The sequence below is a fragment of the Vibrio ouci genome (assembly GCF_004551525.1).
Lineage (GTDB): Bacteria > Pseudomonadota > Gammaproteobacteria > Enterobacterales > Vibrionaceae > Vibrio > Vibrio ouci.
Window position 1 is genome coordinate 1 of record NZ_SATR01000039.1, and the last position, 42810, is coordinate 42810.

At 44.6% G+C, this 42810-nt stretch carries 37 protein-coding genes and 1 pseudogene; 6 read left to right on the forward strand and 32 right to left on the reverse strand.

Annotated elements, in window-relative coordinates:
* The 13 genes from ELS82_RS19370 to ELS82_RS19430 all read right to left on the reverse strand — a co-directional run.
* Positions 1-1783, reverse strand: a 1783-nt coding sequence (locus tag ELS82_RS19370) for an Ig-like domain-containing protein (RefSeq protein WP_167489400.1), incomplete at its 3' end; no start/stop codon positions are given.
* 545 nt (positions 1784-2328) lie between these two features.
* Entirely contained in the window at positions 2329-2703 is a 375-nt protein-coding gene (gene mnhG, locus ELS82_RS19375) for a monovalent cation/H(+) antiporter subunit G (RefSeq protein WP_134836942.1), read from the reverse strand.
* The gene (locus ELS82_RS19380; RefSeq protein ID WP_244230827.1) at positions 2696-2974 is read right to left on the reverse strand and encodes a cation:proton antiporter; all 279 of its coding nucleotides are present in this window, start codon (positions 2972-2974) and stop codon (positions 2696-2698) included. Before ELS82_RS19380 ends, mnhG begins: the two co-directional genes overlap by 8 nt.
* A 2-nt stretch (positions 2975-2976) precedes the next feature.
* Positions 2977-3450 (reverse strand): Na+/H+ antiporter subunit E, encoded by a 474-nt coding sequence (locus tag ELS82_RS19385; RefSeq protein ID WP_053437984.1) that lies wholly within the window; start codon positions 3448-3450, stop codon positions 2977-2979.
* On the reverse strand, positions 3447-4943 hold the full coding sequence (locus ELS82_RS19390; protein WP_134836943.1) for a Na+/H+ antiporter subunit D: 1497 nt from the start codon (positions 4941-4943) through the stop codon (positions 3447-3449). The genes ELS82_RS19385 and ELS82_RS19390 overlap by 4 nt, the downstream gene beginning before the upstream one ends.
* A complete protein-coding gene (locus tag ELS82_RS19395) occupies positions 4940-5293 on the reverse strand; it encodes a Na+/H+ antiporter subunit C (protein ID WP_053437986.1) in 354 nt (117 codons plus the stop codon). The genes ELS82_RS19390 and ELS82_RS19395 overlap by 4 nt, the downstream gene beginning before the upstream one ends.
* Entirely contained in the window at positions 5294-5728 is a 435-nt protein-coding gene (locus tag ELS82_RS19400) for a Na+/H+ antiporter subunit B (RefSeq protein WP_053437987.1), read from the reverse strand.
* On the reverse strand, positions 5728-8016 hold the full coding sequence (locus ELS82_RS19405) for a putative monovalent cation/H+ antiporter subunit A (protein WP_134836944.1): 2289 nt from the start codon (positions 8014-8016) through the stop codon (positions 5728-5730). Before ELS82_RS19405 ends, ELS82_RS19400 begins: the two co-directional genes overlap by 1 nt.
* A 436-nt stretch (positions 8017-8452) precedes the next feature.
* The gene (nhaA, locus tag ELS82_RS19410; protein WP_134836945.1) at positions 8453-9607 is read right to left on the reverse strand and encodes a Na+/H+ antiporter NhaA; all 1155 of its coding nucleotides are present in this window, start codon (positions 9605-9607) and stop codon (positions 8453-8455) included.
* Between the two features lie 342 nt (positions 9608-9949).
* Complete coding sequence (locus ELS82_RS19415) at positions 9950-11071, reverse strand: lipocalin-like domain-containing protein (protein ID WP_134836946.1); 1122 nt, start codon at positions 11069-11071, stop codon at positions 9950-9952.
* Positions 11072-13525: an ABC transporter permease gene (locus ELS82_RS19420; protein WP_134836947.1), complete on the reverse strand. Its 2454-nt coding sequence runs from the start codon at positions 13523-13525 to the stop codon at positions 11072-11074.
* On the reverse strand, positions 13506-14177 hold the full coding sequence (locus ELS82_RS19425) for an ABC transporter ATP-binding protein (protein ID WP_053437992.1): 672 nt from the start codon (positions 14175-14177) through the stop codon (positions 13506-13508). The genes ELS82_RS19420 and ELS82_RS19425 overlap by 20 nt, the downstream gene beginning before the upstream one ends.
* Before the next feature lie 123 nt (positions 14178-14300).
* A complete protein-coding gene (locus ELS82_RS19430) occupies positions 14301-15671 on the reverse strand; it encodes an MATE family efflux transporter (RefSeq protein ID WP_134836948.1) in 1371 nt (456 codons plus the stop codon).
* A 107-nt stretch (positions 15672-15778) separates the two neighbouring features.
* Between ELS82_RS19430 and ELS82_RS19435 the strand changes: the two genes are divergently transcribed.
* Entirely contained in the window at positions 15779-17212 is a 1434-nt protein-coding gene (locus ELS82_RS19435) for a DUF2867 domain-containing protein (protein ID WP_134836949.1), read from the forward strand.
* 22 nt (positions 17213-17234) lie between these two features.
* On the opposite strand, the gene ELS82_RS19440 is transcribed toward ELS82_RS19435, so the two are convergent.
* From ELS82_RS19440 to rsuA, 3 genes are all read right to left on the reverse strand, one after another.
* The gene (locus ELS82_RS19440; protein ID WP_134836971.1) at positions 17235-17894 is read right to left on the reverse strand and encodes a DUF2913 family protein; all 660 of its coding nucleotides are present in this window, start codon (positions 17892-17894) and stop codon (positions 17235-17237) included.
* Positions 17894-19099 (reverse strand): Bcr/CflA family multidrug efflux MFS transporter, encoded by a 1206-nt coding sequence (locus ELS82_RS19445; protein ID WP_134836950.1) that lies wholly within the window; start codon positions 19097-19099, stop codon positions 17894-17896. The genes ELS82_RS19440 and ELS82_RS19445 overlap by 1 nt, the downstream gene beginning before the upstream one ends.
* Positions 19100-19260: 161 nt before the next feature.
* Entirely contained in the window at positions 19261-19962 is a 702-nt protein-coding gene (gene rsuA / locus ELS82_RS19450; RefSeq protein ID WP_134836951.1) for a 16S rRNA pseudouridine(516) synthase RsuA, read from the reverse strand.
* A 73-nt stretch (positions 19963-20035) separates the two neighbouring features.
* Between rsuA and radD the strand changes: the two genes are divergently transcribed.
* From radD to ELS82_RS19470, 4 genes are all read left to right on the forward strand, one after another.
* The gene (gene radD, locus ELS82_RS19455; protein ID WP_134836952.1) at positions 20036-21778 is read left to right on the forward strand and encodes a DNA repair helicase RadD; all 1743 of its coding nucleotides are present in this window, start codon (positions 20036-20038) and stop codon (positions 21776-21778) included.
* 132 nt (positions 21779-21910) lie between these two features.
* Positions 21911-22249, forward strand: coding sequence for a PepSY domain-containing protein (locus tag ELS82_RS19460; protein WP_370447489.1), 339 nt, complete (start codon positions 21911-21913; stop codon positions 22247-22249).
* A 13-nt stretch (positions 22250-22262) separates the two neighbouring features.
* The gene (locus tag ELS82_RS19465) at positions 22263-22922 is read left to right on the forward strand and encodes a response regulator transcription factor (protein WP_053438000.1); all 660 of its coding nucleotides are present in this window, start codon (positions 22263-22265) and stop codon (positions 22920-22922) included.
* Positions 22912-24255: an ATP-binding protein gene (locus tag ELS82_RS19470; RefSeq protein WP_134836953.1), complete on the forward strand. Its 1344-nt coding sequence runs from the start codon at positions 22912-22914 to the stop codon at positions 24253-24255. The genes ELS82_RS19465 and ELS82_RS19470 overlap by 11 nt, the downstream gene beginning before the upstream one ends.
* Positions 24256-24318: 63 nt before the next feature.
* Here the strand turns inward: ELS82_RS19470 and ELS82_RS19475 are convergent, their stop codons facing one another.
* From ELS82_RS19475 to ELS82_RS19545, 15 genes are all read right to left on the reverse strand, one after another.
* On the reverse strand, positions 24319-24771 hold the full coding sequence (locus ELS82_RS19475) for a hypothetical protein (RefSeq protein WP_134836954.1): 453 nt from the start codon (positions 24769-24771) through the stop codon (positions 24319-24321).
* Complete coding sequence (locus ELS82_RS19480; protein WP_134836955.1) at positions 24764-25453, reverse strand: winged helix-turn-helix domain-containing protein; 690 nt, start codon at positions 25451-25453, stop codon at positions 24764-24766. Before ELS82_RS19480 ends, ELS82_RS19475 begins: the two co-directional genes overlap by 8 nt.
* Entirely contained in the window at positions 25453-28524 is a 3072-nt protein-coding gene (locus ELS82_RS19485; RefSeq protein ID WP_134836956.1) for an efflux RND transporter permease subunit, read from the reverse strand. The genes ELS82_RS19480 and ELS82_RS19485 overlap by 1 nt, the downstream gene beginning before the upstream one ends.
* The gene (locus ELS82_RS19490; RefSeq protein WP_134836957.1) at positions 28511-29662 is read right to left on the reverse strand and encodes an efflux RND transporter periplasmic adaptor subunit; all 1152 of its coding nucleotides are present in this window, start codon (positions 29660-29662) and stop codon (positions 28511-28513) included. The genes ELS82_RS19485 and ELS82_RS19490 overlap by 14 nt, the downstream gene beginning before the upstream one ends.
* 202 nt (positions 29663-29864) lie before the next feature.
* A complete protein-coding gene (locus ELS82_RS19495; RefSeq protein WP_134836958.1) occupies positions 29865-30314 on the reverse strand; it encodes a hypothetical protein in 450 nt (149 codons plus the stop codon).
* On the reverse strand, positions 30307-30951 hold the full coding sequence (locus tag ELS82_RS19500; protein WP_134836959.1) for a winged helix-turn-helix domain-containing protein: 645 nt from the start codon (positions 30949-30951) through the stop codon (positions 30307-30309). The genes ELS82_RS19495 and ELS82_RS19500 overlap by 8 nt, the downstream gene beginning before the upstream one ends.
* Before the next feature lie 124 nt (positions 30952-31075).
* Positions 31076-31717: a lysophospholipid acyltransferase family protein gene (locus ELS82_RS19505; RefSeq protein WP_134836960.1), complete on the reverse strand. Its 642-nt coding sequence runs from the start codon at positions 31715-31717 to the stop codon at positions 31076-31078.
* 6 nt (positions 31718-31723) lie between these two features.
* Positions 31724-32656: a phosphatidate cytidylyltransferase gene (locus ELS82_RS19510; protein ID WP_134836961.1), complete on the reverse strand. Its 933-nt coding sequence runs from the start codon at positions 32654-32656 to the stop codon at positions 31724-31726.
* The gene (locus ELS82_RS19515; RefSeq protein ID WP_134836962.1) at positions 32650-33357 is read right to left on the reverse strand and encodes a CDP-alcohol phosphatidyltransferase family protein; all 708 of its coding nucleotides are present in this window, start codon (positions 33355-33357) and stop codon (positions 32650-32652) included. Before ELS82_RS19515 ends, ELS82_RS19510 begins: the two co-directional genes overlap by 7 nt.
* Before the next feature lie 150 nt (positions 33358-33507).
* On the reverse strand, positions 33508-34275 hold the full coding sequence (locus ELS82_RS19520; RefSeq protein WP_134836963.1) for a DUF2931 family protein: 768 nt from the start codon (positions 34273-34275) through the stop codon (positions 33508-33510).
* A complete protein-coding gene (locus ELS82_RS19525; protein ID WP_134836964.1) occupies positions 34253-36391 on the reverse strand; it encodes a T6SS phospholipase effector Tle1-like catalytic domain-containing protein in 2139 nt (712 codons plus the stop codon). Before ELS82_RS19525 ends, ELS82_RS19520 begins: the two co-directional genes overlap by 23 nt.
* Positions 36388-37170 (reverse strand): DUF4123 domain-containing protein, encoded by a 783-nt coding sequence (locus tag ELS82_RS19530; RefSeq protein ID WP_134836965.1) that lies wholly within the window; start codon positions 37168-37170, stop codon positions 36388-36390. Before ELS82_RS19530 ends, ELS82_RS19525 begins: the two co-directional genes overlap by 4 nt.
* The gene (gene tssI / locus ELS82_RS19535; RefSeq protein WP_134836966.1) at positions 37170-39224 is read right to left on the reverse strand and encodes a type VI secretion system tip protein TssI/VgrG; all 2055 of its coding nucleotides are present in this window, start codon (positions 39222-39224) and stop codon (positions 37170-37172) included. The genes ELS82_RS19530 and tssI overlap by 1 nt, the downstream gene beginning before the upstream one ends.
* Positions 39225-39411: 187 nt before the next feature.
* Positions 39412-40683, reverse strand: a complete 1272-nt coding sequence (locus ELS82_RS19540) for an LssY C-terminal domain-containing protein (protein ID WP_134836967.1) — start codon at positions 40681-40683, stop codon at positions 39412-39414.
* 17 nt (positions 40684-40700) lie between these two features.
* Positions 40701-41429: a glycosyltransferase family 2 protein gene (locus ELS82_RS19545; RefSeq protein ID WP_134836968.1), complete on the reverse strand. Its 729-nt coding sequence runs from the start codon at positions 41427-41429 to the stop codon at positions 40701-40703.
* Between the two features lie 339 nt (positions 41430-41768).
* Between ELS82_RS19545 and rplY the strand changes: the two genes are divergently transcribed.
* Complete coding sequence (rplY, locus tag ELS82_RS19550) at positions 41769-42047, forward strand: 50S ribosomal protein L25 (RefSeq protein ID WP_134836969.1); 279 nt, start codon at positions 41769-41771, stop codon at positions 42045-42047.
* A 516-nt stretch (positions 42048-42563) separates the two neighbouring features.
* On the opposite strand, the pseudogene ELS82_RS19555 reads toward rplY, so the two are convergent.
* A pseudogene (locus ELS82_RS19555) lies at positions 42564-42810 on the reverse strand (hypothetical protein); the annotation flags it as partial.

Here is a 42810-nt window from a genome sequence, read left to right on the forward strand (position 1 = left end):
TATCGAGGTTACCACCGTTACTGATCGGGAAGGATTGAGGGCCGTTACTGTCGGTGTAACTCACGGTGAGGTTACCATTGGCTAAGAAGTCCGCCATCTCTGCCGTGAGTGGTTCGTCGACATCGAGCGTAAAGACGTAGTTCAAGGTACCATCAACTTCTTTATCCAATGACACACCAAACTCAGCGGTACTACCTTCCACCACTTGGCCTGCATCGGTTACGGTCAGCGCAGGTAAGTCGTTATTCACTTCATCGCCATCATCAACTATTGAACCAGCCCCCGAACCATCTAGTTCAATAGTGCTTCCTTCGACAGAGAAAGAAGCATCAACCAATAATTCAAAACTTTCAACGCCTTCAAATATATCGTCATTTACTGTAGATACGCTTACCACGAGATCGGTTGCCGTCCCGGGTATCGTCAACTCACTACCAATCAAATCGAGTTCAAACAACTCTCCTTCAAATTGGTAACTCACGCTAAAGGTTGGTGATTGGAAGTCAGCGAGTTCAGCCGTTTGGCCTTCTAAGTTGATCGCTAAATCGTATGTCACGTCTGCATCAACAAGGTTGCTAAGGGAAACATCGAACTCGGCATCTGTGCCTTCTTGTACTTGCTGCGCATCTGATACATTTAGAGTCGGTGTATCATCGTCAGGATCCTCGCCAGGTCCATTACCATCATCTTTGATGATTGCGTCACTCGATCCTCCACCAAGCAATCCAGATAAAGGTTGAACGATCAATTCGAATGATTCATCACCTTCAAACACATCATCTTGAACAGTAGGAACCGTTACAGTTAAAGAGGTCACCCCAGGAGGCACATCGACCGAACCATCTAAATTAACCGTAAGTACTTGATCTAAGTTAGTTACAACTTGAATCTCACCGATATCGTCAGATTCTACTGTCAACAAATTAGTACTCAGGTTCAATGACGTTGTTTGATTTGACGCCTTATCGAAGTCAACAACAAACACGGCGTCAGAACCTTCATTAACTAGGCCTCCTCCAGAGACCGATATCTCTGGAATTGGGTTCACAATGATATTGACGACTAACGTGTCTACGCCACCTAAACCATCAGATACAGTGGCAGTAAAACTATCTGTCCCATCAAAATTTGTATTTGGTGTGTAGTTCCAACTCCCATCTGGATTCAGCGTCACCGTACCATTCGCGGGTGCGCCATCCGGTGTAAGTGCGAATGTTAAAGTGTCTCCATCAGGGTCGATCGCCGCGAGCAAGCCTGCCACGTCTGTATCTTCATCAGTAGAAACGGTGACCGACTCTCCTAATGGAGCGCCATTGTCATCTGAAAAGAAAGGAGCCGATTGTTGTTCTAATTCAATTAAGGTGATGCTTTGTGTCTCAGATAAGCCTAATGATTCAAACCCGTCGGTATCAAAATTTGTCTCAGCTAGGGTTTCGCTACCATCACGCTCAATTGTCCCTGTCCCTGTGAGACTGGAACCACCCTCTCCACCGGCGGCGGTTGCAAAATCATCACCTAACTGTGTTGGGTCCTGCCCACCTTCAAGGGCAGCAAAAATGTCTTCGACTTCTAGAGTTATATCTTGAGCAGCGCCACTCAGGTCAACCAACCCGACTTGTACATCAGACGACCCCGCCCCCGATGTTCCATCTGAATTGAGCACAACTTCACCAGGACTGGGTTGCTCTCCATCGAGTAGGATTCGGACATCACCATTCACGTCAATAACAAGTGTCTGACCGCCCGCGACATTCCCTATCGCCAAATATTTTAGAAGACCCATAGTTCGCTCCAACTTTCAGCTGAAATTTCGGCAAACAGATATGTTGCAAAACTAAGCCATCAAAATCTGATCAGGACTAACTTGTTGGTATGAGTTAAAGCCATCACTCATACATGCTTAAATAATGATACAAGTTTCACATCGGTACATAAATTCGCTGCCATGCATCACAATTTTAGTCGTCAATAAATCGTACATAAGCCCTTAAATTACTTTGCTATAGGATGATGTACAGGGTGCAATTTCAATTACCCAAATAAACTAACAACTTAGTCAATAATGAGAATTCCTTAATCACTCACTCACGAACAACTTAACAATGGTTAAATAGCCATTTCTTAATATTGAGATTGATTACACTAATTGCACAAATAAATGCAGAGCCAAGTGTGATGGGATGCTTATGAGGGCTTAGAATAACGATTGTAGTTAGCTGTCTCAGCTTTGCCTAATCATTAAAAAAGGATTTATAAGACAGAAATCGCTCCGATTTGTTACTGGATGAAATAAAAAACGCTCCCTGGTGGGGAGCGTTTTTTATCTAACTATTTGTTATTTTGGTCACATTTACTCGACAATTGGTGCGTGTCCATATCATATTGCTCTTTGATGGCATCCTTCACTGTTCCTTCCCATACCGGGACACCAACAAAGTAACTGGTTCTCGCAACAACGTGTGCCGCAATGGGTGCTGTAAACATAATGAAGAAAACAACCGCAATAGCGCGGACAACGATTGACGTGTCTTCCCAGAACACAATCGCAAACACAATAACGAGTAAGCCAACGCCAAGAGCACCAGCCTTAGTCGTTGCATGCATGCGCGTGAGCACATCGGGCATACGGTTCAAACCGATACTCGCTAGAAGCATCAGGAATGCTCCCATCAGAGCAAAAAATGCAATTACATACTCAATCATCTTCTCTTACTCCTCTTTGCTCAAGGTAGCGGGAGAAACCTACCGCTGCTAAAAACGATGTAAGAGCTAACGCGATCGCTACATCAATAAACTTAGGTTCATCGTAAGCAACCGCATACAGAACAACTAAGCCTACGGTTAAAGACGCCATGAGCTCAAGTGCGATAACACGGTCCGGTAACGAAGGACCTTTGAGCAAACGAACTGAAGAAAGCAACAATGAAATGCTCAACATCAAAAAACAAATATCATATACAGTGTCTAACATCATTATCACCCTAATAGATCGATAACCATGGCTTCAAGTCGCTTAAGCTCGGCAACATGAAGCTCTTCATCTTCAAAGTACATTATGTGTACGTAAAGAACCTTTTTATCCGTAGACACATCCAGTGCAAGCGAGCCAGGTGTTACGGTAATCAGGTTAGAGAATACCGTAATCGCACCATCTGTCTTGAGGTCCAGTGGAACTGCAATAACAGCTGGCTTCATCAAATGCGTTGGGGTAAGTACGTCATAAGCAACACGAGCATTTGCCTTAATCAAATCCCAAATGAAAAACAGGATGAAATTAACCAGCTTAGGCAACTTACCAAAATACGTTCCAAACAGAGGGCGATCGCGTAACACATAAGCTAGTACGACGTAACTCATTATCATACCGGCGAACAGGTTCGAAATCGTATACGTTCCTGATAGCACCATCCAAGCCAGTGCTAGCATCATGTTCCATCCGAAAGCCTTCATGATTGACCTCCTAACACCGCCTGAATGTACTGTTGTGGATCTAGGATTTGCTCAGCAGTCATTGAAGCAAGATCAATAAACCATTCGGCATTGATACCAATAACGACAGTGATCGTTGCCATTAAAATGATCGGTAGATACAAGCACAAACGTTCTGAGTCTGACATTTCTGGCAATACTTCAGCATCTTCTGGTAGTTTCTTCCAGAACGCCTCAGCCCAAATCTTAATCATCGAGTACATAGTCAGCAGGCCAACAGCAAGCGATGCAATCACACCGATCCACTCTTTTGCTTCAATACCTGCTTTAATCACGACAAACTTAGCAAAGAAGCCCGATAGCGGTGGAATACCGGCAAGTGACATCGCTGGTATCGCGAATAGAATTGCTAGAAACGGAGCCGATTTGTACAAGCCACCTAGCCTATTTAATTGGTAAGAGCCATGTAAACGGTGCATTACCCCGCCAATCAGGAACAGGTTAGTTTTCACGATAATATGGTGGAATAGGTAGAACACGCCGCCCAAAATCGCTAATGGCGTAAACAGAGCTAAACCCAAGATCATGTAACCAATCTGACTTACGATATGGAACGAGAGAATCCTACGCACTTCATATTGAGCAGCGGCGCCCAATACGCCAGTCACCATGGTGAAGATACCCATCCACATTAACAACGTATTGTGGGTAAAGGCTAAATCACCAATGAAGATAACACTAAATACTCGGTATAACGCGTAAACACCAACCTTCGTTAACAGACCAGCGAACACCGCCGAGATAGCTACTGGTGGCGTATGGTATGACGCAGGAAGCCAGAAGAAGAGTGGGAATGCCGCAGCCTTGATACCAAAAGCAACAAGGAACAATAGCGAGATTACCGTTACCACTTCAGGATTATCTGACTGCGCAAGCTTTTGGCCTAGATCGGCCATGTTTAGCGTACCAGCGTAAGCATATAGCAAGCCGATCGCACTCAAGAACAAGGCTGATGAAAGTAAGTTCAGCGTCACGTACTTCAGCGCGCCTTCCATTTGACTTCTTTCGCCGCCAAGAATCAGCAGACCAAATGAAGCCACAAGCATGATCTCAAACCATACGTAAAGGTTGAAGATATCGCCTGTCAGGAAAGAGCCAATAACACCCGCTAACATCAGATGAAGTAACGGATAGAAACCGAACTTCTCATGTTCTTCTGTCATGGTCGCTAGCGCGTATATTGAAATACAAAACGCCACCACTGCAGATACGGTAACCATGACCACTGCTAATAAGTCAGCAACTAATGAGATACCAAACGGCGCTTCCCAGCCACCTAAGGTAATCACTTGAATTCCGTCACTGTATACCTGATTAAACAGAGTTAGTGCAGCGACCAATAATGCAAAGTTTGAAAATACACTGATCCAGCGTTGCAACGTCTGATGCTTCCACAACACCATAGAAATTGCTGCAGCTAGCATTGGGATCAGTACTGGCATTAATAGCATCATAATTGTGAATCTGTACTCTTCATTTCGTTCATATCATCAGCACCAATAACCTTGTATGCGCGTTTAATTAAGACAACGGCGAAAGCTAGGACACCAAAGCTAATAACAATGGCGGTCAGGATTAGTGCTTGTGGAAGTGGGTCAGCGATTGCGCCAACAGGTCCACTCATTCCCTCTTCAATAAGAGGAGGAGCGCCGCGAACCAAACCACCGCCAGTGAAAATAAGTAAGTTGGCGGCATTCGATAGTATGATCAAACCAATTACCAGTTTGACCACACTACGACGTAGCATCATATAGAGAGCCGCTGCGTAAAGAGCGCCGATTACTATGGCAAATAACGTCGTCATTTATTCCTCCAACTGCGCGAGTGAAAACAGTAACGTCGTCACCATGCCTAAAACCACAAGGTAAACTCCGATATCGAAAATAAGAGGAGTACTGATTTTCAACTCCCCTAGCCCCGGCACTTGTACATACCACCAAACCGCACTTAGAAACGGGCTGCCTGATTTTAGGACACCGATAAAGCCACTTAAGGTAGAGATCAATAACCCTCCCCCCATCAAGTAAGAACTATCTAATCCGATTAATCGGCGCGTTTGTTGCGCATCAAACGCAAACAGGTGTAAGGCAAAAGCACTTGATGCCACCAAGCCAGCAATAAAGCCACCGCCCGGTTCGTCATGTCCTCGCAGCAACAAGAAAACAGAGAACAGTAACAGCATCGGCAATAGGAACCGCGCGATGACCTGAAGAATAAGAGAAGTACTTGTATTGTTCATTACTGTTCCTTCTTAGTACGTAGCATTGCGGTAACACCAATCGCCGCCAATGACAGCACGAAGATTTCACCCAAGGTATCTAGTGCGCGGTAATCTACCAAGATCACGTTCACGATGTTGCGCCCTTTAGCGATTGGGTAACTGTTCTCAATCAAGTAGTCACTAATACCACCTGGCATCGCAAAGTTAACCGCAGTGAGCAATAACGTTGCCATCATCACACCGAACATGATTGCCACCGCGCAGTCACGCCAGCGTGTGTCTGAGCTCGATAGCTTTTGGAACTTAGGCAATTTAAATAGCACCAGTACCAACATGATTACTGTCAGTGTTTCAATCAGAACCTGCGTAATCGCCAAGTCAGGTGCACTAAAGAATACGTAGATAAGTGCCATTGAGAAGCCAAGCGCACCAATCGCAGCAACCGAACCTAAACGTAGCGGTGTGGTACATGCGTATGTGATCACCGCAAGGATCAGGATCGATACCCCTAAGTCTTTGATAGTCACATCAGAGAAGTCGACCTCCCAGTGGAAGCCCACTTTAGTGAACATGGCGTAACCTACTAATGCGATCGTGGTGATAAAGATCGTCAGAATGTAGTTGCCCATGTAACCGTTTTGCAATTTAACAGTTGACCACTTAGCGAACTTAACTAGGTTATCCATAAAGATGTCGTAACCGCGCTCTGGACCATAACCGAGCAACGGCTTCGCATGCGATACTTTAGAACCAAGTGAATCCCACTTTTTAAACAACAAGTAGCCAAGTACAAGTGCCGTAACACTGATCATCAATGGTAAGTTGATACCGTGCCAAAGCGACACATCAACGCTCTCGATTGTTCCACCAGAAATCGCGTTAACTGCCGAGGTGACTAAAGGCGTCACTAAGCTTGGGATTAGGCCGAAAATCAAGCCAATCGTTGCCAATATGGTGAAACCAAGGCGCAGACCTAACGGTGCCTCGTGAGCGACTTTTGGTGTCTCTTTCAAATTGCCCCAGAACGGTTTAATAGCGATCAAACACGCACATGCAACAATAAAGATCGAGGTTAGTAGGGCCATAAACGCAATCAATGCAGCCCAAGGACTAGACAGCACACCCGCGAGCATCATTTCTTTACCGATAAAACCAAAGAATGGCGGTACACCGGCAAGAGCCAGCGCTGCCAGCGACATAAACGCAGCCGTGTAAGGCATTGCTTTACGTAAACCACCTAACTCACGAACATCTTTTGTTCCCGTTTCGTGGTCAATCGTACCTGCCGCCATAAATAGCGCGCCTTTGTACAAAGCGTGGCCAAGTAGAAATACAATTGCTGCAACAAGCGCGGCTTCTGTACCAATACCCACCAACATAGTCAGCGTACCTAGCGCCATCACCGTTGAATAAGCAAGGATCTTTTTCAAGTCCGTGCTGGTCACTGCCATTACCGCACCTAATAGCATGGTTACGGCACCAAAACCTGTCAGAACCATCATCCAAGTTTCATTACCTGCCATTGTTGGCTGTAAACGAGCCATCAAATAGACGCCCGCTTTTACCATCGTCGCCGAGTGAAGGTACGAACTTACTGGCGTTGGAGCCGCCATCGCATTTGGTAGCCAGAAATGGAATGGGAACTGCGCTGATTTTGTAAATGCGCCGAGAATAATGGCGAACATCGTCGCGCCAAATAATGGATGCGCCTGTAACGCTGAACCTTGAGCCAGGATCTCGCGAATTTCATACGTTCCTGCAATCATGCCAAGCATAATGATTCCGGCAAGCAATGCTAAGCCGCCACCCACAGTGACGATCAAACCCTGCAATGCAGAGCGACGTGAAGACTCTTTCTCGTGGTAGTAACCAATCAGCATGTAGGAAGTAATGCTGGTAAGTTCCCAGAAAACAAACATTGCCATTAAGTTGCTAGACAGCACAACACCAAGCATTGCTGCCATAAACGCTAACAGATACATCAGCAGTTTACGTTGGTCAGCTTTGCCTGCTAGATAGCTTCCTGCGTAAACAACAACAAAGAAACCAATACCAGAAATAAGCAGTGCAAATAAAAGGCTAAGGCCATCAAGCCAAAAGTTGAGGCTTATGCCAAGGCTAGGAACCCAGTCATAAGTTAATAGTTGTGGGCCCTGCTCTGTCACCGACGGCAAAAAAGTGAGGAAATAGGCAAATAGAGCGGCTGGTAATATCGCGAGCAACTTACTTGTTAGCTCGCCAAAGCGCCTAAATAGCCATGGAACAAACGCCGCCAGGATGAAACCGGACAGAACTGCAAACAGCATCAAGAATAGCCTCCAAAGACTGTATAAAAATTTGTAGCGTACACGCTATATGTATTTGAGTAGAACGTCTCTACTGCTAATACTCGTTCTCAATAATACATCAAGCTGCACATACCAAACATGAAAAGCAGGCCTTAACAATACGAGAGAGGTCACAATAATGTTTGGACCTGAGAAGTCTATTCAAAATCGGTTAACGAGAAAATTCGCTTGTTGTGACGTAACACATCGAAAAAACCGAATAAAACACACCAATTAGTAGGAAATACCACCAATGAAGCAATTGAGCATATTTTAGACAAGCTTTTCATAGCGAGTGGATATATTAGCTTAGAGGGATGAACAAGAAATGCGCCGAAAAAGCAGAAAATGGCGGATGGAATAACAGTTAAATAAGAAAAGCCCACAAAGCAACGCTTTATGGGCAATGTATCCTTTATTGAGCAGCTTGCTCTTTGGGCAATGACATCCGCAAAAGAATGTAGCCAAGTATTGCCGAAATCGTCGAGCCCATCAAAATACCTAAACGGGCGTAGGTATCAAGCGATTCTGCTTCGTACTCAAACGCAAGTGATGAGATGAATATCGACATGGTAAAGCCGATACCACACAACACGGATACTGCGAAAATATGTCTCATTCGGATGCCAACAGGAAGCTCAGTAAGCTTAAGCTTCAAAGACGCCCAACAAAACAGCATGATTCCCACGGGTTTACCTACTAACAGTCCGAGGGCAATACCCATTGGAACCATAGATGTTAGACCTTCAATTGAGACGGCCTCTAAAGATATCCCTGCATTTGCTAACGCAAACAATGGCAATACACCAAATGAAACGTAAGGGTGTAGTAAGTGCTCTAAGTGTTTCAGCGGCGAATGGCCATCCTTTTCACCTTTTAGCGGTATTGCAAAACCAATCACGACACCCGCCAAAGTTGCGTGTACACCCGACTTCAATACTGCAAACCAAAGAATGGCTCCGACAATCAAATACGGAGATAACTTGGTCACTTTCTTAGCATTTAGCCAAAATAGAACAGCGGTTGATATGAAACCGGCCGTCAGAGCTAATGTTGATAGATCGGCTGTATAGAAGAACGCGATAATCACGACCGCACCAAGGTCATCGATGATGGCTAATGCCAGTAAGAATACTTTCAGGCTAGCCGGTACGCGGTTACCCAGTAACGCCATGATCCCTAAAGCAAATGCGATATCTGTTGCCGCAGGGATAGCCCAACCAGCCAACGCACTCTCATTATCGATATTAAACATCACGTAGATCAAAGCTGGAACCAGCATACCGCCGACAGCAGCAATTGCTGGGAACATTGCGGTTTCTTTCGACTTCAACGCCCCTTCTAGCAGCTCTCGTTTTACTTCAAGGCCAATTAGTAAGAAAAAGATAGCCATCAGGCCATCGTTAATCCAATGGGAAAGCGACATTCCAAGCAGATACGAATGCAAAAAACCTTGATAAAATTCGTTAAGTGGAGAGTTGGCAACCAGCATCGCAATCGCTGCTGCCAGAACAAGTAAAATCCCACTTGCTGACTCCATTCGCAAAAAATCGCGAATCAATTTGTCCATGATAATGACCTTTCAATTACTTTTTATACTACTAAAAAACCAAGAATGATTGGGCTATACCTACATCGCTATAAATAAATGCTGAGAAAATCGACATAAGCAAAATTAATGACTAGTCCAATCTAACTAACTGTTTATCAATGAAACAGGAATTTTAATAGTTATATCGCCAACATTTGCTACCGCTCACATTCACCTCGTAAAGCAGAGCTAATTTTCTATGCTGGCTAATTGATTGAGAACGCTATAACCAGTATAGGCTATTCGATAGTAATGCAAGCTTATAATATTTATGAAGAATAAGTTCACTAGGCGCCGGACACGCCTAGTAGACAAAGAAAGTTAGTAGCCAGTCAACTGCATAAAGCCAACAGCTTGGTGAGTGCCTGTTGTTTTAATTGGCCCTTCACCATAAGGGATGATGAACGGCAGCCAAATGTCACTATTTAGTGCCTGTGCTGTCACATCAATACCGTGTTTAGGCACCTTGATGGACCACTGTAAGGGAACGCGTTTGCCATTTTTCAGCAAGGTCTCATTTAGAGGCTCAATTGAAATCTCGCTGTCATCCAAGCGTTCTACTTTGCCATCGTTCGATGACAATGTGCCAAACGAGTAAGAAAGCTGCTTTTCGTGGCGCGAGCGACTAACCGACATGGTCATATCGTTATCTAAATGGACAACGAACCAATCCCAGCCAGTCTGACTTTCAGCAAGCAAGCCACTGCCCCACTCTTTGCTCATCCACCCTTGACCAGAGACAGACACGACTTTATTGTTGGCAAGCTTCAATTCGCCTCTAACTTCAAGGAAAGGAGAAGTAAGATTGTGAGAAGCAATTGGCAACAAATCATGCTTAGGAACATAACCACGATCGCCCGGAATCACAAACGGACCTTTAGTAAGCGTTTTGAGATTTATCGCAAAGTTGTCAGTCTTGACATCAAGCAGACCTGGGAATGGTGTTTTGCCCAAAGAGCGCCAATACCAGTTATCTATCCAGAGTTTGAACGGCTGGACTGTCATACCTGCTTGGCCGATACCACCACGTGCAACACGCTGCTCTCGCCAAACCTGATCTTTACTAGAGATAACTATATGAGAAATAAATAGCTGAGGACTCAACCAACCAGACATACCACTATCGTTGCTAGCAACACGGAAGTAGCTCCACTGGACACCGTATTCGTTGCCTTTTCGATCTTTCACATTGGCGAAGAAATGCCACCAACCATGTTGGAATTTGTTCTGAAAAGCAAAGTCTCTAGGCAGGATGACCGGACTGTCAGGAAGTACAGGCTCAAAGACTTGGTCTCTTGGCGCACGTAGAGCATAAGAAAGTTCATCCTCTTCCCCAGCAATGAATGACTGCGGGGAATTGTTCAGATAAAGAGCAACAAGCGTAATAACCATCATTACGACAACAAGAAAGATCTTGGTTGTTCTCTTGATCTTAACCTTCATTTATAGCGAATCCCTTAATGCCTTCATTGGCGTACTTTTAATAATCCTAATGACAGGTATTGCCCCTGCGATCATCAGTGATAACATCGCTAACGTAGCAGTTTGCATGTATTCACCTGGAATGAACTGTAACTCCAACGTCCAGCCAAATGACTGCTTAATGATGATATCAACAACTAAACGGGCCAGTGCAAGCCCTAGCGGCATCGCAATGAGCAGAGAAATCGCCCCGAATACGAATAACTGTAAACTTCCCATTAAGACAAGCTCTCTACCTGACATCCCCAGACACCGTAGCAACGCAATGTGCTTTTGCCTTGAGACTTCACCGCCGACAGTAGAGAAGAATATCCCGAACACCGCAATCACCAGAGTGATATTGCCAAGCGTATCTGCAATGGAAAATGTTCTATCGAATACCTTCATCGCTTGATTGTGGATATGACTGTTATCAAACACACGTTCAGAATCAATCCTAAATACGGCTTCAAGACGACGTTTTAGTCCGACCGGATTAATGCCATCTTTTAATACTGTGCCTAGGGCAACACTGCCACTTCCGGCAAAGGCATACAACCAATTTCGATGGGAAACTAAGACTTGGTTGTATGGGTTGCCGTAGTCATAGTAAACCCCAACGACTTGCCAGCCCTGCCCTAACTTACCAGATAAGTCGAGATAATCACCCGGTCTGATGCCAAGTTTCAGAGCCATGGACTCACTTACCATCACACCCTTAGAATGGTGCAAATGATACCAATAGTTTGGTACGCCTAATTTTACCGTCAGCGCATCTAGCTCGCCTTCAGAAGGACCAGTACTAACAACTTGTAGAGCGCCTCTCACTGTAGAGATTTCTTTCTCCCAACGCCACCAAACTGAGTCCACTTCAGGTTGTTTAGACAGCCAAGTGCTCATGCGCGCAGCTGAGCTGTTATTCGGGTAGATATATAAGTCAGCAGCCAAACGTTGGCTTAACCACTTATCCGTCGTATCACGGAAGCTGCCCACCATGGTCTCGACACCAATATTGGCTGACATCGCCAACATAAATGCCATGGTTGCGACACCACGATAGCTCATACTTGCCGCTGCATCAGCAAAGAACCAACGGACTTTGACCCAGCGAAGCGTATAAGAGAAGCTTTCAAACACCTTCCACACAATATAAGGCGTAAACAAAGCAACACTCAATAACATCAGAGCAATGATGACAAAGCCTGACTCTTGGGTTTGCGGTGCTTGGTAAATTGCGACGGCTGCAACACACAGAGCGCAGGCAATCAAAGCTTGGATGGTAAACTCAGCACCGGTGAAACGAACAAGAGATAAACGCGTCGTCAAACGAACTGGTTGCGAGCGAAGCAAACGAACCAGTGGCCAAGCACAAGCGACAATCGCGCCGACAGCAGACAGATATAAACTGTATAGGCTACTTTGCCACGTCCACTCTATCGCTAAGCCGACATTGGCGTCATACAGATCACCAAGGCTCGCAGATACCGTCGGGATTAATTGATTGGCCAGTAACATACCAAACGCATTGCCACATACCCAGCTGATAACGACCAGCGCGACTAGCTCAAGCAGTAACGCTTGTGCCAGTTGCCAACCAGACACCCCTGTTTGACGAAGGATTCCGACTAAACGCTGACGTTGAGTCAATGACAGTGACATCGCTTGATAGAAAATAAACAGACCAACCAAGAAAGCGAGCATGCCCATCGCACTCAAGTTCATGTGAAACGCTTGAGTTAATGATTCAAGCTCGGCTCTTGAGCTACGCTTGAGTTCCATCCCGTTTGGCAGCATAGCTTTTAGCTTCGCCAGTTTTTCAGGTGGCATTTCACTACAAGCAATCGTTGAAATGCCCGCACTTCGCTCTAGCATTCGAAGCAATGACATGTCAGCAATAATTCTAGTACCGTTAAGTTGGCCTTTGTCTTCAATAATGACAGGACCTAACTTGCTCCCATCTGCCAATTCAATTGAGTCACCATTAGACCATTTCATATGTTTCGCTAAATCAGCGCTAACTAAAATTGGGTATGGTGGCTGCATCAACGCCAAAGAGGAGATGTTTTTAAGCAATGTTCCCGACTGAAAACGAATAAGTGCGGCAGGGTCAATACCGACAAGCATCAAATCTGCACCGTCAGCGGTATCTACTCGTAAAGTTTCAAATGGCGCACATTGATTGAATCCATCTCTGCGCAATTGAACGTAGAAGCCCTGTGGGATTTTATTCGTGACGTGTTTTGGACGAATTCGGTATGGAAGAGGATTAGAGAATAGCTTTTCACCATGCTCGTAACTTTGACGAGCATGCGTGTTGATGGAAGTAACACCAACAAGAAGAGAAACACCTAAGGTAAGACCAAGCCAGACTAAAATTATTTGAAAAGGGTAACGTCTGTAGTGGCCAAGTAGCGCTTTAACTACGGGCCATAACATGAAGTTGTCCTCCTTGTAGTCTCACCTTCCCTTCCATGTGGTCGGCGACTCGCTCACTGTGCGTCACCAATAATAAGGTGCATTCGAGTTGTTTGGTCAACGTCGTCAAAAGGCGCATCACCGCCTCTGCATTTCTTTCATCGAGACTACCTGTCGGTTCGTCCGCCAAAAGAATTTTCGGCTCCATATATAACGCGCGTGCAATCGCGGCTCGTTGCTGCTGGCCACCAGAAACTTCTTCAGGATAACGCCCTAATAAAGGCATAAGATCGAGTGCAGAAAGGATTTGACGCCATAGTCCCTGATCTTCAGGCAGCCCTTTAAGCTGGCGACAAAAGCGAATATTGTCAGCGACATTTAGAGTCGGTAGAAGGTTAAACTGTTGGAAGATAAGACCGATGTTATTACGACGGTAAGCAGTACGCTTAGTTTCAGCGACATCGTGCATCGAAAAACTTGGGAACAACACTTCACCAGAATCAACGGTATCGAGGCCGGCGATAAGGTTTAATAAGGTACTCTTACCTGAACCACTTTCGCCCATCAGGGCAACTTGCTCACCCTGCTTCAATGTTAGCTCAGCACCTTGTAAAACTGGGTGAAACTCACCGCCATCTACATAGCCCTTACATAGGTCTGTCAGCTGTAACATCGATTCTCTCGTTAACCTTTAAAATAGGAGTGTGAATCTACACTAAATCGCGCTTTCAAGGAAGCAATTTGGATTCTAGATCACAAGATATGCATCAAAACACACTCCATTGGCGGTCAATGTCTAATTTTCGATCAAATTTCTAATCCACTTACGTGTATTCATTCGATAGATAGAGCCAAACCATTTAATAAACTCTTCAGTTAAAAACAGTAAATAGATCCATTCGGGCGGCCAACCTAAGCCAATAGCAGCAAACGCAGCCAGCGGAATACCAATTAGCCACTGCGCGACCAAATCTTGGTATAGACAGAACTTCACATCTCCGCCCGCTCTTAATACTCCGACTATCGTCATCATAGGAATGGAACGCAGGATAATCCCGACACTCAAGACCACCATGAACTTTTCCGCGAGTAGTCGAGTTTCGTTGGTTAACGCGCTAAAGGCATCTAATACCGCGCCTTGCACCAAGTAGAGCAAACCTGCCACCACAATACCGACAAGCAAGCTTAGAAGCGTCACGCCGATGGCTTGATAATAAACCGCATCGTATTTCTTGGCGCCAATCTGGTTACCGACCAGTACGGCTGCAGCATTAGACATGCCGATCAAAAGAGCTAGTGCAATCGACTCGACTGGCGTCATTACCGAAAGCGCCGCTAAGCCTTGTACACCTGATTGTCCCATAATGGCGTGATAAGCGAACAGTCCCCCCGCCCATGCAAGAAAGTTAAATGTGGTCGGTAATGACAAACGAAGAAACTTAGCTACACGTTGCCACACGATCACTTGACGAATATCTTCAATGCCAAAGGCTAACAGATGCTTACGCGCATAGAGGTAACCAAACAGAGTCGCAACTTCAATCGCGCCACTCAGTACTGTTGCGATCGCAGCACCTTTGATTCCCATTGGTGGGACGCCAAGATTACCAAAGATAAACACCCAGTTGAGGAAGATGTTAGACAGTATCCCAATGCCACTAAAGAAAGTACTTACGCCCGGCTTATGCATAGCGCGCAAGCCAACCGACATACTGGCAACACAAGAAACCGCGAACATGGTTACCGAGGTAATCACCAAATATTCGCTACCGAGTTGATTAACCTCTGGGTCGCTGGTTGCTAGCCCCATGATCTGACTTGGAAACAGAATAAACAGCAACGCAGTTAGCGCAGCAAACACAGTACAAACTAGCCATGTTAATGCGGTACTTTCGCGAACCCCTTTGCGGTTATTCGCTCCCCAATATTGCGCGGTAAGTAGCGAGCCACCAGTGGTAACGCCCACCAGCATAATCGTGGTAACAAAGGTTGCTCTCGCTGCAACACCGACGGCGGCAATTTCAGCCTCCCCTAGCTGACCTAACATAAGGACGTCAACAAGGCTTCGGCTAGAGAACATAATGCTCTGCAGCGTAATGGGCATCGCAATTGCGATCAGGCGACGGATGAAATCACCTCGAGTATGGAGTAAAACTTGAGAAAGCATGGAGACGAAGCACCTCTGACCGCAACAATATGATATAAGAGCAAAAATAGATTGTGTATTATATGATCAGTCGGAATATGAAACCATAAAAACCATAGGGGTTCAGGATGAAAAAGGTTCTGGTTTTAGGGGCATCTGGATACGTAGGCTCGCAGCTCCTTCATAAGCTGTGCGAACAAGGCTATCAAGTCACTGCTGCGTCAAGACATCTCGACTATCTGTCCGCCCGAGTAGAGCCTCACCCTAACCTAAACATGTGTTATCTCGACTTAGCTGATAAACAAGCCACCTTAGAACTTATCCCTCAGTTTGAACTTATCTATTTCCTTGTGCATGGTATGGCTCATGGGCATGACTTCCTTGAATATGAAGTTTCTTTGGCTGAACACTTCAAGCAGGCATTAACAGGTAGCTCGGTCAAACATGTTATTTATTTGAGTGCGATACAGCCTCAAACTGGTGACTCTAGCCATTTAAAAGCTCGTCGCATGACTGGTGATATCATTCGAAAATCGGGTATTCCGATTACTGAGCTGCGAGCCGGTGTTATCATCGGCCCAGGCTCTGCCGCTTTTGAGATCATGCGCGACTTTGTCTACAACATGCCAGTTCTTATCACACCAAAGTGGGTAGACTCAAAAGCTAACCCTATTGCTCTCGAAAACCTGAATCATTACTTACTGTCCCTTGCGAAAGAGTCCCCTACTCACCACGAACTATTTGAGGTTGGCGGCCCAGAAACGCTCACCTATCGTGAACAATTTCATGTCATTGCTCGCGCAGTAAATAAGCCGATAAAGATTATTCCAACCCGCTTACTAACACCTAAAATGGCTTCTCAGTGGCTGGGTATTGTCACCTCTGTACCTTCTAGTATTGGCAGCGCGCTGCTTTCTGGCTTAGAACACGACTTCGTTGCAGACTCAGAGCAGATTAAGCAGAAGTATCCCCAAGCAATGATCTCCTTTGTTCAGATGGTGACAGAGAGTATTGAGCGTGAAGGTACTTTCGTCCGCAGCAATGTATGGGGCTTTGACCCAGCTGCACTTTCTCGTTGGCAACCGGGCTACGGTTATTATCCAAAGCAAACTGGCGCTTCTATTACGACAACACTTGAAGCAGACCAACTATGGAAACTGGTGAGAAAGATTGGTAGTCGTGAGGAAGGCTACTTTTTTGCCAATAGCTTATGGCGCACTCGTGAATGGCTCGACATATTCTTTGGTGGCGGTAAACCCATTCGTCGTTCGCCACCGGGGCCAGAATTACAGGTCGGTGATTTTATTGATTCCTGGAAAGTGATTCGCTGTGAACAGCAGCGCTTTATCTCGCTATTATTTGGTATGAAAGGTCCAGGACTTGGCCGTTTAGAGTTCGCCATAGAGGATTTGGGGCAAGAGAGGCGCTTAACGGTTACAGCTTGGTGGCACCCGCAAGGCTTTAGAGGATTGCTTTACTGGTTTGCAATGATGCCGGCGCATTTATTTATATTCAAAGGCATGGTTAAAGCCATTGTCCGAAAAGCAAAAGAGCTTCCATAATGGAAGCTCTTTTAACGCATGGTTAAACAGTCAAACTGAGTGGTATTTCAGCCAACTGATTACCTCGGTTTGCTGGGAATACAATGTATTCACCATGGTACTTAACGTTCGACTTATAGTCGGTCACTTTGTGAACCATGAATCCAGCCGCTGCCGCTTTTTCTACGAAGTCAGCATGATGGCCGCGTACAAACCAGCTCATTGGCTTGATCATATCTTCGCCGTCGAAACAGCTTTCACATTGCTCTGTACACATCGCAAGTGAGTTAGGCCCTTCAGTGAAGATCTGCACCTTACCGCAATCGACCAGCTCTTCTGACGTTGTCACTTCCCAATTGTTCTCTTCCATCATATCGATAAAAGCATTGATCTCGTGATCTTTGATCGTACGATCTGGCACGCCTTCAGGGAAAAACTGACCATAGAACTTAGAAATGCGTTGGAATGTCTGCATAAGACCTGCGTTGTTGCCTTTAGAGCGCCCCGTTTTCTGCCAACGAATTAAATCATCCGCGACAATACGTGGAAACTGCTGAGACTTAATCGCCTTAGTAATCCAGCGAACAAGGTACAGGTTGTTGGCCGTCGGGCCATTAGTTAACTTACCTGATGCATGCTCTGTAGCCATTTCATCTAACGCTTTATTAACCAGTTTTTGTATTTCTATCGTGTATTCAGACATTACGCCTTTCTTCCAAATATCCAATAACATGCTGCCGAAACAATCGAACACATGCTCATAACCGAAATCATCGGCCATGTTACGCCATTAGGCATGAATGCCACAACAGCACCGACAATCGAACCCGTACCAAAACGGAGTGTGCCTGCTAATGAGGAAGCTGTGCCAGCCATTGTCGGGTAACTGCTGAGCAACAGGCCCATTGTGTTACTACCTATAGTTGATAATGTGCCGATAAACATGACTACGAAGATAACGGTTCCCCATAGTCCAGCATCCAGTAGCCAAGTAACAAATAAACCAATGCCAGCAATAAGCTGAACCGCTAAGCCAAAGCGCAGCATAGTATGCGATCCTACTTTCTTCACCAAGCGGCCATTAATGCTAGTCATAATGATCATTGCGATGATGTTGAGACCAAACAAGTAACCGAATTGGTCAGGTCTTACACCGTAAATATCAATATAGACAAATGAGCCTGCCGTTAAGAAGGCAAACATACCTGCAAACGAAAAAGCCCCAGAGAAAATAAGTCCCATTGCCACAGGGTTTTTAAACAAGCCCTTGTAGTTGCGTAACGTAGTTCTAATCCGCAAAGGCTGCTTATTCTCTTCGCTGAGTGTTTCAGGAATCTTCCACAGCACCAGTGCGATCACCACTAACGCAAACGCAGCTAAAATCCAGAAAATTGCACGCCAGCCAAACCAGACTGCAACGTATCCGCCAATCATTGGCGCAATCAACGGCGCTATGGTTATCACAAGGGTGACAAATGACATTGCACGCGCGAAATCTTCACGATCAAACATATCGCGCACAACAGCTTGAATAATCACTGCAGCGGCCGCGCCCGCAAAACCTTGAGCAGTTCGAACCCACGTTAGGGCTTCAATACCTGTCGTTGTCGCACTGACTACAGAGGAAAAACCAAAAAATAACACGCCCAAGATCAACACTGGACGTCGACCATAGCTATCTGCGAGCGGACCATGGATCAACTGACCAATGGCAAAACCTGCGGTATATGCGGTTAATGTGATTTGAACAGCACCTTCGGTCACGCCTAAATCTCTGGCGATGGTTGGCATGGCTGGCAAATACATATCTATGGCTAGCGGCGTTAAGGCACCGATTGCCCCCAAGACTAAAAATAATAGAAAACTGATTTGGGGGGCGTTGGTAGTCTCTACCGTTCTTTCAGACATAACTCTCCTACTCGGTTGCGTATCAGATGCAGCCTCCGTGCTGCAACCAAACAGAAAATAACAACACCATTTCTAGGTGTTAGTGATCCGATCTATCCTCAATCAAATCTGTCTAAAAGACTAGTTCCTAGTTGGAAATAAACTAATTCCTAATAGAGGTATTATTTCCAAACAGACGCGACTTCTTCTTCCGTTAGGTAACGGTATTCACCAGGCTCTAATGACTTACAAAGCTCGATAGCGCCAATGCGCTCACGGTGAAGGTGTTCAACCTTGTTACCCAGTGCAGCAAACATACGTTTAACTTGGTGGTACTTACCTTCAGTAATTGTAAGCAGCACTTCGTTTTCTTCTTCGTCGACAATCTCAAGTTGCGCTGGAAGCGTCAAACCCTTCTCATTGCGCAGTTGAATACCTTCAGCAAACTTATCTGCATAGTCAGCTTGAACTGGGTCAGCAAGCCACACTCGGTAAGTTTTCTCACATTTATGCTTTGGCGAAGTAATACGGTGAGACCATTGGCCATCATCAGTGATTAGCACTAACCCTGTCGTATCGACATCCAATCGACCTGCAAAGTGAAGCTCTTCCATCTTTACTTCATCAAGCAGCATAAACGCGGTTTGATTAAAGCCATCTTCATGCGAGCAAACAAAGCCATCGGGTTTAAACAGCATGATATAGCGAGGACCTGCTTTATGGATCTCACGCCCCTGCCATTCGACGGTGCAGTCATCCGTTACTTTAACTGAACCACTTTTCTGCACGACATCATTTACTGTTACATCACCACTTTTGATGATTCTTGTTGCCTCTTTACGTGTCGCACCTAGTGCATCACACAAATATTTATCTAAACGCATGAATACCTCATCTTTGTTAGGTGAGGTATTATAGTGCCACTAGACTAAATAGTTGAGCTATTTCACACATTTTATGTATACACTGCGTCCTTATCAGGCTGACTCTGTCAAAGCTGTTATCCATTACTTTCGTAAACACTCCACCCCTGCCGTACTCGTGCTACCGACTGGCGCGGGGAAAAGCCTTGTGATTGCTGAGCTGGCACGCCTAGCTAAAGGTCGAGTCTTAGTGATGGCTCACGTTAAAGAACTGGTTGAGCAAAACCACGAAAAGTACGAAGGTTACGGGCTGAAAGGCTCAATATTTTCAGCAGGTCTCGGGCGCAAAGAAACAGATCAACAAGTAGTGTTCGCGTCCGTTCAATCTGTCGTGCGTAATCTTGACCAATTTAAGAACCAATTCTCGCTGTTAGTCATTGATGAATGTCACCGCGTGCCTGATAACAAAGATACCAGCTATCAAAAGGTCATCACCCACCTGCGCGAGCAAAATCCGGGGATTAAAGTACTTGGATTAACGGCCACGCCTTATCGTTTAGGTATGGGTTGGATTTACCAATATCACACCCGAGGGCTAGTCAGAAGTGAAGAGCCACGCTTTTTTAGAGATTGTATCTTCGAGTTACCCATTCGCTACTTACTGGATGAGAAGTTTCTAACACCCGCTCGAATGATGGATGCCCCGGTTTTAAGTTACGACTTTTCGCAGCTAAAACCAGCCAATACAGGGCGATATAAAGAAGCAGAACTCGATATGGTTATCGATAAAGCGAAGCGCGCAACACCGCAAATTGTCGAACAGATCATTCAGCTGGCTAAAGATAAACAAGGCATCATGATCTTTGCTGCGACCGTCCGCCACGCCCAAGAAATTTATGGGCTGCTGCCGCAAGATCAGGTCGCGATTGTGATTGGTGATACACCAACGCCTGAGCGTGATGCAATCATCCAGAACTTTAAAGAGCGCAAAATCAAATTCCTCGTCAACGTCTCGGTGTTAACTACTGGCTTCGACGCCCCTCACGTTGACCTTATTGCGATTCTTCGTCCAACTGAGTCCATCAGTCTTTATCAACAAATCGTTGGCCGAGGCCTACGCTTGTCACCAGGAAAAGACGAGTGCTTGGTGCTGGATTATGCTGGTAATAGTTATGATCTTTATCAACCAGAAGTGGGCGATGCTAAGCCCGATTCAGACAGTGAAATCATCACCATTCCTTGCCCAGCCTGCGGTTTTAACAACAACTTTTGGGGCAAGCTTGATAGTAACGGCTATTTAATTGAGCACTTCGGTCGTAAATGCCAAGGTTTCTTCGAAGATGACGAAACGGGTGAACGCGAGCACTGTAACTATCGATTCCGTGCTAAATACTGTGGCGAGTGCGGGGCCGACAATGATATCGCCGCACGTATCTGCCATGAATGTGATGCGACATTAGTTGACCCAGACAAGAAGCTTAAGGAAGCGTTAAACCTTAAAGATGCATTGGTGTTTGAATGTATAGAGATGGATCTTAGCGTTCATAAAGACGATAAAGGTAAAAGCAGTCTTAAGGTTTCTTATATAGGAGAAAACCAAGCTCAAGTTAGTGAGTTTTGGTCTCTTACCACCAAAAATCAAAAACAACGATTTAAAGATCAGTTTGTTAGACCGCACCTAGCCGACAAGCACCGCCCGTTTGAAGATGCGTCACCAACTAAAGTAGTTAACAGCCAACACCGCTTTCGTCCCCCTCAGTTCGTGATTGCACGAAAATCAGGACGCTTTTGGAAGATGCGCGACAAAATATTTGAAGATGAGTTATCGAATAACTAGCCATTCACTTGGTGTTCATTTTTGCCAATGTATACTGCTATACAGAAATTCGTAAAAGGTAAGATTATGTTCAAGCGACCACTGTTAAGTACCGCCACAATACTAACTTGTCTGCTGCTCGCCTTCCCTAGCATGGCGAAGAAACACGATCATGACGATCAAGATGGTCACGCACTGGTGCAAGATGTTCACAAACCAGGTGCTAGAATTGAGTTTGAAGAAGACCAAGATGAGGTCTACGAAGCAGTAAAGAAAGGTTATATCAAGCCATTCTCTGAGATGTATGCTGCTGTAGAGCGCGATCTGCATGGCCGAATTATTCACGTCGAACTTGAAGAAGATGATGATATTTGGATTTACGAACTCAAGATTAATCACGATAACAACATCATCAAAGTTGAATACAACGCAGAAACGCTCGAAATGCTGCAAATCAAAGGTAGAAACCTTAAACAAGCACTAAAAAAATAGAAGATAAAAGCTTATGAAAATTCTTGTAGTGGAAGATGACCCGCGCCTAGGCGAACAAATTGTTGAAACTCTGGAGCAAACGGGCTGGGTACCAGAGCTCTCTCAAGATGGCATCGACGCATTGTACCGAGCGACATCTGAAGAGTGGGATGCCATAGTCCTTGATTTAGGTCTGCCTAAACTTGACGGCTTAACGGTTCTGAAAGGTATCCGAGACGAAAACATTAACACACCAGTTGTTATCCTAAGTGCGCGAGACACATTGACCCAACGCGTCGAAGGCTTAAATGCTGGTGCTGACGACTACTTGACTAAACCATTTGAAATGGTTGAGCTGACCGCCCGCATACGTGCTCAACTGCGCCGCGCATCGGGGAATGCGTCCCCTGTTATGCAGATTGGCAATCTGAGTTTAGATACTCGAACGTCTAAGGTAATGTGGCAAGGTCAGGCAATCAGTCTCACGGCTCTCGAATACAAGGTTGTTGCTTATTTCATGCATAACCCTGAAAAAGTAATCTCACGTACAGAGCTGGTTGAGCACATCTATAAGCAAGACTTTGATAGAGACTCAAACACCATCGAAGTTTTCATTGGCCGTATCCGCAAGAAAATTGCTCCGAAGGTGATCAAAACCGTTCGCGGTCTAGGATATCAGCTTAATGCCGAATAATAAGCGTACCCTGCTTAAACGCCTTAGTTTAAAAAGCCGCCTAGTACTGGCGGCTATCGTTTGGTTAACCGCGATGGTCATTGCGGCGGGTGTCAGTGTGCCAACCCAAGTATTTAACTACATGGTTGGTGACACTAAATCTCAACTCTCTATCTACATGGATGAAATTGCAGCCTCTCTCGAAGCCGATGAAAAAGGCGCTTTAACCCTTACCACTAACCTTTCTGATCCTCGCTTTAACCGCCCATACAGTGGCCTTTACTGGTCAGCCCGAACCGATGCGGATTTGCTGCGTTCTCGCTCCCTGTGGGATCAAAAAATAGAAGCGAAGAAAGGCATTAAGAAAGAGTACTTCGGGGCAAGAGACGAAAAGCTCATCTACCTCAAAACAACCCTCTACTACCCAGACTACGATGGCCCAATTGAAGTCTTGGTCGGCATTGATGAACAACCGATTGAAGATACGGTGCGTGATTTGATGAGTCAGCTTTGGATCATCCTCGCCCTACTCTACTTCGGCGTACTGGCTGTTATCATGCTACAGGTTCAGTGGTCGTTGCATCCATTGACCAAAATGCACAAAGAGCTCTCACAGCTTCGCTCAGGCGATAAGAAACAGCTCGAAGAAGATTACCCAAAAGAAGTCGCTCCTGTTGTTTCTGACTTGAATGCGTTGGTGTTTCATTATCAAGAGTTACTAGAGCGAGCTAGGCATCATGCAGGCAACTTATCTCATGCATTAAAGACGCCTTTGTCGGTGCTTAAGAATGAGATTCATAACTTTGACAGTGACACTCAGAAGCTACTGCAGCCGCCTGTTGATCAGATTCAGAGCCAAATTGATTACCACTTAGGCCGTGCTCGTATGGCGGGTTCTAAAAACATCTTGGCAGTACGTGCTAACCCTTCTGAGCGTGTCGACGCCATTTCTATGGCATTCGATAAAGTCTACGCCTCGCGAGAAATCGCCCTCATTAACGAGCTTGATTCTGATATCGAAGTCGCCGTTGATAAAACCGACCTCGACGAAATGGTGGGCAACTTACTAGAAAATGCTTACAAATGGTCTTCAAGCATCATTCGGGTTCATTCGCAGCAAAGTAAAGAAGGCGATATTGATATCATCATTGAAGATGACGGTCCGGGTATCCCTGATGACAAAATTCAGCAAGCGGTTAAACGTGGCGTTCGACTAGACGAGACCACGCCCGGCACGGGTTTAGGCTTAAACATTGTCAGTGAAATGGCCCACAGCTATCGAGGTAAGCTGACCTTATCCTCTAGCTCTATGGGCGGATTGAAAGCGGTACTGTCATTTAAGTCCTCAAACTAGTTTTAACCAAACTAAAAAAGGCGATGCACCTGCATCGCCTTTTATCTATTTGGAACAAGCCCACTACGGCTTCAAGTAAAGCGCCACTTTATGCCCAACTAAGATGGCATGATCATTCCCTAATTCAACAAACTTCATCCTGCCATCAAACGCGCCGGGCCTAACGAATAACTGCTCAACTAAACCATCTTTCGCATCATCTAACTCTAAAGGCGTGTGCGTGTCATATATAAACATCATACCTTGATGGTTATGCGTGTAAGCTCCTTTCCCAGAAAATCCCACCTGACTACTCGGCAACATAGCAAACACACCGTAGGTTTGATTCTCTTTTAACGTTAGTTCAAACCTAAGTGGTAATGATATGGACTGAGCCTTTCTATCATCCTCAATCTCTATGTGCGTTACCGTATTGCTGGTAAAGTGACGATTGTGCTCAGATGTTCCAAGCAAAGCCAATAGACAACCCAAGACTAAGCCGCAAACCGTAGTGCATGAGGTAACAATGTTATTCACAGTTCACCGCCTCACTTCCAGTATTGAAACTCACCGAACGACCATCGGAATCGACAAGTAAGCTCAACTTTTCAAATAGGTAAAGCGTGGGATTTTGATAATAGACCTTCTCACCCTGTTGATTTGGCATATAGCTACACTGTTTATAGCTAGTTACCTTATAGCCAATGAATAACGGGCTATTGTAAAAATACTTAGCCCCAACAAAACCAACAAGGATTGCCAAAACTAAAATGCTGAATAGTTTCATCACTTGAACGTGCCCAGCATTCCATTTAGTCCTGACCTCAGCCTTATGTTCCAGTTCCCTAACTGACGGTGTTTCAACAATCGGCTCTTTAGGGCCTATAACTTCTGAGATCGACGTGATCTTTCTGACTGATCCGGTAAACTCATAACCGACGCCTCTTTCGGTGCGGATAACTTCACCCGCTTTATCTTCAAGCCCTCTTCGGCATGTCGAAATAGAGTGCAGCAAACTGCTACTTTCTACGACAATGCCTCTTTTATGCCAGACTTCGTTCATCAGCTCATGCTTACTTAACACCTGACCTTGATTGGTAAACATATAGCTCAGCAAAGACAACTCATTAACACCAACAGGATGGCGAATGTTGCTCTTTAGGCTATGAATAAAACCGCCTGTTTCATCTAATACGTGCGTATCGTTGATCAGTAGCATTACGACCTCTCTGTCACTAACTCAAACGAGTCATCAGGTTCAGACATAGACGCAAATGCGACGTAAGCCATCGGCACTACAAATAAAGAGAAAAATGTGCCAATCGTTAACCCACCAACGAGTACCAATCCAATATTAACTCTCCCAAGCGAGCCTGGACCTTCAGCAAGCGCTAAAGGTAAAGAACCGATAATCATGGTTAGCGAAGTCATTAAGATTGGCCTTAAACGCGACTTCGCACTCATTAATGCTGCAGTTTTAGCGCCGTAACCTTCTTTACGTTTTAGGTTGGCAAACTCCACCAGCAAGATGCCATGTTTGGTGACCAAACCAACCAAAGTCAGCAGTCCAATTTTTGAATATAGGTTCAAACTATGCCCAAACACATCCAATGTAATCAAAGCCCCAACGAGACACAGAGGAACGGTTAATAAGATAATTAAAGGATCAACAAAGCTCTCAAATTGCGCCGCCAGAATTAAGAAAATGAAAATAAGTGCGAGCCCGAATAAAATCTGAGTCCCCGCTTCAGACTCATTAAGCTCTTTAATCACACCGTTGTATTTATAGTCTTGCCCTGCTTTTAGTAGTTTTGGCAACTCAGCGTCAAGATAGGCTTGGACATCACTCGCACTGTAGCCTTGCATCACATCGGCGGTAATTTCCGCCGCATCTTTGCCACCAAAGGTTTTGATATTGGACTCTGCTGTAACTGGCTTAATCGACACAAATTGCGACAATGGTAGCCTCTGCCCAGAATCGGAACTAACGTACAGCTTGTCGAGAACCTTAAAATCTCCTAGTGCTTGGCGATTCACCTGAACCTGTATCGGATAAGTAAATCCATCATCCGCTTTTAGATCCGCTGCTTTCACTGAACCTAGGAATGAAGAGATTGCGCTCGTTACATTTGCGTAGTTAACTCCAGACAAGATAATTGCATTACGGTCTATCGATAGATCAAACCTTAATTGATCACGATGCATCGAGTTATTGGTGTTTCCTAAACCGTCATATTCATTCAGCAAGCCGACAACTTGTTCTGCTGTTTTTGAAAGTTCATCTAAGTCTCGATTAACGGTAGTAAGCTGAATATTGACGTTGCTTGCGACATTCAAATTATCGGCTGAGCGTACTGAGAACGATACGCCATAGGCTGACAAAGTCTCTTTTGCTTTGATGGTAAGTTCATCGATTATATCGCTCGCTGACTCTCCTCGTTCTTCCCACGGTTTCAGCAAAATATGGTTGGTGGGCCCGCCTTCGATATAGGCTAAATTTGCCTCTATGGACTCATTACCGGAGAAGACATCATTCAATTGCTTTGCATTTTCTAAGTGATAACTACGCCCAGCACCTGTTGGCGCATCAGAGCTCACTTCAATAAAGCCAGTGTCTTCTGTTGGTATAAGTACTTTAGGCATCATGAGAGCAGAGACACTCGCTAAACCGATCAAAATCGCTATCGCGCCTAGCACTCTGAGGGGATGTCTAAGCCACGCTTGTAAATGCTTGAAGTAACCCTCGGTTAGGTCGTCTAGCTTCGCTTCAACCCAAGCAAACCACTTCGGAGACTTAGGTGAAGATTTGAGCATATACGCACTCATCATTGGTGAAAGAGTTAGTGCAACAAAACCAGAGATAATCACAGAGGCTGCTAACGTGAACGCGAATTGTCGAAATAGATCTGCAGTCAATCCCGACATTAAACCGATTGGCAAATATACCGCAGCCAGCGTTAGGGTCATCGCGATAACTGGGAATACGATCTCTTTACAGCTTTTCAATGCAGCCGAGACCGGTGAAAGGCCTTCCTCTATATGACGATAGCAATTTTCAACCACCACAATTGCATCATCAACGACTAGCCCAATCGCCAATATAATCGCCAGAATAGTTAGTACGTTGATGCTAAAACCTAGCAAAGCCATAACAGCAAATACGCCAATCACACATACAGGTATCGTGATTAAAGGAATTGCCGCAACACGCAGCGAACCTAAGAACAACACGACGATTGCGGATACCAGTACAATCGCTTCAATGAGCGTCATGAATCCTTGATCAATGGCGTCTTCGATAAAGTCGGCTTGGTTGTAAACCATCTTCATCTCGATGCCATCTGGCAGTTCCATCTGCTCCATCGCCTGTTTGACACGTTTTGCAACATCAACAGGGTTTTCATCTTTAAGCGGTAATACCTGCAATGACATCGCTTGGTGGCCATCAACATGTAACGTACTCGGCGTTAAACTAACCTCCCCCATCTCGATATTGGCGACATCACTGACACGGATTATCTTGCCGCTTTCTACACGAATCACGAGATCACGCACGTCTTCAATCGAAGTCACTTGATTGACTGGATTAATAGCAAAGTCACGAACTTCACCTTTGATCGTACCCGCTGTAAAAGTGGCGTTATAGGTACTCAAAGTACTCACCACATCGGAGGCACTTACATTTAAAGCCGCCATACGCTCTGGCAACAACCAAACACGTATTGCGCGTGAAGATCCGCCATAAGGACCCCATACACCGCCGACACCTTGGATATTTTTAAATTGCGTCGCCAATTGCTGGCTGATGAAATCAAACATATCCTGCTTATCCATCGTTCCCTTGTTCACAAAGGTAATGATGTTGCTCGGCATGCTGGTTTCCGAAGAGTCGTCTGTCACCGTCGGTCTATCAATCATCGCAGGAGGGAAGTCAGAGATGCCATCGATTTTGCTGCGCAAATTGTTCATCAGGCTTGCGTATTCAACGTCGCTGATGCCATCTTTAAACACTATCTTCATCGAACAACTGCTTTCGCTACAATCAGTCGTCATCGACTTGACCTTATCGAGACCCGTTACCGCTGAGATCAACTTATCAGCCACATTTTGCGACATGAACTCGGCACTCGCACCGCTTATTGAAGCGTTAACCGACACTGACGACGTTTGATGCTCAGGAAAATACTGTATTGATAGCTTTTGAAAAGAGACCAGACCAATCAAGACGATGGCAATACTCAATACTGAAGCCAATACTGGGTGTTTAACGCATATTTCAGGCAGCTTCATTGTCTACCTCGTCTAACTGTCTTTCACTCTTACTGCTTTCTTGTCCACCTTTCTCATCTGAGCTTTTATTTGTGTCACGAAGAGCTGGCAATGTGATTGAAGGCTTTGAGCCCTGAATTGTCACGGTCGTACCAACATCGAGATTTTGCTGCCCGGTAATAACAACACGTTCACCGATGCTCAAACCTGACTTAATTGCCACATATCCGTTATTGGTGTTATCCCCTAACTCTACGGGTTGTTTTACCGCTTTATCACCTTTGATCACCCAGACAAAACGTTGATTTCCGTCAGCGCCTACCGATGTTTGGGACACAACTACATGATTGATCGAATCACCAATATTTTGGCTTACCTTGGCAAACATCCCAGGCACTAAGCGGTTGTCGGCGTTATCCAGCTTGGCGTGAACTTCGACTCGGCCTGAGCTTTCATCGACAAGTGGCGCGATATAATCAACTTGGCCAGAGAACGTAGAGTCACCGTATGCATCAACCTTTAAAGTGACCGCTTGGCCTAATTTCGCCTTGCCGACTTCAGACTGGGAAATGGAATAATGGACTTCGACGGGATCGAGTTTAATTAGGTGTACCAGAACAACCGCTGCTTCAACACGGCTACCCACAGAGTGCGAGAAATTGGTCAGTTGACCATCAAATGGCGCCACCAATTGATAGCTCTGCAGATCGGTTTTTCTTTGTGAATAGTCAGCTTCAGCCAACGCGACTTGCTGCTTGAGTTCTTCAACATCTTGCGCTGACATTGAGTCAGGTTGCTTCTTAAGCAGTGCTAATACACGAGACAATTTCGACTTCGCAAGGGCTAGTGAACTGGATGACTTTTCTAATTCCGCTTTAGCTTTTGAATCGTCAAGTTGAGCAATCAAATCACCTTTGTTGACGGTGTCACCATCGTTGAAGTGAAGGGATTTTAGTTTTTCTCCAGCACTAAACGTTAGCGCTGCAGAGTCCGTCGCCTTCAGTTTGCCGACTTCTTCAATCGCCATGGTCGTCGCAAGCTGTTGCGTGATTTCAACGGTAACCGGAACACTTTCCGGTGTTTGTGATAGTGCAGGTGTACCAAAAATAGATACGGACAAATATAGAATAGACAGAGATAACGTCTTAGTTTTGTTCATTGAGGCAACTCTAATGAATGGAAGTTGCCGTTGTTATACTCAACAATTTTTTCTCTAAGTTAGCGTTTTGTCAGCCAGAGAATGATTCATCCTTAACATACCTTAATACATATCAAAACATTGATTTCATTAAGATTAACTAATAAAAAAGCCCACACTTTCATTCATGAAAATGTGAGCTTTTAGGTTTTTTAAATCAGGTTCATTCAACAATATCAGTGAATAAGTATGAATATCTTGGGGCGACAAGTATCATTTGCTTATCTGAAAGAGGTATCAATTTAAGGTCTTCTAGTGAGTGCATGCCTCGCTGAGAAAACATGATATCGATGACTGAAGCATCATTCTTGGCCGGTATTACTTGTTCCGACATTTCCGGCATTAGAGATAAACCATGACGCTGAAAGTAGTACTCTCCCGATGAATTAAAACCGACTTTCTGGTCTGTGAGGAAATACATTTCATACTTCCCTGAGCGTTTTAATTTTATCCCTGCATTCATACCCATATGATGAATACCTTCATTGGATTTGAGTATTATGCTGGTTTCACTCTGCAGTGAACGGGCAACCGTTGGAGAGCCAATTTCAGCCGCTAATGCTCCTACAATTAACCCGGATGTGATGCTAGCGAGTAGTATTTTATTATTCACACGTCACCTCCACTTCGCTCGGTAGGTAACTGACAGACTGACCATCTTTGGCAACCAGTATTACCTGATTACCTGAAGTGAATGCTCTTACATTATTAAGAACCATTGGTTTTGATTTGTCTTGCGTTGGGACTACGCAGCCTAGATAACGTTGCTCGGTATAATCGGCTTCCACCCAAGGCGTACTGATTGCACCGTATAAAAAATATGCCGCCAATGCACTGACACTAAAGGCCGTTAGGTAACGCGCATTGTTTTTCTTAATCGCCGAGGGAGCAACGTCCTGACTGTCACTCAAATAGGGTTGTATAGATAGGTTCTGATAAGACGAAACATCACCATTAAACTGATAACCCACTCCTCTGATTGTCGTGATGATTTCTCCATTTCGATCATCTAACGCTTTACGGCAAGTCGAGACAGCATGGAGCAAGCTGCTCTCTTCTACTACTACCCCTTTCTTGAACCATATTTCATCAAGCAGTCGAGCTTTAGCTAACGGAGTTTTAGGGTGCTCAGTCATAAACTGCAACAACGCGACTTCATTACTTCCCAGCGCTGTTTTTACACCAGTCTCACGCTCTTCCAAGATGCCTGTGAGTACATTGAGTATGTACTTATCGTTAATCAACAACATAGCTAACTATCTGAGTCTTTCTCTTAATACCCATAACCATATCGTATATTGCGTAAAATGAAAAAGCCCAGCGCGGGGCTGGGCTTAACTAATTTATATCCGAATATACTTTCTAGACGTACTGCTATTCTAATTGAACAATGCACTGTTCACTTAACTGTCGATATTGGTCCTGCATCACCTCAACAAACTCGGCCGCATTGGCAAAGTCATTAACACTATCGCCCAGTACAACATCGCAATTAAAAGGGACAAACATTGCCGTCCCCTTTGGTAACGACGCCCCTAATCCACGCATAACAACAGGAACCACTGAGCACTGAGGGTGATCTTTCACTAGATGATATATTCCCTTTTTCAGACCACTCATCACTTCAGGCTCACCACGGCTACCTTCCGGAAATATAATCAATATATCTCCTTGTTCTAAAGCCTTATGGCATTCATCAAAGATCGCTTCTTTTTGCTCTTTAGACGGTGATCTGCGTATTGGAATAATGCCAATCACATTGAGCGATAACCAAGCGACGATTGGATTAGATAAAAAATAATCCGCTGCCGCGACTGGGCGAACCTTATGAATAATACTGATTGGAAATAGCGCCAGTAACACCAGCGTGTCTAAGTGACTATTGTGATTAGCAGCGACGACAACTGGCCCATTCATAGGTAAGTTTTTTCTGTTGATAATGTTTAACCCTAAACCGATAAACACAAGTGGTTTTACGAACAACAGAATGAATAAAACTCTGAGTATTCTCGCCATAAGTCCTCAATAGTACAGATAGTAGATATAGTGGAAAAACAGCGGCGCGGTAAACATTAAGCTATCGATGCGGTCGAGAATCCCGCCATGCCCAGGTATAAATTGGCTGGTATCTTTGATCTTTAAATCTCTCTTCACTGACGAGATAACCAAATCACCAATAAAGCCACTAAAGGCAATGATTACGCCTGCAACTAAACCTTGTACTCCTGTCAAAGGCGTCAGATATGGGGCAACGAAATATGAAGCAACAATCACCGTTAGGGCACCACCGACAAAGCCTTCCCAAGTTTTATTTGGACTCACTTTAGGGACGATCTTATGTTTGCCAAATGACTTGCCCCACACATATTGGCAAACATCATTAAACTGAGTAAATATCAGCAAAAAGAGCAGCATTCCCATTGAGCCCGCATCAAGATTCAAGCTTGGTAGTACTAACAAATAGGCCATGTGGCTGATACAAAACACCGTTAACATCAAGGCCCAGTGGATGACGCCTGCTGACCGAATAAAGCCTTTGGTATCTCCTATCAACACTGCGACCATTGGTAGATACAAGAACATGTACACAGGGATAAAGATGATGTACACGCCATACCAACCAATGGATAACCAATAGTATTGGAATGGAATCGAAAGGTAAGCCCAAAAGATAACTCGACGGTCCGTCATACGAGTGGGCACAATGGATAGGAACTCTTTAAGCGCCATAAAGCTCAAAAAGCCGACGAAGAAGAGCGTGTATTGCAAAGGCAGGTAGAGAACAACGAAGACGATTCCTATCATCCACCACCACGAACGGATTCGAAGCTTTAACTCTAAGTAATCACGATCTCTGTGCTGCCTCGATAGCCATAGATAGACAAGCGTTCCTAGCACCAAAATCGAAACGATAACGACCATGATATAAAACGAATGTAATGGGATACCTAACATTGTGGTTCCCTCTCATTTGGCTGAGCCTCTTCACTCGCATTTTGTGTTTTATATTCAGAGATAAAAGCAAGGCGTCGCCAGGTGGTATAAATACCGCCTAGCAGCATAATCAGCAGTGCCACATCCATGCTGTAAATGAAGATAGTGGGCAACCAACCAAATACATGCTGTAAGAACAAAAGCAGGTAAGTGGCCGTTAAGAGTGCCATACGATGCTGCTTCGCCATAGGGCCACGAAAATCAGCTGGAGTCCCCATGCTTACACCTAGGACTCGGACATAAGCAGTCAACACCGCCACTATCGCGCTAGTCCAAGCCAACGGCATACCAAATACCGACTCTGTTGCAAAACCTGCTGCGACAATAAGCAGGGGGTCGGCAATGCGATCTGGTACATCATTATACAGCTCACCCGCCGGAGTTTTCTTTCCGCCTTCAATGGCAACCATACCATCAAATAGATTACACAATAGACGCATTTGTATAGCCGCAGCCGCCAATAGCAATAGATAGCTTGCTGGCAAAAAATGGTAGGTCAACATTACGCTGTAGCCCACGAGGGCAAAGCCTATGCTCATTAATGATATCTGATTAGGGATGACGTCTTTTTTACTTAACCAAATAGCGACTTTACGAGTGATGGCGACATCACGAACGGCAAGCGGCCTTCGGTTATTTTCGTCAATTGGGTCCTTGTCCATGAAACCTCACTGAGATAGCTGATTTGCTTGATAGTAGTATGCGATTTGGTGACATTATAACCATGCAAGCTCACTCTAAAGGCGTAATAACCATTAGAGTGAGTTATTTCAATCGCATTTTTATTAATTGGGAAGAAGTGTCGTAATTCGCTACTTGGTGTAGCTTTCATTTAGCTCGGTCACCTCTCCGTTTGAGTAGACCTTATTGACCTTATCCCAAGGGATTGGGTCTAAAGTAGCACCTGCTACTTCTGCTCTTTTCTGAATTCTTGTAAGATATGAAAGCTTTATATAATCCTCTGCACTAAAGCCCTGCGCGTCTTTATCCATTACTTTTTCTGGTTTTAGCTCCGTGAGATAAATTAACTCTCCGCAACCTTTTAAAAAGACTTTTGCTTGCCCGTTTGGTAAGAGACCAAAAACAATTTCTGTTCGATAACAGCTAATCTCATCACCTGAACGTCCGATGTAACTATCTTTGCTAGCCATGATTCTTTTTATCTTTTCATCTAAGTCAAATCGAGTTACATAAAACTGAGTATTAGCAAGCGAAGTCCAGTATAGATTAACTTCATCTGGTAATGACTTCCTTCCAGAAACTTGAACTCCCCTTACCATAGTGAAAGTGTGAAGAGGTAAGCCGTAGCCATCATAACCATCTAGCCACTTCTTCACATTTCTCATATCGCTTTTAGCCATAAACTGACTAAACGCATGTAGCTGGGATGTCCAATTTTCCTGATGGTTAGTTCCATAGGACTTTGTGACTTTAGTAGGAAACAGTGATGATGAAGATACACTCACTCTCCACTCAGGCATGTCATCCGGCGCCGTTGAAGCACATGCAGTACTGCTCAAAACAGCTAAGAGCAAAGCTAAACGTATTAGCGGTCCGTTAAGTCTCTTTATTACACTCATAACTAGCTCTTTCAAATTGTTGTTTTGACTCATTAAATAGTGGTTTCATTCCAACAGTATCACTCGAAGAATGGTGGTACAAATCGGAAGCCATGAATTCTTTTAGCCTTTGTGGTGTACTCAATGAGCTTATAACCCCTTCATAATCACCATTTTTGGCTAATTTCAATATATTCGCGTTTAACTCAGTAAATGTCATCGAACTACCCTTCTTATCGGAAGGTAAATCTTTTACTAATAGATAAACGTCATCTGTCCAAGCATATCCATCATCATCCGTTAAAGGCACACCATGAAACTCAGCTAAGCCATACATTACTCTTAAATATAAACGCGATAAGTCACCTTCAACTTTCCGCTTGATAAACAGTTTTCCTGTAACTCTATTTCGATTGTTGCCTAGTTTAGTATCCTCAAGAACCACTGGAGCATAATCTGAGTCTTTCCATCCACTGTTTAAATCCAGTTTTTTATATTCTTCTAGAGTCTGGAGTACATACTTAAGAGCTCTTTCCTTCTCAAAATGACTAGAATAAGAACGACTCACTTTCTTCACTAATTTATTTTCCAGTAAAGGTAGTAAATAGTCCTCTTGGGCGTACGAGTGCCTAGAGTGATAACCTCCACCAATATCTGAATGAGCGCCGGGTAACGTCAGCTCAGAAAATGTTTCATACTTATTGATCCGATTTAAACTAAAGTTCTCTCTACATTCAGTTTTCGAATTTGCAGTTAAGTGAACAACCCTTCTAACTCGCTCAGGATCAAGCCAAAGTTTAACGTCTCCATTATCAGTATGAGTACTGAAGTCAAAATCGAGGATCGTTTTGGAGTCTAGAGATACAAGATGTACAACCGAGGCCACCGTATCAAACACCCCAACAAATGTTACCTCGCAACTCGCTTTATCCTTATCCACTAAATCCCAATCAAATGAACTAGACAGTCCAACTTTCTTCTTGGCACATTCCTCTGTGAATACCTTTGCAAAATTACCATTGCAACCTTCAAGGACCACATTGACAAAATGCCTTGCTGAAGCTGCTCCCCGACTAAAGCCAAATACGTCAAATTGTAACTTCGAAATACCATCAACCACATTTGGTAAATCGTTTTCGAAAGTGTTTTTTAATTCCGAAATTCGCTCAACTAGCTTTTCTATCCCAACATTTACTTTTTCAACAACTCCGTATTGACCTATTCCAGTGCCTTGACCAAATATCGATTCTTTAGCAGGTTTCTTATCTATCTCATTACCCGTTCCTATCCCGGTGACATATTGAGCAAAAGAGTATGAATTCTGGGATTCAAAATATTTGTCTTGTGCGTAACGCTCAAACAATTTCTGTATATTGGTCAGCTCGTTTGTCGCACTACCCTCAACAGTTTCTGTATCCCCATCATCACCAGTAAACAACTTCTGAAAGAAGCCTTTCTCTTGCGGATAAGCAAAGCAGTCATCCGACAGCTGAGTTATAGGGATGCTATTTCGAGAAATACCTGTACGAGAAGCGATATTCTCACATTCCGCCTCATACTTCGGGCGCCACTTGTAGTAATACTTATCTAACTCTTTCTTGCCCCATTCTGCGCTGTAGGTATTGTTGCCGGTGCCATCAAAGAACATACCGACACGTAGGGTAATAAAGTTAAAGCCTCTGACCTGCAGGACATAGCTCTTGTCGGTAATGAGTTTAAGTGAGTCCGCTTTGCCTTTCTCATGGCGTGCTGGTAGTGATTGTCCTTCGGCGAGCTCAGTTAAGTCTCCGGCGGTGATTTCTAAGAACTCCGGTTTAGCCCCTTCTTGGTTCACGTACTCAGTGGCGAAATCCGCCGTAGGTTTCGAGCCTGTATTCGGCTTATGCGCATCTTTTTGTGATTCTAATAACCACTGTTCACTGTCTAAGTTAAGCAATACAGGGCCGGAGGCTAATCCCTCAAGGTAGATAGGCTCTTCGCCTAGCGTAACGCTGAACTCATTGCCTGCTGAATCAGTAAGCGTTCCAGAAACACCATTAAACGGCAGGTTAAACTCATCTCGTACAAATATTTCGATCCAGCGATTACACTGCTCACATGGCAAAAAGTAAGCGCTACTGCCTGTTTCAATACTCATGTCCAAACCTCTTTCAGGGTTTCTAGTTCTTTAAGCTCTTCAAGGTTTAAATGAAAAGGCTGCGACAATTCACTCAGGTGTGTTTGAGTCTGACGAGTCACCTCAACCAAAACACAGGCCTCCATTTGCTCTTGTGGATAGCCTCTTTCCTGTGCTTTTTTCAATGCATTCAGAATCACATCATTCGGGTTAGCTAACCGCTCCATCATCTTAGGGAACAGGTTCCACCATCTTCGTTCGATGGACTTGGCGTGAGTATTTTCGTTATATAGAGCCGTCAGGTGATGCGGTTGAACCTTCCACCATGTTTCTGTGCTTAGCGTAAAATCAAACTTAGATTGGTTGATGTAACAGGCAAGAGACTCGTTTGCGATGGCAAGTTGGTCGATATTACCTAGCAAACTGTTTACTTCACTCTCTTCCATTGCAAGCAGCATTGGCCCAATGACTTGCTTGTCGTAAAAGCGAAACATCACTTCTTCACCTTCATAAGAAGCAAGTAGTAAACTGCGTAAGTGCTCGATAAGCTGATCAAATTCAGCTGCGCTTTGAATCCCTATGCCGAGATCTAGTACGTCACTTTTCACACTGAGCAACTGCTCTGAGACGGGTACTAACCATGGTGATAACGCTTTCGCTGACTCGAACATAGGGCCAGAGAAAAGGGGGATAGAATCGTCAAACCCAAAACCAGACTCTTTAACCACTTGCTGATGAGCATTAGCGTCAGCCAACCAATAATAGTTGCCTTCACTCACTTGAAACCATTCAGATAGCATTATTTCGCCCCTTCTTGTGGGCAAGGCTTAACAAGAGGAATACGGCTCTCTTCAGCTAACAACAAGGATTGATGGCGTACTGCTTTTGCGACATCTGGTGTAGCGGGAGCCTCTACCCCGTTTGGTAGACTAGCGATTTGCCCACTGTAAGCACTCCCTTGACCCGCGCTACCACCAGCATTGAGGTTAATTGCAGGGCCACTTAAGCTAACACCACTTCCATCAACTGTGACAAAGCTTCCTCCCGCTTTTAAGGTAATTTCAGCGCCTGCCTCTACAACAATCTTTGCCCCTGATTTTAATGAGATTTCTCTGCCCGCTTCGGCGCAGATTTTTTCACCCAACTGTTGATTGAGACTACTATCAAGGACTTCACTCATATTTCCTTTGATGTCCACTCGGCTTTCGCCATCTACCGTCAGGTGTTTGTCTTGATGAATCTGCCCAAACTGATCGTTCTCCACCAGTAAATGATGGTCATTGTGAACAACCGTATTCACATCATTTTTGACCTTGGCCTTAAAGTCTTTTTGCCCGTGAATATATATCTGTTCTCGCCCTGCCTGATCTTCAAAACTCAGCTCATTAAAACCCGTACCTTGGTAGGTTTCAGTCCTAAAGACCGTTTTGGTTTTGTGCTCTGGTAATTCATAAGGTACTGGGTTATTGGCGTTGTACGTTCTACCCGTAACGATCGGCTGGTCAGGATCGCCGTTTAAAAACGAAACGATCACCTCTTGACCCACTCTTGGCAGTGCGACCATTCCATATTGAGAACCTGCCCAACTTTGTGAAACTCGAACCCAACAAGAGCTATGCTCATCACCATTTGAGTATCTATCCCACGGAAAATGTAGTTTCACCCTGCCAAACTCATCGGTGTAAATTTCTTCACCTTCAGGCCCTACAACCGTGGCAATGGATGAACCATCAACTATCGGCTTGAACTGGGGCAAAAACTTCCAATGATTCGATGCAGGAACGAGAAGTAGTTTATTGCGGTAAGTTGTCGCACCTTCACCGCCTTCTTCCTCTAATGCTTGTGGTTGTTCGGCTTGAACAGTCACAGACACCACTTGCCAATCTAGGCATACGTTTTGATCAATATGCTCAGACAATGTAAAGCGCATACCCGCTTTGAGTCGCATGTCATCACTGCTTGCTTCTGCGATATGACTATAACGGCGCAAGGCTTCTAGACGTGTTTGACTTAAGTTCTGGCTCAGCTCTCCATTTTGGTGGTCTCCAAGAAAGTCGAAATGCTGATAGCTTTCCATATCTTGGTAACCTTCGTCATTGGCCCGTTGCTGATCAGAGTATCGATAAGAAGGTTTAAGAAAGCTGTACTCATTTAACGTGACGTCACTGACCTCGAACTGCTTGGTCTCTTTCAAGCTCGAGACACTCGTACTGTCTGCTTCTCCCCCTGAAGCGGGTGCATAACAAATCGCATCATCAAGCTTGGCTAAACTTGTGCTCACGTCACTAAACACCACTCGCCCTTGGCCTTGCTCATGGTCAAAGCTGTAAATCATTCCTTCTTCGCTCATCAGCCTATGAATGAAGTCCAGATCGGTCTCTCGGTATTGAACACAGTATTCGCGCTGAGGGTATTCTTTTTGCAGTGAAAAGGCATAATCCGAAATCCCCATTTCTTGCAGTAAAACAGAGATGATTTCAGGCGCAGATTGATACTGAAAAATACGGCTATTGTGTCGTAAAGATAAGCGCTCTAGTGAAGGCACAAGTTGGAGAGAGTAAAAGGTATGATGATGGCCCGTATCTCCCTTACTGAAAGCTTTAATAATTCCAAAGGTCGTACGTTCTAACACTCCGTTTCGACGTAACTCTAAGCGTACATTTTGATCGATGAGAGAATCAGGATCGATATCAGAACGCCGACTTGCGAGCTCAATCTGGTAGCGATAGCCACAACATAACTCGTTCGCCCGAGTGAGGTCATTTGAGAGTGATTCAATGCCACTAAACTTGTGAACAACAAATGCTTCCTCGTCGACACCGTCAACGATTATATGGAATTTAAGCTTTGGCATAGTTCTCCCTTTGCGATACTCATAAGCGCTCTAACTAGAAACAAACTTATGGTGTCAGCAAAGTTAATGCCATTTCCCCACTCACCGGAGAGCCCCAAAACTTGGAACAACAGACTGCAAACCAGGCAAACAACTGCCCAGAACAAAGCAATAAATCACTTATGGGCAGTTTTTAGAAAGGGACTCTTTACCAATCAGAGACGAGCAACACTCGCCCATCAGTAAAGTAATCATGCTCTTCATCAAGTGAAACAGGAGGCTTTAGCAAAGCGAGTTCAACTTGCTTAGAAGGAAGCTGTGTGTTGATTTGGGCAGCAAACTTATCACGCTCTGCATCCACATTAGGATCAACACTGTGTAGCACCGTGACAATTCCTGAATATGGCGTTAGCTGGAGTCCATCATCATAGCTCAATGCTCCAACCCAAAACTTCTGTTTATTCACCGAATCGATGCCCGCTTGCCACCAACGGATATGACTACGCTTCATTAAGTTACCGGGTAACTGAAAAGCCATCTCTTGCGGGATTTCATTCCAATAGAGATCGGACACTGGCGGCGTTTTATCCCTCAGCAGTCTTATATAATCCAAGAATTCCAAATCATTTCTAGAGAAGGTTTTATTCTCTATCCAGCCCAGTTCCAGCATTAAATTTCTCGGATTTTCACCATAGTAGAAAACATTAACTGCCTGAGCATCGAAAATAGACGACTTACCTGGATAAACCTTGAACGACACATTGGTTGGATCAATTTCAGTTTGGGCGATGAGTTCTGTTTTTGCGTTTGCCTCTAGTTGGTAGTCATCCGCATAAAAGAAAAAATGAGCATAGTTGGCATAGAGCATCGACAGCACAAACACCGCTGTAAACTTAGTAAATAGAAAGCGCCAGCGTAATTTTCTGCCAATTAAATAGAATGCACCACTAACACAAATCGCGATGATGCTCGGGATATGCTCTGTGGCAAACGTTTGAACTTGAGCGATTAGCGGGAAACGCTCGACGCCGTAAGATAGCAAGTATCCCCAGGCGACAAACTGTGTCACGCCAAGCACAAGGCCAATACTCGAAAAGAGAGTAAACCTCTGCCAAGTGATTTTTTGCGTACCTGCGATAAAAGGCACAACCCAAGCCACTGGGCCTAATAAGCGTGCAAAGGCCAGTACGTAATTGCCCTTTTTGAACATCAAATGTCGACAACGTGCAATTGGACGCCTTGTCTTGGGTTGCCACTTTATCAGCCTTTTTTGCGCAGGCATCCCTAACTTTCGTCCAATAAAATAGCTCGCTTGGTCGCCAATAAAACCGCCGAGTAATACAGCAAATACACCAGTTACTACCCCTTGGTGTAACTGATACCCCGCTGCAATTAAAAAAGGTTCACCCGGAACAAATAGATTGGGGCCAATCAGTGCGTCCAATAAGGCCCCGATGAATAAGCTGAATCCTTCAAACATCGTCAATCACCTAGCAATTATTGCTCTTTGTAGTGACCGAATTTGTATTCCATTTCGTTGTTGCGCATCTCACCATAAAAGAATCGGCGGATGTTCGCTTTAAGGTAGGTCGCACCCATCTTGAATACGCCGTCTTGGTCGAGTCTGCGCGGATCAAATCCAAATGTGAGATTAAGGAATCGGAAACGCCAAGTCTTACTCGCTCGTTTTACGTAGTCACAGTCTTCGCATAGAACAATCTCTTCATCGAAGCCTTTAAGTTGTGCGTGCACTCGTTTGGTTGAAAAAATACATGCGCCAACCGCCGTAGGGAACACAAATTGAGTGACAAACAAGCCTAGGTTAAACAAGCCATAACCCATTTTATGTACAAGTGGTAGATTTTTCGCCCCCATATACACGCCGGCGACTTCAAGCTGCTTCTCTTCTAGCTGGCTAATCGCATTGGCCAAGAACGTCGGAGAAAGCTGCACATCTGCATCTAGAAACAGTAAGCGCTCATGCTTCGCCAATTCAGCACCTGTATTACGCCCTAAGCTCACTCCGCGTGTTTCCATTTTGTGTACAGTCAGCTCTGGTAATGATGCCTCGTAGGCTGCGACCACCTCTCTGGTTGCATCATCACTGTTTGAATCCACAACAATGACTTCAAACTCTTTGTGCGTCTGTTTACTGAGATCTTCCATTAAGCGACCGATTCTTTTCTCTTCGTTTAATGTGATAACAACAATACTTACTGGGCCCATGATATGCTCCTTATAATCTTGAATAGACAGGTTTAGTTAACTTGGTACTCAGATTACAAGGCGCAAACTTAACCCGTCGTGAGGGCTTTATTCAGATCCGGTTCATTTACTCAGTTTTACTCAGCATTAGAAGAGTTGAATCAAAGTTAACCGATTGATTCTATTTGCCCTTAAAATAGGGGCTAAAAGCCGATTATCTATTGCTAGAATGGGGATTGGGTGATAGTATCCGCGCTCGCTTACAGAGTTACTACCAATTTCTCTTGAGCGTTTACCACACATGACAAGGTCGCATTGTTAGTGTGAATATGAATATCTTAATTTTTTGAGAGTAATACTATGAAATTTGAAGCAGTAGTACGTACTGAACTAGGTAAAGGTGCGAGCCGCCGCCTACGTCACGCTGGTAAATTCCCTGCAGTTGTATACGGCGGTGAAGAAGCAGCAGTAGCTATCGTTCTTGATCACAACGAAGTGATGAACCAAATGGACAAGCCTGAATTCTACGAAGCAATCACTCTAGTGATTGGCGGCGCTGAAGTTAAGGTTAAGCCACAAGACGTTCAACGTCACGCGTTCAAGCCAAAAGTTGAGCACATGGACTTCATCCGCATCTAATTCCCTACCAGGAATTAATTCGGATTAAATCCAGCCTTTTGCATATAAGATAATCGGCCTTACCATCCGAGAAGTCTAAAAATTCGAAACCCCGATGCTACCAACATCGGGGTTTCACCGTTTTTGAGCCCTCAAAACCGCTTTCAATTCTCTTAAACACATTTTCATCACAACTTACTGCCCCACTCCCCTCCTACTTTATTCTTTAGCTATAGAACATATCTGAATGTGTCTTCAAGAGCCTCTCGTTGGCGCTCAAGTAAAACCCACATCAGTGTTACACTTCCGATTAAATCGCTTACTGGTGAGGCGGCAGAAATGGAAAAGAAGACTTTTACTGAGCAAGGGAAGATTGCAGTCACGAATAAAGCAATTTATCGCAGCTGCTTACCTTTTAAATCGAAGTTGGGACTCTAAATCATTTCGGAATAAAAAACGCTAGACCAATCACTCTAGCGCAAGTCCCTAAGATGAGAAAAAGTAAGTTGAAACCTTAAAGGTTTATTATGTCGTAGCTTATTCAACACTGAATACATAGTCGGGATACTCATCATTAAGTACTTCCACCACGTCCAACCAAGCACTTTTCTCAAGTAATGTCGGGGAGATTGCTTCTGGAGTTAAAGACCAACTCTTTAAGTTAAAACCCCAAGATGCCCCACCCACCGGATAGAACACCCCGTCAATTTCAGTTAGCCCAAACAACTTTCCATTCCAAGTTAACGTTATATGGGGTGGCGAAGTCCAGCCAGGATTGTCTCGA

Excerpts from the sequence above, each read along its gene's own strand:
- mnhG (WP_134836942.1), bottom strand. The coding sequence starts at position 2,703 with ATGATTGAGTATGTAATTGCATTTTTTGCTCTGATGGGAGCATTCCTG.
- ELS82_RS19380 (WP_244230827.1), bottom strand. The coding sequence starts at position 2,974 with ATGATGTTAGACACTGTATATGATATTTGTTTTTTGATGTTGAGCATT.
- ELS82_RS19385 (WP_053437984.1), bottom strand. The coding sequence starts at position 3,450 with ATGAAGGCTTTCGGATGGAACATGATGCTAGCACTGGCTTGGATGGTG.
- ELS82_RS19390 (WP_134836943.1), bottom strand. The coding sequence starts at position 4,943 with ATGATGCTATTAATGCCAGTACTGATCCCAATGCTAGCTGCAGCAATT.
- ELS82_RS19395 (WP_053437986.1), bottom strand. The coding sequence starts at position 5,293 with ATGACGACGTTATTTGCCATAGTAATCGGCGCTCTTTACGCAGCGGCT.
- ELS82_RS19400 (WP_053437987.1), bottom strand. The coding sequence starts at position 5,728 with ATGAACAATACAAGTACTTCTCTTATTCTTCAGGTCATCGCGCGGTTC.
- ELS82_RS19405 (WP_134836944.1), bottom strand. The coding sequence starts at position 8,016 with ATGCTGTTTGCAGTTCTGTCCGGTTTCATCCTGGCGGCGTTTGTTCCA.
- nhaA (WP_134836945.1), bottom strand. The coding sequence starts at position 9,607 with ATGGACAAATTGATTCGCGATTTTTTGCGAATGGAGTCAGCAAGTGGG.
- ELS82_RS19415 (WP_134836946.1), bottom strand. The coding sequence starts at position 11,071 with ATGAAGGTTAAGATCAAGAGAACAACCAAGATCTTTCTTGTTGTCGTA.
- ELS82_RS19420 (WP_134836947.1), bottom strand. The coding sequence starts at position 13,525 with ATGTTATGGCCCGTAGTTAAAGCGCTACTTGGCCACTACAGACGTTAC.
- ELS82_RS19425 (WP_053437992.1), bottom strand. The coding sequence starts at position 14,177 with ATGTTACAGCTGACAGACCTATGTAAGGGCTATGTAGATGGCGGTGAG.
- ELS82_RS19430 (WP_134836948.1), bottom strand. The coding sequence starts at position 15,671 with ATGCTTTCTCAAGTTTTACTCCATACTCGAGGTGATTTCATCCGTCGC.
- ELS82_RS19435 (WP_134836949.1), top strand. The coding sequence starts at position 15,779 with ATGAAAAAGGTTCTGGTTTTAGGGGCATCTGGATACGTAGGCTCGCAG.
- ELS82_RS19440 (WP_134836971.1), bottom strand. The coding sequence starts at position 17,894 with ATGTCTGAATACACGATAGAAATACAAAAACTGGTTAATAAAGCGTTA.
- ELS82_RS19445 (WP_134836950.1), bottom strand. The coding sequence starts at position 19,099 with ATGTCTGAAAGAACGGTAGAGACTACCAACGCCCCCCAAATCAGTTTT.
- rsuA (WP_134836951.1), bottom strand. The coding sequence starts at position 19,962 with ATGCGTTTAGATAAATATTTGTGTGATGCACTAGGTGCGACACGTAAA.
- radD (WP_134836952.1), top strand. The coding sequence starts at position 20,036 with ATGTATACACTGCGTCCTTATCAGGCTGACTCTGTCAAAGCTGTTATC.
- ELS82_RS19460 (WP_370447489.1), top strand. The coding sequence starts at position 21,911 with ATGGCGAAGAAACACGATCATGACGATCAAGATGGTCACGCACTGGTG.
- ELS82_RS19465 (WP_053438000.1), top strand. The coding sequence starts at position 22,263 with ATGAAAATTCTTGTAGTGGAAGATGACCCGCGCCTAGGCGAACAAATT.
- ELS82_RS19470 (WP_134836953.1), top strand. The coding sequence starts at position 22,912 with ATGCCGAATAATAAGCGTACCCTGCTTAAACGCCTTAGTTTAAAAAGC.
- ELS82_RS19480 (WP_134836955.1), bottom strand. The coding sequence starts at position 25,453 with ATGCTACTGATCAACGATACGCACGTATTAGATGAAACAGGCGGTTTT.
- ELS82_RS19485 (WP_134836956.1), bottom strand. The coding sequence starts at position 28,524 with ATGAAGCTGCCTGAAATATGCGTTAAACACCCAGTATTGGCTTCAGTA.
- ELS82_RS19490 (WP_134836957.1), bottom strand. The coding sequence starts at position 29,662 with ATGAACAAAACTAAGACGTTATCTCTGTCTATTCTATATTTGTCCGTA.
- ELS82_RS19500 (WP_134836959.1), bottom strand. The coding sequence starts at position 30,951 with ATGTTGTTGATTAACGATAAGTACATACTCAATGTACTCACAGGCATC.
- ELS82_RS19505 (WP_134836960.1), bottom strand. The coding sequence starts at position 31,717 with ATGGCGAGAATACTCAGAGTTTTATTCATTCTGTTGTTCGTAAAACCA.
- ELS82_RS19510 (WP_134836961.1), bottom strand. The coding sequence starts at position 32,656 with ATGTTAGGTATCCCATTACATTCGTTTTATATCATGGTCGTTATCGTT.
- ELS82_RS19515 (WP_134836962.1), bottom strand. The coding sequence starts at position 33,357 with ATGGACAAGGACCCAATTGACGAAAATAACCGAAGGCCGCTTGCCGTT.
- ELS82_RS19520 (WP_134836963.1), bottom strand. The coding sequence starts at position 34,275 with ATGAGTGTAATAAAGAGACTTAACGGACCGCTAATACGTTTAGCTTTG.
- ELS82_RS19525 (WP_134836964.1), bottom strand. The coding sequence starts at position 36,391 with ATGAGTATTGAAACAGGCAGTAGCGCTTACTTTTTGCCATGTGAGCAG.
- ELS82_RS19530 (WP_134836965.1), bottom strand. The coding sequence starts at position 37,170 with ATGCTATCTGAATGGTTTCAAGTGAGTGAAGGCAACTATTATTGGTTG.
- tssI (WP_134836966.1), bottom strand. The coding sequence starts at position 39,224 with ATGCCAAAGCTTAAATTCCATATAATCGTTGACGGTGTCGACGAGGAA.
- ELS82_RS19540 (WP_134836967.1), bottom strand. The coding sequence starts at position 40,683 with ATGTTTGAAGGATTCAGCTTATTCATCGGGGCCTTATTGGACGCACTG.
- ELS82_RS19545 (WP_134836968.1), bottom strand. The coding sequence starts at position 41,429 with ATGGGCCCAGTAAGTATTGTTGTTATCACATTAAACGAAGAGAAAAGA.
- rplY (WP_134836969.1), top strand. The coding sequence starts at position 41,769 with ATGAAATTTGAAGCAGTAGTACGTACTGAACTAGGTAAAGGTGCGAGC.